This window comes from Actinokineospora fastidiosa, assembly GCF_014648415.1.
GTDB classification, from domain to species: domain Bacteria; phylum Actinomycetota; class Actinomycetes; order Mycobacteriales; family Pseudonocardiaceae; genus Actinokineospora; species Actinokineospora fastidiosa.
This window is the reverse complement of record NZ_BMRB01000011.1, coordinates 1-56,919: the sequence shown is the minus strand read 5'-3', so window position 1 is coordinate 56,919 and position 56,919 is coordinate 1. Positions and strand designations below refer to the sequence as shown.

The 56,919-nt window shown below is 71.7% G+C and carries 53 protein-coding genes, 1 tRNA gene, 1 rRNA gene and 1 pseudogene; 17 read left to right on the top strand and 39 right to left on the bottom strand.

All coding sequences use genetic code 11. The features are described 5' to 3' along the window. Nucleotides 1-19 precede the first annotated feature (19 nt). The 3 genes from IEY98_RS31080 to IEY98_RS31070 are packed head-to-tail and all read right to left on the bottom strand — an operon-like array spanning nt 20 to nt 2,632. Nucleotides 20-1,267: an MAB_1171c family putative transporter gene (locus IEY98_RS31080; protein WP_189214262.1), complete on the bottom strand. Its 1,248-nt coding sequence runs from the start codon at nt 1,265-1,267 to the stop codon at nt 20-22. Further along, on the bottom strand, nt 1,260-1,862 hold the full coding sequence (locus tag IEY98_RS31075) for a hypothetical protein (protein ID WP_189214261.1): 603 nt from the start codon (nt 1,860-1,862) through the stop codon (nt 1,260-1,262). Before IEY98_RS31075 ends, IEY98_RS31080 begins: the two co-directional genes overlap by 8 nt. Further along, nucleotides 1,862-2,632: a helix-turn-helix domain-containing protein gene (locus IEY98_RS31070; protein WP_189214260.1), complete on the bottom strand. Its 771-nt coding sequence runs from the start codon at nt 2,630-2,632 to the stop codon at nt 1,862-1,864. Before IEY98_RS31070 ends, IEY98_RS31075 begins: the two co-directional genes overlap by 1 nt. Before the next feature lie 200 nt (nt 2,633-2,832). Between IEY98_RS31070 and IEY98_RS31065 the strand changes: the two genes are divergently transcribed. Then, on the top strand, nt 2,833-3,969 hold the full coding sequence (locus tag IEY98_RS31065) for a diguanylate cyclase (RefSeq protein ID WP_189214259.1): 1,137 nt from the start codon (nt 2,833-2,835) through the stop codon (nt 3,967-3,969). Between the two features lie 57 nt (nt 3,970-4,026). Here the strand turns inward: IEY98_RS31065 and IEY98_RS31060 are convergent, their stop codons facing one another. The 3 genes from IEY98_RS31060 to IEY98_RS31050 form a co-directional block, all read right to left on the bottom strand. Further along, complete coding sequence (locus IEY98_RS31060; RefSeq protein ID WP_189214258.1) at nt 4,027-4,851, bottom strand: helix-turn-helix domain-containing protein; 825 nt, start codon at nt 4,849-4,851, stop codon at nt 4,027-4,029. 178 nt (nt 4,852-5,029) lie between these two features. After that, nucleotides 5,030-5,344, bottom strand: a complete 315-nt coding sequence (locus IEY98_RS31055) for a hypothetical protein (protein WP_189214257.1) — start codon at nt 5,342-5,344, stop codon at nt 5,030-5,032. 763 nt (nt 5,345-6,107) lie between these two features. Continuing rightward, nucleotides 6,108-6,950: an endonuclease/exonuclease/phosphatase family protein gene (locus IEY98_RS31050; RefSeq protein ID WP_189214256.1), complete on the bottom strand. Its 843-nt coding sequence runs from the start codon at nt 6,948-6,950 to the stop codon at nt 6,108-6,110. 708 nt (nt 6,951-7,658) lie between these two features. Here IEY98_RS31050 and IEY98_RS31045 point away from each other — a divergent pair. From IEY98_RS31045 to IEY98_RS31035, 3 genes are read left to right on the top strand one after another with little or no spacing between them, the layout of a single operon-like run. Then, nucleotides 7,659-8,207 carry a hypothetical protein gene (locus IEY98_RS31045; protein ID WP_189214255.1) on the top strand — a complete coding sequence of 183 codons (549 nt, stop codon included), beginning with the start codon at nt 7,659-7,661 and terminating at the stop codon, nt 8,205-8,207. Then, nucleotides 8,204-10,384 (top strand): ATP-binding protein, encoded by a 2,181-nt coding sequence (locus IEY98_RS31040; RefSeq protein WP_189214254.1) that lies wholly within the window; start codon nt 8,204-8,206, stop codon nt 10,382-10,384. Before IEY98_RS31045 ends, IEY98_RS31040 begins: the two co-directional genes overlap by 4 nt. 35 nt (nt 10,385-10,419) lie before the next feature. Further along, on the top strand, nt 10,420-12,540 hold the full coding sequence (locus tag IEY98_RS31035) for a hypothetical protein (RefSeq protein WP_189214253.1): 2,121 nt from the start codon (nt 10,420-10,422) through the stop codon (nt 12,538-12,540). Nucleotides 12,541-12,964: 424 nt separating this feature from the next. Here IEY98_RS31035 and IEY98_RS31030 read toward each other — a convergent pair whose 3' ends face one another. The 4 genes from IEY98_RS31030 to IEY98_RS31015 all read right to left on the bottom strand — a co-directional run bounded on the left by IEY98_RS31030 (nt 12,965) and on the right by IEY98_RS31015 (nt 17,618). After that, the gene (locus tag IEY98_RS31030) at nt 12,965-14,665 is read right to left on the bottom strand and encodes a P-loop NTPase fold protein (RefSeq protein WP_189214252.1); all 1,701 of its coding nucleotides are present in this window, start codon (nt 14,663-14,665) and stop codon (nt 12,965-12,967) included. A gap of 909 nt (nt 14,666-15,574) precedes the next feature. Further along, nucleotides 15,575-15,648: transfer RNA gene (locus tag IEY98_RS31025), tRNA-Pro, on the bottom strand. Nucleotides 15,649-15,795: 147 nt separating this feature from the next. Then, the gene (locus tag IEY98_RS31020; RefSeq protein WP_189214251.1) at nt 15,796-16,956 is read right to left on the bottom strand and encodes a sensor histidine kinase; all 1,161 of its coding nucleotides are present in this window, start codon (nt 16,954-16,956) and stop codon (nt 15,796-15,798) included. Then, a complete protein-coding gene (locus tag IEY98_RS31015) occupies nt 16,953-17,618 on the bottom strand; it encodes a response regulator (protein ID WP_189214250.1) in 666 nt (221 codons plus the stop codon). The genes IEY98_RS31020 and IEY98_RS31015 overlap by 4 nt, the downstream gene beginning before the upstream one ends. Nucleotides 17,619-17,685: 67 nt before the next feature. On the opposite strand from IEY98_RS31015, the gene IEY98_RS31010 reads away from it, so the two are divergent. Then, on the top strand, nt 17,686-18,474 hold the full coding sequence (locus IEY98_RS31010; RefSeq protein ID WP_189214249.1) for an alpha/beta fold hydrolase: 789 nt from the start codon (nt 17,686-17,688) through the stop codon (nt 18,472-18,474). On the opposite strand, the gene der is transcribed toward IEY98_RS31010, so the two are convergent. The 8 genes from der to IEY98_RS30970 all read right to left on the bottom strand — a co-directional run bounded on the left by der (nt 18,471) and on the right by IEY98_RS30970 (nt 25,008). Next, a complete protein-coding gene (der, locus tag IEY98_RS31005) occupies nt 18,471-19,880 on the bottom strand; it encodes a ribosome biogenesis GTPase Der (protein WP_189214248.1) in 1,410 nt (469 codons plus the stop codon). The genes IEY98_RS31010 and der overlap by 4 nt on opposite strands. Next, nucleotides 19,877-20,533: a lysophospholipid acyltransferase family protein gene (locus IEY98_RS31000; RefSeq protein WP_189214247.1), complete on the bottom strand. Its 657-nt coding sequence runs from the start codon at nt 20,531-20,533 to the stop codon at nt 19,877-19,879. Before IEY98_RS31000 ends, der begins: the two co-directional genes overlap by 4 nt. Further along, entirely contained in the window at nt 20,530-21,219 is a 690-nt protein-coding gene (gene cmk / locus IEY98_RS30995) for a (d)CMP kinase (RefSeq protein WP_229787809.1), read from the bottom strand. Before cmk ends, IEY98_RS31000 begins: the two co-directional genes overlap by 4 nt. 157 nt (nt 21,220-21,376) lie before the next feature. Next, nucleotides 21,377-21,721, bottom strand: coding sequence for an ArsR/SmtB family transcription factor (locus IEY98_RS30990; RefSeq protein ID WP_189214245.1), 345 nt, complete (start codon nt 21,719-21,721; stop codon nt 21,377-21,379). Continuing rightward, nucleotides 21,718-22,167 (bottom strand): SRPBCC family protein, encoded by a 450-nt coding sequence (locus tag IEY98_RS30985; protein WP_189214244.1) that lies wholly within the window; start codon nt 22,165-22,167, stop codon nt 21,718-21,720. The genes IEY98_RS30990 and IEY98_RS30985 overlap by 4 nt, the downstream gene beginning before the upstream one ends. 80 nt (nt 22,168-22,247) lie before the next feature. Then, nucleotides 22,248-23,402, bottom strand: a complete 1,155-nt coding sequence (locus IEY98_RS30980) for a kynureninase/PvdN C-terminal domain-containing protein (protein WP_189214243.1) — start codon at nt 23,400-23,402, stop codon at nt 22,248-22,250. Further along, nucleotides 23,399-24,220, bottom strand: a complete 822-nt coding sequence (locus IEY98_RS30975; RefSeq protein ID WP_189214242.1) for a tryptophan 2,3-dioxygenase — start codon at nt 24,218-24,220, stop codon at nt 23,399-23,401. The genes IEY98_RS30980 and IEY98_RS30975 overlap by 4 nt, the downstream gene beginning before the upstream one ends. After that, nucleotides 24,217-25,008: a PaaX family transcriptional regulator gene (locus IEY98_RS30970; RefSeq protein WP_189214241.1), complete on the bottom strand. Its 792-nt coding sequence runs from the start codon at nt 25,006-25,008 to the stop codon at nt 24,217-24,219. The genes IEY98_RS30975 and IEY98_RS30970 overlap by 4 nt, the downstream gene beginning before the upstream one ends. Nucleotides 25,009-25,096: 88 nt before the next feature. Between IEY98_RS30970 and IEY98_RS30965 the strand changes: the two genes are divergently transcribed. From IEY98_RS30965 to IEY98_RS30915, 11 genes are all read left to right on the top strand, one after another. Continuing rightward, on the top strand, nt 25,097-25,927 hold the full coding sequence (locus IEY98_RS30965) for an LLM class flavin-dependent oxidoreductase (RefSeq protein ID WP_189214240.1): 831 nt from the start codon (nt 25,097-25,099) through the stop codon (nt 25,925-25,927). Next, entirely contained in the window at nt 25,924-27,951 is a 2,028-nt protein-coding gene (locus tag IEY98_RS30960; protein WP_189214239.1) for an FAD-dependent monooxygenase, read from the top strand. The genes IEY98_RS30965 and IEY98_RS30960 overlap by 4 nt, the downstream gene beginning before the upstream one ends. Next, nucleotides 27,948-28,679 (top strand): creatininase family protein, encoded by a 732-nt coding sequence (locus tag IEY98_RS30955; RefSeq protein ID WP_189214238.1) that lies wholly within the window; start codon nt 27,948-27,950, stop codon nt 28,677-28,679. Before IEY98_RS30960 ends, IEY98_RS30955 begins: the two co-directional genes overlap by 4 nt. Then, nucleotides 28,679-30,178 (top strand): benzoate-CoA ligase family protein, encoded by a 1,500-nt coding sequence (locus IEY98_RS30950; RefSeq protein WP_189214237.1) that lies wholly within the window; start codon nt 28,679-28,681, stop codon nt 30,176-30,178. The genes IEY98_RS30955 and IEY98_RS30950 overlap by 1 nt, the downstream gene beginning before the upstream one ends. Further along, a complete protein-coding gene (locus tag IEY98_RS30945; protein WP_189214236.1) occupies nt 30,175-30,855 on the top strand; it encodes an SDR family NAD(P)-dependent oxidoreductase in 681 nt (226 codons plus the stop codon). Before IEY98_RS30950 ends, IEY98_RS30945 begins: the two co-directional genes overlap by 4 nt. Further along, nucleotides 30,852-31,673, top strand: coding sequence for an enoyl-CoA hydratase family protein (locus IEY98_RS30940; protein WP_189214235.1), 822 nt, complete (start codon nt 30,852-30,854; stop codon nt 31,671-31,673). The genes IEY98_RS30945 and IEY98_RS30940 overlap by 4 nt, the downstream gene beginning before the upstream one ends. Next, nucleotides 31,670-32,068: a RidA family protein gene (locus IEY98_RS30935; RefSeq protein WP_189214234.1), complete on the top strand. Its 399-nt coding sequence runs from the start codon at nt 31,670-31,672 to the stop codon at nt 32,066-32,068. Before IEY98_RS30940 ends, IEY98_RS30935 begins: the two co-directional genes overlap by 4 nt. After that, nucleotides 32,065-33,159 carry an acyl-CoA dehydrogenase family protein gene (locus IEY98_RS30930; protein ID WP_189214233.1) on the top strand — a complete coding sequence of 365 codons (1,095 nt, stop codon included), beginning with the start codon at nt 32,065-32,067 and terminating at the stop codon, nt 33,157-33,159. Before IEY98_RS30935 ends, IEY98_RS30930 begins: the two co-directional genes overlap by 4 nt. Before the next feature lie 121 nt (nt 33,160-33,280). Next, a complete protein-coding gene (locus IEY98_RS30925) occupies nt 33,281-33,811 on the top strand; it encodes a DUF4240 domain-containing protein (RefSeq protein ID WP_189214232.1) in 531 nt (176 codons plus the stop codon). Beyond that, nucleotides 33,808-34,290 (top strand): cation:proton antiporter regulatory subunit, encoded by a 483-nt coding sequence (locus IEY98_RS30920; protein WP_189214231.1) that lies wholly within the window; start codon nt 33,808-33,810, stop codon nt 34,288-34,290. The genes IEY98_RS30925 and IEY98_RS30920 overlap by 4 nt, the downstream gene beginning before the upstream one ends. A gap of 6 nt (nt 34,291-34,296) precedes the next feature. Continuing rightward, entirely contained in the window at nt 34,297-35,475 is a 1,179-nt protein-coding gene (locus tag IEY98_RS30915) for a cation:proton antiporter (RefSeq protein ID WP_189214230.1), read from the top strand. On the opposite strand, the gene IEY98_RS30910 is transcribed toward IEY98_RS30915, so the two are convergent. From IEY98_RS30910 to xerD, 9 genes and pseudogenes are all read right to left on the bottom strand, one after another. Then, on the bottom strand, nt 35,472-36,530 hold the full coding sequence (locus IEY98_RS30910) for a DUF1015 family protein (protein WP_229787785.1): 1,059 nt from the start codon (nt 36,528-36,530) through the stop codon (nt 35,472-35,474). The genes IEY98_RS30915 and IEY98_RS30910 overlap by 4 nt on opposite strands. Nucleotides 36,531-36,562: 32 nt before the next feature. Continuing rightward, on the bottom strand, nt 36,563-37,306 hold the full coding sequence (locus tag IEY98_RS30905; protein WP_229787784.1) for a pseudouridine synthase: 744 nt from the start codon (nt 37,304-37,306) through the stop codon (nt 36,563-36,565). Then, entirely contained in the window at nt 37,296-38,213 is a 918-nt protein-coding gene (gene scpB / locus IEY98_RS30900) for an SMC-Scp complex subunit ScpB (protein WP_373292505.1), read from the bottom strand. Before scpB ends, IEY98_RS30905 begins: the two co-directional genes overlap by 11 nt. Before the next feature lie 266 nt (nt 38,214-38,479). Continuing rightward, nucleotides 38,480-39,301, bottom strand: coding sequence for a segregation and condensation protein A (locus tag IEY98_RS30895; RefSeq protein ID WP_189214228.1), 822 nt, complete (start codon nt 39,299-39,301; stop codon nt 38,480-38,482). Continuing rightward, nucleotides 39,298-39,513, bottom strand: a pseudogene (locus IEY98_RS30890) (hypothetical protein); the annotation flags it as partial. The gene IEY98_RS30895 and the pseudogene IEY98_RS30890, both read right to left, overlap by 4 nt. A gap of 26 nt (nt 39,514-39,539) precedes the next feature. Beyond that, on the bottom strand, nt 39,540-40,481 hold the full coding sequence (locus IEY98_RS30885) for a ParA family protein (protein ID WP_189214226.1): 942 nt from the start codon (nt 40,479-40,481) through the stop codon (nt 39,540-39,542). Nucleotides 40,482-40,581: 100 nt separating this feature from the next. Continuing rightward, nucleotides 40,582-40,890, bottom strand: coding sequence for an ArsR/SmtB family transcription factor (locus IEY98_RS30880; RefSeq protein WP_189214225.1), 309 nt, complete (start codon nt 40,888-40,890; stop codon nt 40,582-40,584). A gap of 33 nt (nt 40,891-40,923) precedes the next feature. Next, nucleotides 40,924-41,898: a Gfo/Idh/MocA family protein gene (locus tag IEY98_RS30875; protein WP_189214224.1), complete on the bottom strand. Its 975-nt coding sequence runs from the start codon at nt 41,896-41,898 to the stop codon at nt 40,924-40,926. Between the two features lie 41 nt (nt 41,899-41,939). Further along, complete coding sequence (gene xerD / locus IEY98_RS30870) at nt 41,940-42,842, bottom strand: site-specific tyrosine recombinase XerD (RefSeq protein WP_189214304.1); 903 nt, start codon at nt 42,840-42,842, stop codon at nt 41,940-41,942. 82 nt (nt 42,843-42,924) lie between these two features. Here xerD and IEY98_RS30865 point away from each other — a divergent pair, with 82 nt between their 5' ends. Beyond that, the gene (locus tag IEY98_RS30865; protein WP_189214223.1) at nt 42,925-43,422 is read left to right on the top strand and encodes a DUF1707 domain-containing protein; all 498 of its coding nucleotides are present in this window, start codon (nt 42,925-42,927) and stop codon (nt 43,420-43,422) included. Here IEY98_RS30865 and IEY98_RS30860 read toward each other — a convergent pair. The 12 genes from IEY98_RS30860 to rrf form a co-directional block, all read right to left on the bottom strand. Next, nucleotides 43,419-44,048, bottom strand: coding sequence for an NUDIX domain-containing protein (locus IEY98_RS30860; protein WP_229787783.1), 630 nt, complete (start codon nt 44,046-44,048; stop codon nt 43,419-43,421). The two genes, IEY98_RS30865 and IEY98_RS30860, sit on opposite strands and share 4 nt — an antisense overlap. After that, nucleotides 44,045-45,748 (bottom strand): CTP synthase, encoded by a 1,704-nt coding sequence (gene pyrG / locus IEY98_RS30855; RefSeq protein WP_189214222.1) that lies wholly within the window; start codon nt 45,746-45,748, stop codon nt 44,045-44,047. The genes IEY98_RS30860 and pyrG overlap by 4 nt, the downstream gene beginning before the upstream one ends. A gap of 108 nt (nt 45,749-45,856) precedes the next feature. Next, nucleotides 45,857-46,498: a hypothetical protein gene (locus tag IEY98_RS30850; protein ID WP_189214221.1), complete on the bottom strand. Its 642-nt coding sequence runs from the start codon at nt 46,496-46,498 to the stop codon at nt 45,857-45,859. 122 nt (nt 46,499-46,620) lie between these two features. Then, entirely contained in the window at nt 46,621-47,562 is a 942-nt protein-coding gene (locus tag IEY98_RS30845) for a copper transporter (protein ID WP_189214220.1), read from the bottom strand. After that, nucleotides 47,559-48,743, bottom strand: a complete 1,185-nt coding sequence (gene steA, locus IEY98_RS30840; protein ID WP_189214219.1) for a putative cytokinetic ring protein SteA — start codon at nt 48,741-48,743, stop codon at nt 47,559-47,561. The genes IEY98_RS30845 and steA overlap by 4 nt, the downstream gene beginning before the upstream one ends. Before the next feature lie 81 nt (nt 48,744-48,824). Next, a complete protein-coding gene (recN, locus tag IEY98_RS30835) occupies nt 48,825-50,624 on the bottom strand; it encodes a DNA repair protein RecN (protein WP_229787781.1) in 1,800 nt (599 codons plus the stop codon). A 42-nt stretch (nt 50,625-50,666) separates the two neighbouring features. Further along, nucleotides 50,667-51,563 (bottom strand): NAD kinase, encoded by an 897-nt coding sequence (locus tag IEY98_RS30830; protein ID WP_189214218.1) that lies wholly within the window; start codon nt 51,561-51,563, stop codon nt 50,667-50,669. Continuing rightward, nucleotides 51,560-52,357, bottom strand: coding sequence for a TlyA family RNA methyltransferase (locus IEY98_RS30825; protein WP_189214217.1), 798 nt, complete (start codon nt 52,355-52,357; stop codon nt 51,560-51,562). Before IEY98_RS30825 ends, IEY98_RS30830 begins: the two co-directional genes overlap by 4 nt. A 2-nt stretch (nt 52,358-52,359) precedes the next feature. Continuing rightward, a complete protein-coding gene (locus IEY98_RS30820; protein WP_189214315.1) occupies nt 52,360-52,539 on the bottom strand; it encodes a hypothetical protein in 180 nt (59 codons plus the stop codon). Nucleotides 52,540-52,543: 4 nt separating this feature from the next. Next, nucleotides 52,544-53,533, bottom strand: coding sequence for an HAD-IIA family hydrolase (locus tag IEY98_RS30815; protein ID WP_189214216.1), 990 nt, complete (start codon nt 53,531-53,533; stop codon nt 52,544-52,546). Between the two features lie 4 nt (nt 53,534-53,537). Continuing rightward, complete coding sequence (locus tag IEY98_RS32970; protein WP_229787813.1) at nt 53,538-56,549, bottom strand: hypothetical protein; 3,012 nt, start codon at nt 56,547-56,549, stop codon at nt 53,538-53,540. A gap of 142 nt (nt 56,550-56,691) precedes the next feature. Next, nucleotides 56,692-56,808 (bottom strand): 5S ribosomal RNA (rrf, locus tag IEY98_RS30805). Nucleotides 56,809-56,919 lie beyond the last annotated feature (111 nt).

The window sequence follows — 56,919 nt, the reverse complement described above, 5'->3', positions numbered from 1 at the left end:
GAAGGGAGATGTGGAACGTTTAGTGGGGATGGGTCTGCGCAGACTGAGGAACACGGGAGGCTGCGTGAACCACTTCGTCAGTCAGGAGGCTGGTAAAGGTCTCGGCGATGAGCACAAGTCGTCGACGTTCGCCCGCGAAGGCGTGCCCCGCGTCGCGAGGATGGTCTAGGTTGACGGGGCCCGAAAGGCCGGTGCGGAGATCGGTCGCAGTGGTCAGTAGCGCGGCTTTGATGTTGGCGGCTTCGTCCAGCGCCGCGGTCTGCTGCTCGTCAAGACCGGCTTGACGTGCGTGGTGACGAGCGGTGGCGGAAACGGCGACGTCGCGGGCCGGGAGCTGGTGGAGCCAATCGTTGATCTCGATGATCCGCCAGAACAGTCGTGATCGGGGGCTGAGGCGGTTCGCCAGTGAGTGGTGGGTGTGGACCATCTCCGGCTCGATGGGGCGCAGCGCCTGCCACAGGGGTGTGAGAGCGCGGTAGTCATGCAGGTCGGAGCTGACGTGAACGACGCGTTCCCACAGCGACGACAGGCTTGGCCCCCACGCGGCGATGCTGTTGCCGACGATCACCAGCGGCACGCCGAGGATGGCGACCGTGGGCGCGATCAGGGTGCTCCAAAGGCCCAACTCGGCGCCGAACCAGCTGCCAACGACGGCGACGAGGGTGATGACGCCGTAAACGACAGGGAACAAGATCCCCACGGCGGTCAGGCGCAGCCCTCGTCGCAGCCAGGGGCGATCAGTGGTGTCCGGGTGGTGGGACCAACGCCAGCAAAGACGAACAACGTTGGCCAGGCCAAGGACATAGGCCAGGAAGTGCAGGACCAGTAATTCGGCGAGGTAGGGCGCGCGAGCGTAGGCTGCGGCGAAGTCGTGATGGTGTTCGGCTGGTCGTTCGCCGAGGAAGAACAGAATGTTGATCGCGGCCACGATGCCGGTGTAGGTCAGCACCAGCCATCGCGAGATCTGCCACGCCGCAGCGGCCGAGTGAAGCCAGTAGACGAGCATGATCTGGATCGAGCACACGAATCCCAGGGCGAAGCAGTAGCCCAGCAGCACCGACAGGCTGTGGATGCCGACGACTCGGTCGAGGGCCATGCCGATGGCGGGAGCGCCTAGCAGCACCGAGGGCGCGGCGAACAGGCAAGAGAAGCATACGGTGCGTATCGCCGGTCTGCGGTCGGCAGGCGCATGGCGCAGAGCCCAGAACTTGTACAGGCCCAGCATCGCGATACCCAGCGCCGCAGGAAGGAAAATCAGGTCAGCCATGGTGGCCTCGCGGGGTGTATCCGAGGGTGTACCAGGCCCTGGTCGCCAGGTCGTCGCGGCCGGGCTCGAAGGGGCGGACCTCCTGCCGCTGCGCCCAGTCGATCAATCCCTGGGTCAGCGCGCCTGCGACCTGGTCGGCCTCGCGCTCCTCGTCCCGCGAGAGCGTGGTACGTCCGGCCAGCACTCGCAACATGTCCGGGGACAGGTCGGGATAGAAGAGGGCATTGGCCTCGCCGGTGCTCAGTTGCATCGGTTGATGACCGCAGAGCATGTGTGCGATCTCGTGCAGCAGGATCAGCAGACGGTGAACCCAGCTGCGGGCGGTGGTCACGATGACGACGTGGACATCGTCGTCCGTGACCGCCCAGAGGCCGCTGAGCCCGGCGCCCAGATCGTCGAACCGTAGTCGAATCTCCCGTTGTTGCCGTTGGGCAACGACCTCGCATAGCCGCAGACAGACGGTCTCGGTCGTCGCCGAGGAGTCCAGGTTCAGCTCGCGGATCAGGTCGTCGCGCAGAGCCCGCAGGTGCCGGGGTTTCATGGTGTCACCACCCTTCGAGCCCTGGTTGCCTCGCCACATCGAGATCGCGGGCATCAGTCGGTCGTTTCATCGCGAGGCACCTTGACCTGTGGCCCAGCGGGACCGTCGGATGGGTCGGAAGCGGACCGGTCCAGCAGCTGCCGCAGTGCTTCGTGCTCCACCTCGGGGCGCAACGCCCGCACCAGCGCAAGTACCGCTTTGTTGCGCACCTCTGCCGACGGGGAAGCGGCCGTGGCGCGTAGGATCACTTCGTTGACTCCCAGGCGCTCCAACGTCTGATGAGTCTCCAACTGCTCCTCCACGCGGGCGGCCAACTCCTCGTCGAAGAAGTACGCAGGCTCGGCGCCGAAGGCCACCGCGAGTGCGATCACGTGCTTGAGCTTGGGATTCGGATTCTTACCGCTGCGCAGATCACGGACCGTGTTCGGTGCGATCGTCCATCCGTTGTCGCCCAGCTCCTCGGCTTTGCGGCGCACGGCTGACGCCACGGCCTCCGACGTCATCTCACCCTGGCCGGGCGGATGCACCAGGGAGAACAGGCGATTGAGCTTGACGGCGAACGGGCGACCGGGCAGGTCCGGCGTTCGGCTGCGACGGCCTCCCACGAAGACGGCGGGGTGCACGTTCAATGCCTCGGCTAAGGCCAGGACGGTCGCCAGGGTCGGCTCGCGCTGCCCCTTACGCAGTTGGGCGACGTAGCTGTGCGTAACCCCGATGGCCTGTCCCAGCTCAACGTTGGAGTACGGGCGCGCCTTCCCGGGCTGGCTGGTCGAGCACAGCAGGTTCAGAACGGCCGCGAACGACGGCCACCTGCTGTCGTTCATCAGCCCACCTCCGCCCTCATGGCCTTGTACTGTTTTGAGGAAGCTAACCCAATCGGGCTCATTGCGGTTGAAGAGTTGCTACCTACAGCCTAAAGTCCATAACACGTCACTTCAACCGCCCTGAAGAGTGACACGGGAACATCAGGCTTCCAGTACAAGGGCTAGCAGGCGTCCGGTGGCAGAGGTTCGGGGGGATCGCGATGACTACAGCACCGACAGCGCAGACCTCGGGTCGGCCACGCGAGGCATTGCCCCGGCAGTGCTCCTCGTGCGGCCAACCTCGGGGAAGCTGGGGCAGGGACAGGCTGACCGGTCTGCTCGACCGGTGGGGCTGGGACATTCACGTCCCGCGTGCGCTCGAGGACGCCCGGCGTCGGCAGCGTCCAGTCAGCCTGCTCGTCCTGGATCTTGACCGCTTCAAGCGCGTCAACGACGAGTACGGCCATCCGGCCGGCGACGCCGTCCTATGGGCGACCGCGCACGTGTTGCGGACCGCCGTGCGCGGCTCCGACCTGGTCGGTCGCCTCGGCGGCGACGAGTTCGTTGTCCTGGTTCCTGGTGCAGACACCGAGCAGGCCCTCGGGGTTGCCCGGCGCATCAGCGCGGGCATCGCCGCGATCGTCGTTGACGCCCCTGTCGCCTCCGGCGGCACCACTGCCATCCGCAGTTTTACCGTGTCCATCGGCGTCGCCGTGCACGCGGCCACCGACCCCACCAGCATCGAGACGCTGCTACTGGAGGCCGACACGGCCCTGCGCCATGCCAAGCACGCGGGGCGCAACACCACGTGCATCGGCGCGGAAGTACTCGAGCCCGCCGACGAACGATCCGGTGAGCGCGACCACCAACCCGCGCCGGTCCGCCGCGACGGCAACCCTGCCCTCGAGACGTCGTCAACGACGACCGACAGGACCGCCCTTGTGCAGGAGCCTGCCTACTGGCACGGCTTGTACGAGGTGCTTCAACTGCTCAAAGGCGAGTGGGTGCCAGCAATCCTCGCCACGCTGATCAACGGCCCCCGACACTTCACCGAGATCCTGTCCACTATCCACGACACGACCATCGGTCAACCTGATTCCGGCCGGTGGCTGCACGACAGCATTCTGGGTCGCACACTGCGGCGCATGGAGGACAAGGACCTGGTCACTCGACACGAGGAACCCAACCGGTTCCCCAAATCGACCGTGTACGAACTGACTCCTCTGGCCTCAGTACTACTGACCACTCTCGCTCCCGCGGTGCGCTGTGTCAGCACCCGAAACCGTCAGGAGGGCGAACTGTCGGACAGGGCGACGACCTGCTGTGGTGACAGTCTGCCACTGCGCGCAGCCGTCTGAAGTCGGCAGAGGGGGTCCCTGTGATCCGACAGCGGGCGACGGTGGTGAAGTAGTGCGTCACCTGAATTCTCCCGCCCTCTGCTGTCCGCGTTCGGAGAGGGTTTCGGCGATCTGTCGCAGCCGCTCGCGCGTCGCGGCAGCCGAGCAGGCAGCCCGCTCCACCTCCTTCAACATCGCGCGGTAGCTGGAGGTTTCCGGGTGATGCAGGACGATGCTGCTGCGAAGGAGTTCCGAGTGAACGACGGGCGGGTCTCGCCTGAACTGGATCAGCGTCCACGCCGAGCCGAGCGCACCGACCGGCACACCCGCACGCACCATCCTGATCCCGAGTCCGCGCTCCGGCGCGGCGATGAGGTGTGCGAGTTGGTCACGCAGGGCAGCGACGCCGCCGAACGGCGTTCGAAGTGCGAGTTCGTGGATGTAGGCGGTGTATTCCACCTGACTCAGGCCGCGTTGCTTCTCCTGGCAGGCATTCCATCGGCGTTCGATCTCGTCGTCCGTCGCCCCGCTTGCGCGCCACCAGCCGCGGGCGTATCGGTAGGTCAGCAACAGTTCGGGAACGACCGCTATCGACCAGTCCGTCACCACTCGGGCGTCTGTGCCGTAACCCGCGACCAGCAGGGAGTCCGGTAGCACTTCAGGTAGCGTCCGTTGCCACCAGCATGCCCTGTTGTCTGTGTGCGCGTCCTCGTACAACTCGCGACGCTGCCGCAGGGGTACTTTGTAGACGGTCAACAGCGTCGCCATGTCCTCCCGACTGATGTGCCGGCGACCGTTCTCGATTCTGCTCAGGGTAGACAAGGACATCTGAGTTTGCTCCGCGACCTGCTCGAGCGTAAGCGTCGTCTGCGACAACCGGATCGCTCGCAGGACCGCTCCCACCGCCCGATTGCGGGCGTGCGGCGGCTTATGCTGTCCCGACATCGCGACCGTCTGCCCTCTCGGCCCTGCTTGTTCGGGAATAGGGGTGACGAGGTGTCACGCGCGAATGCTGCATGTCTGCGTCGGTCCTCTCCGATCGCCGTCCTGCGCCGATCGCCCGATCGGTGGGACGCAGGCTTTACATCTGGTCGATGTTCGGGTTGGCGTCGAGCGGAGTGACCGGTGCGTCTGGATGGCCTGGGGCGGGAACGGCGAGCAGAGCGGAGACGACCGCCGCGAGAGTCGCATCGCAACGCCAGACAGGGGCACCCTCGCCGTTGACGCGCTCGCCGTGTGCATTGTTTCGACTGTGGACGAGCAGGGTGTCGACGGAGTCCTCAGGCCAGAGCCGATAGAGGATGAGGACTGGTCCAGGAAGGCGGTGCCAGCCCGTCATATCGAGGTTGGCGAGTTCAGGTAGTTCGTCAAGGTCGACTGCGGCTGCCATGGTCATAAGATGGTCTTTCTGAACCGGGTGAGAGTGGAACCGTCTGCCCGGGAAGGGGGACCGGCAGGTTCCCGGGCAGACGGGGCTTGGTGGGCCGCCGAGTGGCGGTTAGGGGATCGCGGCCCCAAAGAGGGGCTAGAGGTGCGCGAGCAGGTCGGACAATCCACACGCCCGAACCGTCAGCTGGCGTAGATCACGCAGGCGGGGCGTTGGGCCTGGTTGGCCGGCGTCCCCGCTCGCGACTCGGCGTCCTTCTTGTTGTCTTCACCACCATGATCCCTCCTCCCGTGCACTGCGCGCTGGCCCGGCTGGGCCGAGGCTCGGCACCACCCCTCACGGGGGTGCCCGAATTAGACCGGCGCTCGGCGACCACGGCCAGAGCGGGCATGGGGCGCTCATACGGCGTCAACGCGGCGGCATCCCAGTTGACCAGGCATCGAAGGCAGTTTCGATCACACGTCCGGGCGGTGCCGGCCCGCAGGTCTTGACATGGATCAAAGCCAGTCGCGTCACATCATCGACGGGCCGGAACCAGTACAGTGCGTCCGCCAGAAGGCGTGCAGCTATTCCCAGGACACGTTGTGCAGTTCCAGCGAGGTCGCCCGCTGTTCCACAAGATGTTTTGAAGGGTCACCTACGTCCACCGAGTGGTCGAGTACAGCTGCCTCTACAGCATTCGCCTGCACATCCCCAGCGAGTGCGCGCTGTGGGAAGGCGTCGTCGGCGGCTGACCCGGGTACAGCGGCCGACGCGCGAAGTGGCCTGTGGGTCAGAACAGGGTGGGTTCGGGTTCGTCGTGCGTGGTGGCCGCTGTGGTGGGGTCCGACGTCACCAGCGGCGCGGTGGGGGTCAGGTGGAGGTGGACGGCGAGTCCGGAGTGGTCGGTGAGCCGGTCACCCTCCGGGGTGTTCTCCCTGGTGGTGTGGAGGTAGTGGCAGCCGGTGAGGTGTGCGGTCAGGGCCGGTGAGCCGTGGGCGTGGTCATACCGATAGCCGAGGTCGGGACGGCGGGCCCAGCTGTGCTCGACGCGGTCGGGGTGCAGGTGGCGGAACAGGTCGACCAGGCCGTGTCGGCGGGTGAGGTCGGTGTAGAAGGCGTACTCGAAGGACGCGAACTGGCCGCGGTGGGCGGGCCGGTGGTCGGGTTCGAGGACGTTGAGGTCACCGAGCAACAGCACCGGGGTGTCGTCGCCGGTGGCGTCCAGGGCGGTGTGGAAGCCCTCGATCCAGGTCTTCTTGCGTTCGGTCTTGACCAGCGAGGCGTCGCGGGAGGGCACGTAGGCGCCGATGACCCGCACAGGGCCCTCGAGGGTGTCGACGACGATCCCGGCGGCGCGGGCGGGCAGGTAGTCCAGGGCCGTGCCGATCGGGTCGAGGCGGGCGCGGAGCCTGGAGACGATCATGACGCCGAGTTCGCCGGGGGCGTGGTCGGGAAAGGTCACCGAGTACCCGGCCGCGGTGAACGAGGCCGCCAGCAGCCGGCTGCCCGCGGTGGCCTTGGTCTCGGTGAGCACAAGGACCTCCTCGCCGCGTTCGGCGAGCCAGCGCAGTTGCCGGCGGGCGCGGTCGAGGGAAGGGGCGCCGACGTTGACGGTGATCAGGCTCAGCGGCATACCGGGGTCTCCTCCAGGACGCGGTGGATCCGGGTGACGATCGTGGCAGCGATGGTCTCAGCCGGCTCGGTGGTACGGAGGCACGGCGTCCAGCATCGGAGACGACCGCGGCGACGCCGCCGAACTGCTCACCGCCCTGCTGGCCTGCCCACCCTAACTCCTCGACCTGAGCCTGAATCAGTTGCACATCCTCGCCGTCGTCCGCACCACCGGCACCGCCCAACGCGCCGCCCGCGTGCTTGGCCGCAAACAGTCCGGCGCGAGGATCGGCGTCGGGTGCAGCTGCATCCCACCAACTCCGGTCTCACGACGCACGACTGCGCAGACCGCAGCTGCGTTCCGGCTGCTATCCAACATCCGTTACATACCATATCGGCTACAAGCGTCTCCGAGTGTAACGGCTGGTCGTGCTGGCCCGACGTGGTTGGCGACGTGATTACGGTCCGCAACCTTGCCGCCTGTGATCACCTGGCGGCCGTTCTGGTGAAGGTCGTCCGGTCGAGTAGCGGTGCTTCTGGGAGGAATGCCAGGTTGGACGAGATGGCTACCGGTGCGGAGTCCGCAGGTGCAGAGGGTCGCCCTGCTGCGACGCGAACTCAGCACGCCATTCGGTTGTTAGTTCTGCTCGATGGATGCGGTACGCCGACCGTGGATGGAGATCCGCCCGGAACGGTCAAGTCGGTCCGAAGCGAGTTGCGGCTCCAGGCGATGGACTTCTGGCTGCGAAACCCGGACTACCTCGCCGACGAGCTGGTGTCGATGGTGGAAGCTGGCACGGCCGACGCTGGTCACCTGAACACAGCGCGGTCGCTCTTGGACGATCCAGAGCCTGACCTGCGTTGGTACCCGATGCCGCGCTGGTTCTTCGGCGCCTACGAGCAGCTCGATGACGCGTTCTCCATCCTCGAAACGTACGGCCTCGCCACGTTGCGCCGTACTGGGCAGCCAGGCAAGAAGAGCAAGCGCAACCAGTTCTTCCTGACGCAGGCCGGGGCCGCCGCGGTCGCTGAGCTCGCGAAGGATTCGACTCTGGGCTGGTACGCCAAGCAGGTGAAGCTGGTCGCGTTGGTTGCGGGGGACGGCGGTGGGCAGGCTCTAAAGGACCGGCAATACCGGCAGGCCACCTACGCGGGGACCGAGCTGGGCGTGGCCATCGCGCCGATCGCGCCGCGGGTGCGCGAACGGCTGGACGCGTTGAGCGCCGGCGCATCGGTATCGGCTGCTGGAGAAGCCGGTCAGGAAGGGAACCAGACGTGAGTGCTCTCGGCAAGGAGGTTGTTGAGGTCCTGGCCAGGCGGCGGGCAGGCGGTCCGCTCAGCCTCACTGTCGACGAGGTCGACAAGATCCTCAGCGGGCTCGGTGTCCCGCTCGGCGGCACCAAGGCGGTTCCAGTGCCGCTGCGTGCGACCCGGATGTACTTCGGTGGAACGAAGTGGCTCAAACCGGATCACCCCGATGCCCATGGACACGCGTTGGTCGATGTAGCAGACCTCCCTGAGTGGATCCGACCGGTCGTTGACAAGCGCTCGCCCGCAGCGGTCACGGTGGGAGAGGGTGAGGCACCGGAGCTCGATGAGCAGGCAGGACCAAGGGCGCGGGTCCCATTTCACTTCGAATGGTCGCCCCAGCCCGGTGTCAACGGGATTGGCTCGGGCCGGAACCTACGCGGCAAGTCAACCCTCTTGAACGTTCTCATGTGGTCGCTGACCGGCCGGTGTCCGCAGTTCCAGAACGATGTCCGCAGCTGGATCGAGCACGTCGAAGTCGATTGGAAGGTGGGCGCCGAGCGGCTGCGGGTCGCGTTCGATGCGGTGGACGGGGTGGCCACCGGACAGGTGATCAGGATCATGGAGGTGGACTCGGACGCCAGATTTACGGTCCTCGGGCAGTTCGACGGCGCGGACTTCGAGGGCGTCATGGGCTCGCTGATGATGACTCGGTTGAGGTTGGAGAACATCCCGGTCTGGACGGATACGGCGGCTCGGGTGCACGCGTGGCCCGCGTACTCCAGTTCGTTCGTGGTCCGCGCAAACCAGCTCGATCCGATCGTCGGCAACGAGCAGACCATCGGCCTCCGGATGATGCAGATGTTCATCGGTACGGACTGGGCACCGGTGCAGGCTGCCGCGATGACGGCGCGGCGCGGCATGGATACGGCACGAGACGCCGCGAAAGACAAGGCACAGGCGGCTGGCGAGGCGGTGGAGGCAAGCCGACGCGCGGCGGAGAAGCAGGTCCAGGACCTCCGGACGAAGATCGGGAAGCTGCCCGCCGAGACGCCGGACATGCAGCTCGTGCTCGACGCCGCGACCCGCGCATCTGACCTCGCGCGAGCGGCTCACAAGCTTGAGGCGAAGCTGATCGCGCAGACCTCGCTCGCTGGAACAGCACGCCAACAGCTCAAGGCAGTGAAGGCCCGCCTGCATACCAGCTACGAGGACGCGCTCGCGGCCAGATTCTTCCATCACATGCGTCCGTCGGTGTGCCCACGCTGTGCTGCGCAGGTCACTCCGGAGCGGCAGGCTGCGGAACCGGACAAACACGAGTGTTCGGTGTGCACCAGTGAACTGAATCTAAAGGCCCTTCAGTCCGATGTCATCGTGGCCGCGTCCGTACCGGACGAGTTCGTGGCTGGCCTGGTCGCAAGGACGTCCGTAAGGGACGGCGAGGACCCGGATGCTGAAGAAGGGCCCCTGGACGAAGTTGAAGCGGCGCAGGCCGCCGTGGCCACGGCCGAAGCCGCAGTTGCGGAGCTGACTGCCGAGATCGCGGCGCTGACCACGGAACGGGACGAGGCGGCGGCGCGAGTAGAGGTGGGGAGCGAACGTCTTTCGGCCGCGAGTGAGCATCGTGCGCTCGAACTGGACTTGGCCCGCGCCGAAGGTGCACTGGCGGCGCTGACCCGGTCAAGCGACCCGGCGACGGTTGACCCGGTCGATCCGGTGCACCTCGCCGTTGTGGAAGCAGCCGAGCAGGTGCTGAAGAAGTGGGTGAAGAACGAGCAGGATCCGATGCTGGTCCAGATCTCCGCTGACATCGAACGCCTGACGCAGAGCTTCGGCGCCGACAATCTCAGCGGCTTCTCCCTCAGCGGCGCAGCGAACATGACGCTCCGAGAGAACGGCGTCAAGCAGACCTACTCCGGGCTTACAGCCGGCGAGAAGCTGCGGGTCAAGATCGCGACCGCCATCGCGCTCATTCAGCACGGTTACGTCGAGGGGATCGGTCGCCACCCCGGTTTCCTCGTCCTGGACTCGCCCTCCGCCGAGGAAATGCCGGAGGAGGACCTCGCCACCATGGTCAGGGCGTTGCGGGACGTAGCTGGCGAGGCCGAGATGCAGATCTTCGTCGCCACCCGCAACGCCGCCCCGCTCGTTGATCTACTTCCGCAAGCCAATCGGGTTGTCGCGGAGGGGAACGCCTACGTTTGGTGAGAAGCTGCACGGTAATTGCTGACGAGAGGAACGCCATGAGCGGCAGTGCGGCCGTCGAGCTGGAGGGGGATCTCACCGCGCTCCTTTCGGCAAGCGCGGGTGGCCCGCCGGTCGAGGGCGCTTTCGCGACGCTTGGTGGCTGGGAGCGATTGGCTCGGGAAGCCGCTGACCTCGCCGACAGCCCGGTGCTTCCGCCGCTCGTCCATCTGGTCGCGCACGAGGCAGCCAACTCCGGCGGCCGGACCGACAGCTATCCGGCAGCCATGCGCCGCGTATCAGTTGCGGTCACATCCTCCACGAGTCCGGCCATCCTCACCGACAGCCTGGAGGCTCTGCTCACCAGTGGACCTGCGCTGAACGAGGTCGGCGGGGTTTTGGCGAAGGCCCTGGAGGATGCTGTCCAGGAATTCCTTGACTTACCGGACCCGGACAGCCGCGCCGCCCTGAGAACAGCAAGCGCACTGGAGGCCCGCACCCGACTTGCCCTGTGCGGAATCGGAGCACCATTCGCGTTGCTAGCTCTTCTGGAACGCTTCGATGCACCGATGCCCAAGCCGCTCGGCACCGCGGTTGTCCGCGCCGTCGGTGTCGCCGTCGACCACTGGCCCCACGCCGCAAGCCTCGCCGGTGTTGTCCGTGTCATCGCTGGGATCGACCCCCCAGCCGGCCAGTTGCGTCCCGATGCCGACCCCGAGGACGTCGCCTCCGACGCCGCGTGGGTGCTGGCGGGTATCGAACTGGTCAGCGCACTCCGCGCCGCGGACCTGCCGCTCATGCTGAGCAAACTCGAAGCCTCCGCACAGTACTTGCAGGTCGCCTGGGACACCTACGAGCGTGAGGACGCCAGCGTCCTTCTGACCGTGGTGGAAGTGCTGTGCGCGCTCCTCGACGAGTCCTCAGCGGGGCCGCAGGTGGCAGCCCTGCAGACACCTCGGCTCGAACCACACGCACTGGCCGACCTGGCTGAGCGGGTACGCCGGATCAACGTGACGTCCATGGGTCTGAATCATTGGTATGGGGATCCGAAGCGAGCAGCGCTGCTGGCGTGGTCACAACTGGCCGACGACCTGAGCAGGCTCCGGGAAGAATTTGAGCGGGATAGCTTCTACAAAGCCGAGGTCGTTGTCGACGACCTACTCCAGATCTACCTGGGCTCGCGCTCCGCAGCTGTCGTCTCGCACGAGGAGGACATTGACGGCCTGCTCAGGCTCGTTCAGCCGGTCATCGAGTCGGGGTTCGCCAGAACGGCGGGCATGCTGTGCAACCTCGAAGACCACACCCACGCCCTGGAACAGGAAGCCGCGACCGCGGCGGGCGACCGTGGACGCGAGCTCACCGAGAAGCTCGCCGCCGCGCAAACGGTCCTTATAGCGGCGAAGGCGCAAGCATTGGCCGGTGCAGGGCCGGGAAAAGGCGGTAGCGGCACGGCAACAGCGTCGCTGCCGCAACCCCTTAACCAACTTGTCCTGCCAGGATCCGCGGCAGCGATCGAACTTGCCGAAAAAGTGTCGCCCGAGACCCTCGCTGAACTCGCCAAAGCGGTCAGCGACAAAACCATCGGCAGACACAGCCTCAACCTGATCGAGGCAGAGGTGTACTCCGCGATCCGATCGTGTCTGGAGACGAGCCCCGACTACGTCAGGGAGCCGAAGGAAGCAGTGGACGACGTTCTTCGGCTGATCATCCAGTTCGTCAGCTCACGGACCAATGCCCAATCGGACCTGTACCCCTACCTGTTCGACCCGAAGTCCGTCGAAGACGACATCCACAAGGACCTCCTCGGCTACCTCAAGTCCGGCAGCCATGGCGCGATCACCGAGTACGAGGTTCAGCACGTCGGCGGTGGCCGGATCGACCTGCGACTCAAGTTCAGCGGGTTCAGCATCTGCATCGAGATGAAGGTCGACTCGACGAAGAAGCCCTTGAGCGACAAGCAGGCGTACCTCAAGCAGGCAGTCACATACCAGACGACGGATATCCGAATCGGATTTCTGATCGCGCTGCGCCACAAGGCGTTCGATCCAACCGGGGCCTCGCCACACCTGAGCGCGCTCATTGGGCACACGGTGTTCGATGTGCCAGGCGACGAAGTGCCGAGGCACATCGTCACCGTAAGCGTTCCTGGCAGCCGGACCAAACCGTCGGACATGAAGTAGGGCAGGAGTCATGTTTCCGCAGGTCACAGGTTAGAATGATCTAGTTTGACACGGTAAGGGTCACTGGTTCAACCCAGTATCGCCCACAACGCGTAAGAGTTGGTCAGACAGCCCTCTGGTGATTATCACCGGAGGGCTGTTCTGGGTCTGTAGCACCACTCGCCATCGTGACCGTCCGATCGGTCATGCCCCGAGTGGGTTGGCCGACCTGCGGGCCGCCGTTCACACGGTGGCCAAGTGCCCCAGCGCTCCTACGACACTTCACCCAATCGCCATCGCGCCAGCCCTCCTCCAGCGCCTGTGCCGCTGCGTTCGACCGCACGGTAAACGGCATGCGCGCGCACGGGATGCGCGGATCGCGGCAAGAGCGGATGTTCGTCGTATCACGGACGATAGCGGACTTCACTGGCATAGATGGCTCGTGTTAGCTCCGTTGTCTGCGCAGTGACGAGACGAGACGAGAGACAATTTCGTTTGTGACTCCGGTTTGCAGGTCGAGCCATTGTCGGTCACGGAGTGAGGTCGGCACGTCGGTGGTGGAGTCAGCGCCGGGCAGGATGACTGGGATAATGGGAATACCGGTGTGATTGACTACATTCAGTAGTTCTTGTTGTTGCCCTGTGGACGTGTTGGTGGAGCGGCCGATGCAGAAGATCAGAGTTCTGGCGGCGTTGAGGCTCTCACTGAGGACGTGGGCCCACTTTGCTCCTGGCGGGATGTGGCCGTCGAAGAAGACACTGATTCCGGCTTTGGTGAGTGCGTCAACTAGTTCGAGGACGACGGGGCGGTCTTCGTTGGGAAAGGAGACGAAGGCGTCGTAGCGGGCTCGCACTTCGGCGGTGTCGAGGTGGGAGAAGCGTTGTTGGTCAACAAGGAAGCCGACGCTGGCATGCCGGAGGGGGCCGTTAACCAGCCAGTCTCGGCCCTGTTCGCCGGTGAGGAGTCGTTGTAGGGCGCGGTCGGAGAGCATTCGGGTGGCTACCAGCGCCTCATCGCCGGTGCTGCGCGCTTTGGCCGTGTAGTCGGCTGGTGCCCATTCGGCGACGTCCTCCGCCAGTCTGTCTGAAATGGTGAGTGCGTCGAAGACCTCGGGCCAGCGGTGTTCCAGGCACCGTGATATGGCGAAGAAGCGGATGGGAATGGTCGGGCTTTCGCCAGGGGAGCTGGTGCTGATGGCGAAGTCGACCAGAATGTTGTTAAGAAACCTGATGACCGCGCGGGGGTTGCCGCCGAGTGCTTCGGCGGCGGTGGGCAGGACCGGCTCCAGTTCAGTGACGAGTTCGGGCGGTTGGTCGGCGAGGAGGGTTCTGCAGAAGTCGTTCATGCGGGCGGTCGACCGTGGGATGTGGAAGGGCAGCTGGACGATTTTGTCGAGGTAGAGCTCGCCCTTGAAGTCTTTGATCCCGTAGTCGGTGGAGTACCGGTGCTGAAGGTAGCCCTCCACCACCTTGCGTGCGACGCCCAGTACGAAGATGAAGCCGGGTTGTGCTAGGACCAGCTTGATGCTCTCCAGCAGGCGTATGGCTTGGTCGGGGAAGCAGCGGTCGAGGTCGTCGATCAGAATGACGATCTTGACGTCCTTGCGGAGTTTCAGCTCGTCGAGGCTGTTGAAGGCGCCGTAGTAGAGGCTGCGGTCGAGCAAGGGGTCCGGCGTGAGCTTGGCCTTCCGGTCGATCATGTCCTTGGCCACGAGGGATGCCTCGAACTCGGCGAATCCCGGGACCGACACCTTGGACTTGGCCGAGAAGCCGTACGCGATGGCGCGCAGCGAGCGGATGAGCGCCTGCCTCGACTCGTTGATTTTTCTGCCCAGCGTCTGGTGTTGTTCGAGCGCTTGGACGATGGTCCCCACGAGCGGGACGATCGGGTGTTCCTCCTGCTCGTACCGCCACGCGTTGAACCACACAGTCACGACTTCGTCGTTGTCGGACAGCCTGCGTTCGATCAGGCGCATAAGGCTGGTTTTGCCAGTGCCCCACTCCCCGAACACGCCGATCGTGAACGGTCCGCGGGTGTCTGTCGCGGCGTCGGCCAGCACCTGGGCGTACGTCTCGAACCCGAGGCCATCCGCAGTGCGCTGGTCGGCTTCACCGACAGCCTGGTCGGCGATAAGACTGATCCGCATCCATCCCCCTGAGTCTCACCACGAGGATCGCCGGCGACCTCCGCACTGCTACACGATGCACGGGATGAACTGCTCCCGAACCGTCCGGAACTCGGCACGTACGGATGTTCGCGGAATGATGAACCAGTCCTCCGGCAACGACTGGTCCCGGTCGGGCAGCCCGAGAACCTAGTCACGCCGCCCCACGACACGCCCGTCCGCGATGTCACAGCGCGAATCGCGCCTCCACTACTAAGCTTCCGGTGCAGATTCCCTGGTCAGCCCTGTTCCCATCCTTTGGTACTCCTCCCCAGGGCTCGAACCTGCGCACGTGACAATGAGCCCATGTCCGGTTCACACTGGGGTGGGTGGAGCAAATCTGGAGCACGCGCGCTTGCTGAACCGGGTTCAACTGCGGTGAACCGCAGCCGACGGTCTCGTTCGACGTCCTGCGACGTGCGTGTTCTCCGTTTTGCCTGGTCAGGACGCTAGGGGGCCCCAACTGGCAGTGTGAGGTCAAAGACGAATGGTCCGCTGCCGATGGCCACGGCACCGGGGCTGGTATCGACGACGCGAACCAACCCGAAACCGGGGGAAGCGCAGGGCACCCGGCAGCAACCATCGCCGCCCGCGACGAACCATCCTCACCGCGCATCAACCGACCCAAATCAGATTCACTATGGGTCTGACCAGGGCAGATGCGGCCCTTTGAAAGCAGTTGGCGAAGTTCACCCGATCGGGAAGATCAACGACGACCCCATAACGAGATCAACAGGAGTTTTGGAGCGTACTTCTCCTGTTTCGCTCCTTACCCGCCGGTACAATGATCTTTCCGTCCACAAACGACGATCAACTAAAGATCATTTCCGAAAGATCAAAACGCCCGCCGACCTGGTGTTTCCACCGGATCAGCGGGCGTTCTTCAGACCGTCGGGCTGACAGGATTTGAACCTGCGACCCCTTGACCCCCAGTCAAGTGCGCTACCAAGCTGCGCCACAGCCCGGTCTGTCTTGCGGAGCGAAGACTAGCGCATGGGGGTTGTGGGGGGTCGCACCGGGGTGGGGTGAGGGGCCTGTCCCCCGGCGACAGGTCCCTCACCACCCCCGATGTGCTCCGGTGGTCCCCGACTTGCCCACGGGAGCATGTCGGACTATTGCCGAGTGGGGAGGGGGTGGCTACCGCCGGAAGTCGGGGGTGTTGGGGCTACTTTCGACGGATCGTGGGCGGGGAGGGCGGCTCGGAGGGAGAAGCCGCCGTCGGGGAGGTTTGTGGTGGTCAGGGTGCCGCCTGCGGTGCGGACGCGTTCGGTCAGGCCCTCCAGGCCGGTGCCGCCGGGAGTCAGGTCGGCCGGGGGTCGGGTGGGGGCTCCGTTGACCACGGTGGCGACGATGTGGGCGGCGTCCCGGGTCAGGGTGACCGTGATGGGGGCGCCGGGGGCGTGTTTGACCGCGTTGGTGAGGGCCTCCTGGACGACCCGGTACAGGGCTCGGCTGATCAGTGGGCTGGGGGTGGCGGCGACGGGGGTGAACTCGACGTCCACGCCCGCGGCTTGGGCTTGGGCGATCAGGGCTGGGAGCTCGGGCAGGCCCTGGGGGGTGTCCGTGCCGGTCAGGCCCAGGGCGGCGCGCATTTCCGCCAGGGACTGCTTGGCGAGCCTGCGGAGGTGGTCGGCGGTCTCCCGGGCCGTGGGGTCGGTGGTGGTGGCCGAGAGGGCTGCCGCCTGGACGGCGATCAGGGTGGTGTTGTGGCCGACGGCGTCGTGGATCTCGCGGGTTATGCGGGCGCGTTCGTCGGCCCTGGCGCTGTCCAGGCGGGCATGCAGCTCCGCGCGGCGGGCCTGGTCGCGTTCGGCGAGGGTGGCGCTGAGTTCGGCGCGCAGGCGGACCAGGACGCCGAGGGCGGCCGGGCCTGCGGGGACGACCACGGAGAACAGCGCGCTCATGATCTGGTTGGCCAGCACCTCGTCCATGCCGAACTGGTTCGCCACCTGCACCGTCAGGAAGACGGCAGCCACGGCGGCGACCACCAGCCGGACCGTGGGCGCGCACATGCCGACGCGGAACAGCGCCACCAGTGCGGGCGGCCAGCCGAGACCGCCGTAGAGGGCGGGCAGGCACAGCGCGAACGCCAGCCACGGCCACCTCAGGCGCAGCGGCAGCGCCAGGCAGGCGGCGATCGCCACCGGCAGCGCCCACGGGCTCGGCGGGTACGACATCAGCACGGCCAGCAGCGGGAGTCCCACCGCGAGGACCTCGAGGCCGACGCGCCTCCCGACCGGTCCCGGCCTGCACAGCCGCGCCCACCGGGTCATAACCGGTCCTCGGCCAGCACGTCCACGCCGTGCAGCAGGAGCGCGGCCTGGACGCGATTGTGGACGCCCAGTTTGGTCAGCACCTGCGACACGTAGCTCTTCACCGTCGCCTCCGTCAGCCCCAGCGTCTCGGCGATGGCCGCGTTCGCCCGGCCGTCGGCCAACTGCTCCAGCACCTGCCGCTCGCGCGCGCTCAGCGCGTCGATCGCCTGGGCGCGGCGCAGGGACAGCCCGGCGCCGCGGAGTCGGGGCAGCAGGCGCGCGGTGATCCTGGGGTCGAGCACCGCGCCGCCCGCGGCGAGGTCGACGACGGCGCGGACGAGCACGTCGGGCTCGGCATCCTTGAGCAGGAAGCCCGCCGCGCCCAGGTCCAGCGCGCGGGCCACGTAGTCGTCGAGGTCGAAAGTGGTCAGGATGGCGGTGGCGACGGGCACGTCGGCGAGTTCGCGCAGCGCGGTCAGGCCGTCCATCCTGGGCATCTGCACGTCCAGCAGCAGCACGTCCGGCCGGTGCAGCCGGACGGCGGCGATCGCCTCGGCTCCGTCGCCCGCCTCGGCGACAACCTCGACCCGTCCGCCCGCGGTCAGCAGCACGCGCAGGCCGTGCCGCAGCAGCGGCTCGTCGTCGGCGAGGACGACGCGGATAGGTGTGTCAGCGGCCACGTCTGTCCTCCCCCGTCCGGGGTTCTGAGCCTAACCTTGACCCCGTCCGACGACAGGAGAAACCGCCGTGCCCATCGCCGATCTGGGTGACCGCTCACTGCATTACGTGCGCCGCGGCGAGGGTCTGCCGCTCCTGCTCATCCAGGGCATGGCGGGCCACCACCTGATGTGGGGCGAGGCGTTGCTGTCCGATCTGGAGCGCGACTTCGACGTCGTCGCGTTCAACCACCGCGGCATCGGCGACAGCAGCCGGGCGGAGCCGCCGTACGAGATCACCGACCTCGCCGACGACGCCGCCGCGCTGATGACCGCGCTCGGCTGGGCCGACGCCAACGTGTTCGGCGTCAGCCTCGGCGGGATGGTCGCCCAGCAGGTGGCCATCCGGCACCCGGAGAGGGTGCGCACGCTGACGCTCGGGTGCACGTACGCGGGCAAGGGCGGCACCCTGGGCAGCCCGGGGCTGAGCCGCATCGCCAGGGCCCGTGCCACCGGCGACGTCCGGGAGACGATGCGCGCGAGCTACGAGGTCAACCTCTCCCCCGCGCTGCGCGTGGACGAGTCCTGGTTCGCCCGGTTCGCCGACGCCGCGCTGGCCGAGCGGGTGCCGGGGCAGGTGATCATGATGCAGCAGCAGGCCGCGCTCCGGCACGACGCCGTGGCCGACCTCGCCGGGATCGACGTCCCGACGCTGGTCGTGCACGGCACCGCCGACGAGGTCGTCACCTTCGCCAACGCCGCCCACGTCGCGGGCGCGATCCCCGGCGCGCGCCTGGAGGTCATGCCGGACGTGGGCCACCTGTTCTGGTGGGAGCGCCCGGAGCTGACCGCCAAGCTGCTGCGCGAGCACGCCCGCTAGCGGCGCTGCTTCTTCTCCCGCACCCGCACCGAGATCCGGATGGGGCTGCCCGCGAAGCCGAACTCCTCGCGCAGCCTGCGCTCCACGAAGCGGCGGTAGCCCGCCTCCAGGAACCCGGTCGTGAACAGCACGAACGTCGGCGGGCGGGTGCTGGCCTGGGTGGCGAAGAGGATCTTGGGCTGCTTGCCGCCGCGCACCGGCGGCGGGGTGGCGGCCACCAGGTCGTTGAGCCAGCCGTTGAGCCGCCCGGTCGGGATGCGCTGGTCCCAGGAGTCCAGCGCGGTGCGCAGGGCGGGGGCGAGCTTGCGCACGGCGCGGCCGGTCAGCGCGGACACGTTGACCCGCTCGGCCCAGGTGACCCGCACCAGGCCGCGCTCCAGCTCCCGCTCCAGCTCGTTGCGCCGGTCCTCGTCGACGAGGTCCCACTTGTTGAGCGCGAGCACGCACGCGCGTCCCGCCTCGACGACCATCGTCAGCACCCGCAGGTCCTGCTCGGAGATGGGCTCGCTGGCGTCCAGCAGCACGATCGCCACCTCGGCGGACTCGATCGCGCCCTTGGTGCGCAGCGAGGCGTAGTACTCCGCGCCGCTGGCGAAGTTGACGCGCTTGCGCAGGCCCGCGGTGTCGACGAACCGCCACACCTGGTCGTCGAGCTCCACCAGGGAGTCCACCGGGTCGACGGTGGTGCCCGCGACGGCGTCGACGACGGCGCGGTCCTCGCCGGTCAGCCGGTTGAGCAGGCTCGACTTGCCCACGTTGGGCCTGCCGACCAGCGCGACCCGGCGCGGGCCGCCCACGGTGGCGCTGTAGGTCTCGCGCGGGGTCTCCGGCAGCACGGCCAGGATCGCGTCGAGCAGGTCGCCGGAGTTGCGGCCGTGCAGCGCGCTCACCGGGTACGGCTCGCCCAGGCCCAGCGACCACAGCGACGCGGTGTCGGCGAGCAGGCGCTCGTCGTCGACCTTGTTCGCCACGAGCAGCACGGGCCGCTTGGAGCGGCGCAGCACGCGGGCGACGGCCTCGTCGGTCGCCGTGGCGCCCACGGTCGCGTCGACCACGACCAGCACGGCGTCGGCGTGCCGCATCGCGTACTCGGCCTGCGCGGCGACCGCGGCGGCCATGCCCTCGGCCTTGGGCTCCCAGCCGCCGGTGTCGAGCACGGTGAACCTGCGCCCGCTCCACTGCGCGTCGTAGGCCACCCGGTCCCTGGTCACCCCGGGGACGTCCTGCACGACCGCCTCCCGGCGGCCCAGGATCCGGTTGACCAGCGTGGACTTGCCCACGTTGGGCCGCCCGACGATGGCCAGCACCGGCTGCGGCGGCTCGGCGTCCCCGCCATCGGCGTCATCGATATCCGCGACCGCGGTCCATTCGGACTCGTCGGACCACGTGCCATCCAGTTCGGTCATGCCCGTCGCTTCTCGTCTAGTTCGTGCACCAGGCCCGCCAAGCGGACCCGGATCTGTTCGGTGGCCTCTTCCAGGCCCGTGCGGCCGCGCCCGACCTCCAGCGCGAACGGTTCGCCGACCAGCATGTCGACAACCGGCCGGAACCGCCTGCGCGACCCCTCGGGCCTGCGCGTTCCCCGGGTGGCGACCGGCAGCACGACGGCGCCGGACGTGCGCACCAGCCATGCCGCGCCCTGCTCGGCCGCGGCGACGTCGCCCGTGCCCCGGGTGCCCTCGGGGAACACCCCGACCAGCCCGCCGCCGCGCAGCACCCGCACCGCCGCCATCAGCGGCGCCCGGTCGGCCTCGCCCCGGCGGATCGGCAGCTGGCCGATCCCGCGCAGCAGCCGCCCCGCGACGCCGCGGAACAACTCCTCCTTGACCAGGAACACCGAGCGGCGCGGCAGCATTCCGTAGATGAGCTGCGGCTCCAGCAGCGAGCTGTGGTTGGCCACGAGCACGACCGGGCCCGTGCGCGGCACGCGCTCCCGGCCGCTGACCCGCACGCGGAAGGCAGGCCGGTGCAGCCAGGTGCCGATCCAGCGGGCCGTGTCGGCCAGCCGGGGCACCGCGCCCTCGGGCAGGTCGGGCGCCCGGGACCCCAGTCCGGTCATCGGCCGTTGGCCTCCGCGGTGGCCCGCAGCCCACGCTCCTCCACCAGCTCGATCAGCCGGGCCAGCACGCCGTCGATGTCCAGGTCGGTGGTGTCGACCTCGACGGCGTCGGCGGCCGGGCGCAGGGGCGAGACGGCGCGGCTGGAGTCCAGCCGGTCGCGGCGCTCGACGTCGGCGAGCGTGGCGTCGACGCTCACCTCGCGGCCCGCGGCGCTGTCCTGCCTGGCCCGGCGCGCGGCGCGGGCGTCGGCGCTGGCGGTGAGGAACACCTTGAGCGCGGCGTCGGGGGACACGACGGTGCCGATGTCGCGCCCCTCGACGACGATGCCGCCGCGCACGGCCTTGGCCTCGCTGATCATCCGCCGCTGCATCGCCACGAGCCGCTCGCGCACCTTGGGCACGGCGGAGACCGCGGACACCGCGAGGGTCACCTCGGGCCCGCGGATCTCGGCGGAGACGTCCTCGCCGGACAGCCGCACCCCGGCGCCCACCTCGGCCCCGATGACCAGCTCGGTGTTCTCGGCGACGCGCAGGACGGCGGCGCCGTCGGCCGGGTCGACGCCCGCGCGCAGCACGGCGAGCGTGACGGCCCGGTACATGGCCCCGGTGTCGAGGTAGGCGGCGCCGAGCCTGTCGGCCAGCCGCTTCGCCACGGTGGACTTCCCGGTGCCGGAGGGGCCGTCCATCGCGACGACTCCGCGCAGCTCACCCTGACCCACCGCTGTTGCCTCCCCGAACCGTGCGCACGTGACGCCACATTCTGCCTGGTCGCCCCGGGCGGTCCCCGGTTGGGCCATGACCGGGGACCGCACGCTCGGGTAGGGGGGCGGCGCGCCGGTCGCGTCAGGCCTGGTCGGCCCGCTCGCGCTGGACGGCCTCGGCGATCAGCTTGATGCGGCGGAGGCGGGCGTCCCACGCCGCGCCGACCGAGGACAGCTGCGCGACCGCGCGCGCGAGCTGCTCCTCGTCGACCCGGTAGCGCCGCTCCCGACCGGCGGGCGCGGCGTGCACCAGGCCCACCCGGTCGAGCACGCCCAGGTGCTTCGCGACGGCCTGCCGGGTCACGGGCAGGCGCTCGCTGAGGCTGGTGGCCGTGCCGCCGCCGTCGGCGAGGAGCAGGTCGAGCATCCGCCGACGGGTCGGGTCCCCCACCGCCGACCACAGGTCGTCGTCGACGGCGGCGGTCACCGGGCCGACACCAGCCCCCCGATGTAGTCGGCGAGCCGGGGGATGAAGGTGTCCCAGCCCGAGCAGTGGTCGTTGTAGGTCTCCAGCAGCTTGGCCTCCGTCCAGCCCATCTCGCGGAACCCCGTCTCGGTCATCCGGACCGTGGTGCCCTCGTCGGACGGGGTCAGCTCGAAGGTGATCAGCAGCGCGGTGTCGGCCTTGACGTCGTCGCCGGGGTAGCACCAGCGGAACGAGAACAGCCGGGGCGGCTGGGCGTCGACCACGGTGATCGGGGCGACCTGCGCCCGCTCGCCCCAGACGAGCTCGCCGACCGCGCCCGGGGTCGGGTCGAAGTCCGCGGCGTCGGACCACCACTGCGCGATGTGCTCGGGGCGGCTGACGACCTCGAAGACCACCTCCGGCGAGGCGTCGACGTGGATCTCCCGCTCGATCGTGCCGTATTCCATGGGAACCTCCATTTGCAACCTTTGGTTGCGAACGACGGTACTCGACCGGCGCTGGCATGCGCAACCGTTGGTTGCGAGTTCTAGCAGACCTCCTTCAGCACCGCCATCGCCGAGCGGAGCTGGTCGTCGGTCAGGTACGGCGCGGGGCCGAAGCGCAGGTGCTCGCCGCGGTTGTCGGTGAGGACGCCGCGCTCGCGCAGAGCGCTCTGCAACTCGGCGGCCCTGGGTGAGCGCAGGGCGAGGAAGCCGCCGTAGGACGTGCGGGGCAGGTCACGGTCGCGGGTGATCACCTCCGGCGGCAGGTCGAGCGCGTCGAACTCGGTCGCGAGCAGGGTGGTCTGGCGCAGGGAGATCTCGCGGAGCACGGCGTCGGTGAGGCCCTGCTCGGCGAAGAAGTCCGCGACCCTGGCGGCGCGGTAGTGGCTGGTGGGGTCGTAGGTCGAGCCCGCGAAGCGGTGGGCGCCGGGGGCGTAGTCGACGTGGGACGGGTCGCGCTCGGCGGCGAGGGTGTCGAACTCGGCGAACCAGCCGGTCAGGACGGGACGGAGGGACTGGGCGTGGGCGGGCAGGCGCAGGAAGCAGTTGCCCTCCCCCAGCTGCAGGTACTTGTAGCCGCCGCCGACGATCCAGGCGTCGGCCAGGCCCTGCCTGTCCAGCGGGAACGGCACCACGCCGAGCGCGTGATAGGCGTCGACCAGCAGCTCCGCGCCGACCTTGGCCGAGACTGCCATCAGCTCGCCGAGGTCGGGGACGATCCGCGCGGTCTCGAACAGCACCGAGGAGACCATGACCGCGGCGGTCCGGTCGTCCACTTCGGACGCCAGCCGGGCGGCGAGCGTGTCGGCGGGCGCGGCGGGCACGCGCACGACCTCCAGCCCGGCCTCGGCGAGCCGGGACAGCTGCCTGCGCAGCGTGTGGAACTCGCCGTCGGTGGTGACCAGGCGCGGACGCGCGCGCAGATCCAGCGCGGACAGGAAGCGGATCACCAGCTCGTGGGTGTTCTGCCCCAGGGCGATGTCGCCGCCGGGGTCGGACAGCAGCGTGCGGAAGTGCTCGCGCACGCGGTCGGCCTTGGCGAACGCCTCGCCCCACTTGCCGTCCACAAGGGACGCCGCGGCGTCGAACGCGGCGAGCTGGGCGTCCCTGGCCACGTCGGGCCACGCCTGGTGGGAGTGGCCGGTCAGCAGCAGCCGGGAGGAGACCTGGAAGCGGGTGTAGTGCTCGGCGAGGCTCACAGCACGCTCCGGACGGCCCACAGGTCCGGGAACACCGGCTGGAACAGGGTGCCGCGCAGGTACTTCGCGCCCGCCGAGCCGCCCGAGCCCATCTTGTCGCCGATGGTCCGCTCGACCATCTTGACGTGCCGGTAGCGCCACTCCTGCATGCCCTCGTCGAGGTCGACGAGATGTTCGGCCACAGTGGAGGGACCGGCGTCGTCGGTGTAGACCTGCAGCAGGACCTGCTGGAACTCGGGGCACTCCGCCCACGGCTCGCGCACGTCGCGCGAGACGACGGCGTCGGGGACGGTGTAGCCGTGCTTGACCAGGTAGGCGACGAAGGAGTCCATCAGCGACGGCCTGCTCATCGCGGCCTCGATCGACGCGCGCTGGGCGCCGCCGTCGGGGTAGTGGGCGAACGCGCGGCGGTCGCGGCGGCCGAGCACGGCCTCCAGCTCGCGGAACTGCGCCGACTGGAAGCCGCTCGATGAGTCCAGCCGGGCACGGAAGCTGGTGAACTGGCGCGGGGTCATCGTCTCCAGCACGTCGATCTGGGCGACGACGACCTTGAGGATCGTCAGGACGCGGCGCAGCGTGCGCACGGCGTGCGCGGTGTCGCCCGCCGCCAGGCGCTCCTGCAGGTGGGCCAGCTCGTGCAGGATCTGCTTGAACCACAGCTCGTAGACCTGGTGCACGACGATGAACAGCGGCTCGTCGTGCTCGTCGGAGCGGGGGCGCTGGGCGCCGAGGACCTCGTCGAGCGCCAGGTAGGAGGTGTAGGTGAGAGCGGCCGAACGGTCGGTCGCTGCTTGGTCGGTCGCTGGTTGATCCGTCACGGCGTCATCACTCCGTCGAAGTGCCGCCGCGCCGGGGCCTCCAGCGCGGGATACCGGTCATGGAAGAGCCGCACGGCCGCGGCCCGGTCGGGGGGTGGCGCGACGATGTCGGCGGGCAGTTCCGGGTCCAGCAGCGCGAACTGCCGGAACGCGTGCACCAGCCGGACCCGCAGGTGGAACGCCGCGGCGTCGGAGTCGGCGCGGATGTCGGCGAAGTCGGTGACGAACGCGCGGTAGCGGGCGGCCAGGGCGTCGAGGTCCCACACCCGGCGGGCGAAGTCGGCGAAGCCGGGGACCGGCGCGCCGACCAGCACGCCCGCGTGGCGCTCCACCCCGAGGTCGGCGCACAGCCGGGTGACCTGCGCGGCGCGGTCGTGCGCGGCGAGCCAGGCCCCGTCCTGGACCTGGCCGAAGCCGAGGAAGCGCAGCCTGCGCACCAGCCGCGACCGCGCGTCGCGGCGCTCCTCGGGGATGCTGTGCCACAGCACGGTCCAGGCCACCGGGCCGGGGCGCTCCGCGCCGAGGCCGAAGATGCGCTCGTCGCCCTCGGCGAGGACGTCGACCGCGCGCTGGGTGAGCGTGTAGTGCACGAGCCTGCCCTCCCTGGCCCGCGCGAGCAGTCCGCCGCCGACCAGCCGGTTGAGGGCGACGCGGCTGGCCCCTGCCGTGTAGCCGAAGCCGCCGAGCAGGGTCACCAGCCCGCCGGACCACACCGCGGCCGACTCGCGTGGCCGCAGGTGCGCCCCGAGGATGGTCAGGACGAGGTCCTGGGGAGCGCTGTCGGACACGGGTCGCAGTTTAGTTGACACCCCACCCGAGTCAACCGTAACGTTTTGATCGTCCGCAGGACCGTCGGCGCACAGGGTGGTGTGGCTGGTGCAGGTCGGAATCGGATTGCCCACGACCGTCCCCGGGGTGACCGGGACCGGCCTGCTGGACTGGGCGCGAGCGGCCGACGCGGGCCCGTTCAGCACCCTGGGCGTCCTCGACCGGCTCCGCTACGACAGCGTCGAGCCCTTCGCCGCGCTGTCGGCCGCCGCCGCGGTGACCACCCGGATCGGGCTGGCCACGATGATCGCCATCGGCCCGCTGCGCTCCCCCGCGCTGCTGGCCAAGCAGGCCGCCGCGATCGACGCGCTCGCCCCCGGCAGGCTCACCCTCGGCCTGGCCGTCGGCGCCCGCCGCGACGACTACGCGGCCGCGGGCGCCGACCACCGGACCAGGGGCCGGGCGCTGTCCACCCAGCTGGCCTACCTGCGCGGCGAGATCGCCGAGTTCCCCGTGCCGCGCTTCGGCGGACCCGGCGTCGGCCTGCTCGTCGGCGGGTCGAGCGGGGCCGCGCTGGCCAGGATGGCCCGCTACGGCGACGGCTACGCCCACGGCGGCGGCCCGCCCCGGGCGTTCGCCTCCGCCGCGGCGAAGGCGCGCGCAGCCTGGCAGGACCTGGGCCGCCCGGGCAGCCCGTGGCTCTGGGGCCAGGGCTACATCGCGCTCACCGACGCCGACCGAGGCCGGGACTACCTGCGCGACTACTACGCCTTCACCGGCCCGTTCGCCGAGCGCATCGCGGCCGGGGCGCTGACCACCGCGCGCGAGGTGCGCGACTTCATCCGCGGCTACGCCGACGCGGGCTGCGACGAGCTGATCCTGTTCCCGTCCACCGCCGACCCCGCGGAGGCGGAGCGGCTGGCCGAGGTGGTCGCGTGAGGACGGTCGTCATCGGCGGCGGGCCCGCCGGGCTCTACCTGGCGATCCTGCTGCGCAAGGCCGGGCACGCGGTCACGGTGCTGGAGCGCAACGCCCCCGACGCCACGTTCGGCTGGGGCGTGGTGTTCTCCGCGGGCACGCTCGGCGCGCTGCGCGACGCGGACGTGCCCACGCACCAGGCGATCACCGACTCCTTCGCCCGCTGGTCCGCTGTGGACATCCGGTTCGGCGGCAGGCTCGTGCGCGCGGGCGGCAACGACTTCACCGCGATCGCCCGCACCCGGCTGCTGGCGATCCTGCAGGAGCGCGCCCGCGACCTGGGCGCGGACCTGCGCTTCGGCGTGGAGGTCGACACGCTGCCGGACGCCGACCTCGTGGTGGCCGCGGACGGGGCCAACAGCCGCTTCCGCGACGCCCGGCGGTTCGGCGCGGCCGTGCGGCCGGAGGGCGGCAAGTACGTCTGGTTCGGCACCGACCTGCCGCTGGATGCGTTCACCTTCAGTTTCCGCGAGACCGAGCACGGCCTGTTCCAGGCGCACGCCTACCCGTTCGACGAGCACCGGGGCACGTGGATCGTCGAGTGCGCCGAGCCGGTGTGGCGGCGTGCCGGGCTGGACGGCGTCACCGAGGCGGAGAGCATCGCCTTCTGCGAGCGGGTCTTCGCCGAGGACCTGGCCGGGCACGCGCTGCTGTCCAACCGCTCGCGCTGGCTCGACTTCCCCCGGGTGAGCTGCAAGCGCTGGTACGACGGCAACCTGGTGCTCATCGGCGACGCCGCGCACACCGCGCACTTCTCCATCGGCTCGGGCACGAAGCTGGCGATGGAGGACGCGGTCGCCCTCGCCGCGGCGCTGGAGCGCAACGGCGACCTGACCGCCGCGCTGGCCGAGTACGAGGGCGAGCGCCAGCCCGTCGTCGAGCGGTTCCAGAAGGCCGCGGGCGACAGCGCGGCGTACTTCCTGCGCACCGCCCGCTACACCGGCTACCGGCCGATCCAGTTCGCGGTCAACCTGCTCACCCGCAGCGGCCGGGTCTCGCACGCCAACCTCGCCGCCCGCGATCCGGACCTGGTGCGGGTGGCCGACGCCGCGTTCGCGGGCGCGGCGCCGGGCGCCGTGGTGCCGCCGCCGGTGTTCACCCCGCTCGACCTCGGCGCCGTGCGGCTGCCGAACCGGATTGTCGCCGACGCATCGCCGGGATCGGCGGTCGACGCGGTCCGCGCGGGCGCGGGCCTGGTCGCTGTCGCGGCGGCGGTGTCGCCGGAGGGGCGCGTCTGCCCGGAGACGCCGGTGCTGGACTCGCCGGAGCCGTGGACCAAGCTGGCCGACGCCGTCCACGCCGCGGGCGGCCTGCTCGCCGTCCGGCTGACCCACGCCGGGGCGCGCGGGGCCACCCGGTCGCCGGAGTGGGGCGCGGACATCCCGCTGCCGCCGGACCAGGCGTGGCCGCTGGTGGCCGCGTCCGCGCTCCCGTACGGCCCGTTCAGCGCCGTCCCGACCGAGCTGACGGACCTCGACGGCCTCACCGCGCGGTTCGTCGCCGCCGCGGGGCACGCGGGCGACGCCGACGTGCTGGAGCTGGACCTCGCGGACGGGCACCTGCTGGCCGGTTTCCTGTCGCCGCTCACCAACCGCCGTCCGGAGACCCGGGCGTTCCCGCTGGCCGTGCTCGACGCCGTGCGCGCGGCGTGGGCCGGGCCGCTGATCGTCCGGCTCTGCGTCGACGACCTCGCCCCCGGCGGCCTGACCGCCGACGACGGCGTGGCCGTCGCCCGCCAGGCGCGGGAGCGCGGCGCGGACGTGGTGCACGTGCGGGCCGGGCACACCGTCGCCGAGTCCCGGCCCGACTACGGGCCCGGCCACCTCACGGCGCTGTCGGACCGCGTGCGCGCGGAGGCCGGGGTCCGCACGCTGGTCGGCGGCTACCTCACCACCGCGGACGAGGCCAACACCGTCCTCGCCGCTGGCCGCGCCGACCTGTGCGCGCTGAGCCCTCGGCCGACACCGCTGGAGGAGCTGGGGTGAACTTCGCCGACCTGACCTCCCCCGCGGTGGGCGACCTCGCCGCCGACCCGCCGGTGCTGCTGCTGCCGCTCGGCGCGATCGAGCCGCACGGCCCGCACGCGCCGCTCAACACCGACCTGCTGATCTCGACCGGCGTGTGCGAGCGGGTCGCCGCCCGGGTCCCGGTGCGCGTGCTGCCGCCGATCCCCTACGGCGTGACGCGCATGAGCGCGGCGTTCCCGGGCGCGGTCGGCGTCGAGGAGGACGTGCTGCACGACCTGATCGTCCAGGTCTGCGCTTCCCTTGCCGCACAGGGATTTCCGCACGTGGTGATCGTCAACAACCACTTCGAGCCCGGCCAGGTCGCCGCGGTCCGCAGGGCCGTGCGGACGCTGGCCGAGCGCGGCGTGCGGACCGGCAATCTGGACCTGACCCGGCGGGCCGTCGCGCAGCGGCTGACCGAGGAGTTCCGCACCGGCTCCTGCCACGCGGGCCGCTACGAGACCTCGCTGGTCCTGGCCGACCGTCCCGACCTCGTCGACACCGAGGCCATGGCGAGCCTGCCGGAGAACCACGTCGACATGCCCGCGCGGATGCGGGCGGGCGCCGAGGACTTCCCGGCGATGGGCATGGACCGCGCCTACTGCGGCGCGCCCGCCGAGGCCAGCGCCGCCGAGGGCGAGTCCACTTTCGACACCCTGGCCGAACTGCTGCTGGAGACGATCGCCGAGCTGGTCACGGAGGAGTGATGGACGCCAACATCGCCGCCCGCTTCCTCGACGCCGCCCTCGATCGCGGCGACGGCCCCCGCACCGCGCTGCTGACCACCGACGGCCCGATCACCTATGCCGAGCTCACCGAGCGGGCCAACCGTCTGGCCGGGGTGCTGCGCGCGTTGGGCGTGCGGCAGGGCGACAGGGTGCTGCTCGCCCTCTCCGACGGCCTGGACTTCGTCGCCGCCTGGTTCGGCGCGCAGCGCGCGGGCGCGGTCACCGCCGAGGTCTACACCTTCCTGCCCGCCAAGGACCTCGCCTACTTCATCGGCTACACCGACGCCACCGTGGTGATCGTCGACCCGCTGACGATCGACCGCGTCCGCGAGGCCGGGACCGGGGGCCGCCGCGTGCTCGTCGCGGACGCGGGCGGCCGGGACCTGCGTGACAACGAGTTCGACCTCGACGTGCTGGCCGAGGCCGCCACCCCGGAGGCCGAGACGGCGCCGGTCGGGCTGGACGACGAGGTGCTCTGGAAGTTCACCACGGGCAGCACGGGCAGGCCCAAGGCGTGCGTGCACACCGCCCGCAGCCCGCTGTTCAGCAACCTCGCCTACGCCCAGGGCGTGCTGGCGCTCGACCGCGACGACGTCGTCCTCCCGGTGCCCAAGCTGTTCTTCGGCTACGCCCGCGACCTCGCCGCCCTGTTCCCGTTCGGCGCGGGCGGCGCGGGCGTCGTGTTCCCCGAGCGGACCACGCCCGAGCGCGTGTTCGACCTCATCGCGGAGCACCGGCCGACGATCCTGGTCAACGTGCCGACGATGATGAGCGCGATGGTGGCCCATCCGTCCGATCAGGACCTGAGCTGCCTGCGGCTGTGCACGTCGGCTGGCGAGGCGCTGCCGAGGGAGCTGCACCGCAAGTGGATGGACCGCTTCGGCGTCGAGGTGGTCGACGGGATGGGCTCGTCGGAGGCGTACCACATCTTCCTGTCCAACCGGCCCGGCACGCCGCGGCCGGGCACCATCGGCGTGCCCGTCCCGGGCTACACCGCGCGGGTGGTCGACCCCGACGGCGCCGAGGTGCCCGACGGCACGGTGGGCGCGCTGGAGGTCACCGGCGACAGCGTCGCCCTGCGCTACGAGGGCGACCCCGACAAGACCGCGCTGACGTTCCCCGCGCCGGGGACCGTGCGCACGGCCGACCTGGTCACGCGGGGGCCGGACGGCGCGTTCACCTACCGGGGCCGGGCGGACGACCTGCTCAAGGTCAGCGGCGTCTGGGTCGCGCCTGCCGAGATCGAGCACTGCCTGATCGGCCACCCGGCCGTCGTCGAGTGCGCGGTCGCGGGCCACGACACCGACGGCCTCACGCGGCTGTGGGCCTACGTGGTCGGCGACGGGGTGGAGGGCGAGGAGCTGCGCGAGTACGTCCGCGCGCGGCTGTCCCCGCACAAGACCCCGGAGAAGGTCGTGTTCCTCGCCGAACTCCCCCGCACCGCCAACGGCAAGCTCGACCGGAGGGCGCTGCCATGAGGCGGGTGCTGGTCACCGGCGGCACGCGGGGCATCGGCGCGGCCGTCGCCGCCCGCTTCGGCGCGCTGGGCGACGCGGTGGTGGCGGTCGGGCGCGCCGAGTGCGACGTGACGGACGAGTCGGCGGTGGCGGCGCTGTTCGAGCGCGTCGGGCCGGTCGACGTGCTCGTCAACAACGCCGGGATCGCCACGAGCGCCCCGCTGGCCCGCACGACCGTCGAGCAGTGGCACTCCACTATGGACGTCAACGCGCTGGGCGCGTTCCTCTGCACCAGGGCCGCGCTGCCGGGCATGGTCGAGCGCGACCACGGCCGGATCATCACCGTGGCGTCGACGGCCGGTCTGGCGGGCGCGCGCTACACCTCGGCGTACAGCGCGGCCAAGCACGCCGCGGTCGGCCTGATGCGGGCGGTCGCGGCCGAGGTCGCGGGCACCGGGGTCACCTGCAACGCCGTCTGCCCGACGTTCGTGCGCACCGACATGACCACCGAGTCGGTGCGCAGGGTCGCGCACCTGACCGGCCGGTCCGAGGCCGACGCCGAGCGGTCCATCGCCGGGATGTCGCCGCTGGGCAGGCTGCTGGAGCCCGACGAGGTCGCCGACGCCGTGCTGTTCCTGGCCGACGCGGCCGCGGTGAACGGCCAGGCGCTGGTCCTGGATGGAGGAGGAGTCACATGAGCCCGTACCGGGCCTCGCCCGGGTTCACCCGGGAATGGGCGCACTTCGGCTTCACCGTCGACGACGGCGTCGCCACGGTCACCCTCAACCGGCCGGAGAAGCTGAACGCCCTGACCTTCGACGCCTACGCCGACCTGCGCGACCTGCTGGCCGAACTGCCGCACCGCGGCGACGCGCGGGTGCTGGTGCTGCGCGGCGAGGGTCGGGGCTTCTGCTCCGGCGGCGACGTCGAGGAGATCATCGGCGAGCTGCGGAAGCTGGACGTCGTCGGCCTGCTGGAGTTCACCAGGATGACCGGCGCGGTGGTGCGCGCGCTGCGGGAGTGCCCGCTGCCGGTGATCGCCGCCGTCAACGGGGTGGCTGCGGGCGCCGGGTCGGTGCTGGCGCTGGCCGCGGACTTCCGGCTGCTGGCCCGCGAGGCGAAGTTCGCGTTCCTGTTCACCCGTGTCGGGCTGGCGGGCGCGGACATGGGCTCGGCGTACCTGCTGCCGCGCATCGTCGGGCTCGGCCGGGCCACCGAGCTGCTGATGCTCGGCGACAGCGTGGACGCCGAGCGCGCCGAGCGGATCGGGCTGGCCACCCGGGTGGTCGACGACCTGCCCGCCGAGACCCAGGCGCTGGCCCGGCGGCTGGCCGACGGCCCCGCGCAGGCGTACTCGGCGACGAAGGTGCTGCTGACCCGCGAACAGGACATGGACCTGGCCAGCGCGATCGAGCTGGAGGGCGTGGCCCAGGCGCTGATGATGCGCACGGAGGACCACGCGGAGTTCTACGCGGCCTGGTCCGGCGGCCGCCGTCCGGTCTGGAGTGGACGATGAGCAGGCACCGGGTGGTCACCGCGCCCGAGCTGGCCCCGCCGGTCGGGTTCGCGCACGCCGTCGTCGCCGTGCCCGGGTCGGCGGTGTACCTGGGCGGGCAGACCGCGCAGGACGCGTCGGGCGCGATCGTGGGCACGACGATGGCCGAGCAGTTCGACGTCGCCGCGGGCAACGTGGTCGCCGCGCTGGCGGCGGCGGGCGGCGAGCCGGGCGACCTGGTGTCGGTGCAGATCTTCGTGACGGACGTGGCGGCGTACAAGGCGGCGCTGGACGAGCTGGGGCCGTTGTGGCGCAAGCACTTCGGGCGGCACTACCCGGCGGTGGCGCTGTTCGGGGTGGTCGAGCTGTTCGACCGGGAGGCGATGATCGAGCTGGTCGGGGTGGCGGTCGTATGAGCCTGCGCGAACGCGCCGAGGAGCTGGCGGCCGGGCCGCTGTCCGAGGCGGCCCGGCAGGGCGTGCCGGGGCGGATCAACCGGGCGCTGCTGGCGGCGCTGGCCGAGCACGGCCTGCTGGCGCACATCTTCCGGCAGTCGGAGGGGTCGTACCTGCCGACGTCGGCGGTGGAGCTCTGCGAGATCCGGGAGGGCCTGGCGCGGCACTGCACCGAGGCGGAGACGGCCTTCGCGCTGCAGGGCCTCGGCGCGTACCCGATGCTGCTGGCGGGCGGTCCCGCCGCCGACCGCTGGCTGCCGGAGATCGCGGCCGGACGCGCGGCGGTCGGCTTCGCGCTCACCGAGCCCGACGCGGGCTCCGACGCCGCCGCCCTCGCCCTGACCGCCACCCCGGCGGGCGACGGGTGGCGGCTGACCGGCACGAAGACCTACATCTCGCACGCGCCCGAGGCCGAGGTGTACTCGGTGTTCGCCAGGACCGGCGACGGCAGGCGCGGCATCACCGCCTTCGCCGTGCCCCGCGACAGCCCCGGCCTGCGCGGCGACCACCTCGACCTGATGGCCCCCCACGCCATCGGCACCCTCCGCTTCGACGGCGTCCCGGTGTGGCGCGACCAGCTGATCGGCGACGTCGGCGGCGGCTGGGCGGCGGCGATGCGCACCCTGGACCTGTTCCGCCCGAGCGTCGGCGCGTTCGCCGTGGGCATGGCCCAGGCCGCCCTGGACGCCGCCGTCGCCCACGCGGCCCAGCGGCACGCGTTCGGCAAGGCCCTCTCGGCCTTCCAGGGCGTCTCCCACCAACTGGCCGACGTCGCCACCCGCCTCCGCGCGGCCCGCCTCCTGGTCTACGACGCCGCCTCGGCCTACGACGCCGCCCCCGGCACGTCGGGCCACCTCTCGGCGATGGCGAAGCTGTTCGCCACGGAGACCGCGCAGGTCGCCGTCGACCTGGCGGTCCAGGTCCACGGGGCGCGGGCGCTGGAGCGGGGTCACCTGCTGGAGCACCTGTACCGGGAGGTCCGGGCGCCGCGCATCTACGAGGGCACGTCGGAGATCCAACGCGAGATCATCGCCCGAAGCCTCTTCGCCTGACCGACTGTCAGTCCCTCCTGCGAACATGATCGGTATCCCGGGGCCGAGGGAGGCCGGACGGCGTGGGCTGCCGTCCGGGCGCCGCGGGTGACCGACTGTCGAGACTCGGGGAGGCTGGCCGATGACCATGACGGCGGCGGCGTTCTGGGAGTTGCTGGGGCGGGCGGCCGAGCGGCCCACCGAGCGGGAGCGGACCGAGTTCGTGGTGACCGAGTTGGGGCGGTTGCCGAGGGCCAGCGCGGTCGACTTCCACCGGCACCTCGTCGCCGCTCGGGTGGACACGCCCGGGCTGCGGGCGGCGGCTCGGGTCGTGCTCGGGCGGCGGCTCGGGGATGACGCCTACTGGGACTTCCAGCCGTGGTTGCTGTCGCTCGGGCGGACCGCGGTCGAGCGGGCGCTCGCCGACCCCGACAGCCTCGCCGACGTGCCGAGGGTGCAGGCGTTGGCGGGCGGGTGGGCGGTCGCCGACCAGCCAGCATGGCCGTCGCTGGCGCGGGCGGTGCTGGAGGTCTGCGGGCTCGACTGCGAGTGCTTCCCCGCCCCCGACGACGGGCCCGAGCCGCCGCTGCCCCGGCTCGCCGCGCTCTTCGACACCCCGATCCGCCCGGTGCGGAAGGAAACGGACGCGGAGGTTGTTACGGTGGTGTGGTGAACGTCGAGGTGACCCCGCTACCCGGGATAGGCACGCGCCAGGACTTCGTGTCCAAATCCGGCAGGCGGATCGGGGTGATCACGTACCGGGACGGCCACTTCGACCTGATCGTGGCCAAGCGCGAGGACCCGGACTCGTGCATCGCGTCGATCCCGCTGTCCGTCGAGGAGTCCGCCACGCTGGCGAACCTGCTCGGCGCGCCGAGCCTGGTCGCGCAGCTGGAGGAGCAGAACCGGGACGTGGCGGGCGTCACGACCCGGCAGCTCCCGCTGGCCCCGAACTCCCCCTACGACGGGCGCACGCTGGGTGACACCGCCCTGCGCACCCGCACCGCCGTGTCGGTGGTGGCGGTCGTGCGCGGCGGCACCGTGCACCCGTCGCCCCGGCCGGACTTCCGGCTGGCGGGCAGCGACATGCTGGTGACGGTCGGGACGGCGGAGGGCCTGTCCAAGGCCGTCGAAGTCCTCGAAACCGGCTGACCGCGCGTGCACCACACAGCGATCTCGCTGATAGAACTCGGTGCGGTCTTCTTCGGTCTCGGCGTGCTCGGCAGGCTCGCCTGGAAGATCGGCATCTCCCCCATCCCGCTGTACCTCGTCGGCGGCCTGGCCTTCGGCGCTGGCGGGCTGATCCCGCTGGAGGGCATCGAGCCGTTCACCGAGATCGCGGGCGAGATCGGCGTCGTGCTGCTCCTGCTGCTGCTCGGACTGGAGTACTCGGCGGCCGAACTGGTGACCGGCCTGCGCCGCTCGTGGCTGGCGGGCATCCTCGACATCGTCCTCAACACGCTGCCCGGCGTCGCGGTCGCGCTGATGCTGGGCTGGGGGCCGGTCGGGGCGCTGGCGATGGCGGGCGTCACCTACATCTCCTCGTCCGGCATCATCGCCAAGGTCCTCGGCGACCTGGGCAGGCTGGGCAACCGGGAGACGCCGGTGGTGCTGTCGATCCTGGTCTTCGAGGACCTGGCGATGGCCATCTACCTGCCGATCCTGACCGCGCTGCTCGCGGGCGCGACACTGCTCGGCGGCCTGACGGCGGTGGGCGTCGCGCTCATCGCGATCACCGTGGTCCTGGTGATCGCGCTGCGGTTCGGGCGGTTCGTGTCGATGGTCGTCGACAGCCCCGAGCCGGAGGTGTTCCTGCTGCGCGTGCTGGGCGCCGCGCTGCTGGTCGCCGGGATCGCCTCGCAGCTGCAGGTGTCCGCGGCCGTGGGCGCGTTCCTGCTGGGGATCGCGATCTCGGGGTCCACGGCGGAGAACGCCACCAAGCTGCTGGAGCCGCTGCGCGACCTGTTCGCCGCCATGTTCTTCGTGGTGTTCGGCCTGAACACCGACCCGCGCGAGATCCCGCCGGTGCTGGGCTTCGCGGTGGCGCTGGCGGTGATCACGACGCTGACCAAGGTGGCCACCGGCTGGTTCGCCGCCCGCCACCAGGGCATCGGCCGCATGGGCCGGGCCAGGGCGGGCGCCGCGCTGGTCGCCCGCGGCGAGTTCTCCATCGTCATCGCCGGGTTGGCGGTCGGCACGGGGGCGGTCGATCCCCAGCTCGCCCCGCTGGCGACGGCGTACGTCCTGCTGATGGCGATCCTCGGACCCATCGCGGCGCGCGTGGTGGAGCCGGTGGCCATGGCGGTGCAGCGCCGGGTGCGCCCGGCGACGGCCTAGCCGCCCAGTTCGGCGATCAGCAGGCCGCTGCGCGGCTTCGGGGTGAAGTACGTGCTCTTGCGCGGCATCCGCCCGCCCGCGGCGTGGACGGCCAGGACGTCCGGCAGCGGGACCGGCGCCAGGTAGAGCAGGACGTCGGCGTCGGGCGGTTCACGGCCGTCGGGGAACGTGCGGACCTGCGGACCGGCCGGGTCGATGCCCGCGGCGGCCAGCAGGGACTCCAGGACTGCGTGATCGATGACGCCGTCCTCGCGCGGCAGCGTGATGACGTAGCGGTCGCCGCGCAGCTGGGCCACGAGGGTGCCCGGCTGCGTCGGCGGCATCGCGTCGGGCGCCCGCCGGATGTCCAGCCCGCGCCACGCGTCGAGCAGCGCGGCGGGGTCGACGCCGCGCAGGACGCGGTGGAACCCGCGGATGCGCAGGTCCGGGCCCGCGGTGACGAACGCGAGCAGGCCGCCCGCCTGGGCCGCGGCGGCGACGCGGTGGTTGCCGTCGGCCACCATCAGCGGCGCGGCCGACGCGACCGCCAGCAGCTCCGGCGAGTCGACCAGCCACAGCCGGTGCCTGCGCCCCGAGGTGTCCACAGTCGACACGGCGGGCGGGCCGGTCGTCGCCGAGGCGACGGCCGCGGTCAGCTCGGCACCGGAGTGCACGGGGACGAGGAGCGCGGCACTGGTCAGCGCGCCCAGGCCGGACAGCACGCGCGCCCGCTCGGCGACGACGTCGGGGAAGACGTCCTCGCTGTGGCGGACGAACTCCGGGTCCGGCTCGACCATGCAGAGCAGGCCGATCGCGGAGCCGTCCGGGCCGTCGACCTGGTACGGGGCGATCACGTCGGTCACCGGCCGGTAGGCCTGGCGGGTGAGCTCCCGCAGGGCCGCCCTGGCCGACGGCAGCGCGTCGTCCAGGGTCAGCCCGGCGGCGATGGCCGCAGGCGTGCGGTGCGGGTGCTGCACGGCGAGCAGCGACCCGGCGGACGCGCGGGCCAGCGCCGTGGTGACGCTCACCTCGTCGGCGAACTCGTCGACGTCCGGGCCGGGGACCTCGCCGCGCACGACCCATCCCCGGGTGATGGGGCGCAGCACCCTCAGAGCCCGACCGCGCCGTAGAGGGAGCCGACCTCGGCGCGGTTGAGCGCGCGGATCGATCCGGGCCGCTGGTTGCCGAGCGCGACGTCGGCGATGCGGGTGCGCACCAGGCTCTGCACCGGGTAGCCCACCTCGGCCAGCATCCTGCGGACGATGTGCTTGCGGCCCTCGTGGATGACGACCTCGACGAGCGCGCGGTGGCCGTAGTTGTCGACCAGCTTGAAGGAGTCGACCTTGACCGGGCCGTCCTCCAGCATGATCCCCTGGCGCAGGGTCCGCCCGACGTCGCGGCCGACCGGGGCGGGCACCTCGGCGAGGTAGGTCTTCCTCACCTCGTAGGAGGGGTGCATGAGGCGGTGGGCCAGCTCGCCGTCGTTGGTCAGCAGCAGCAGGCCCTCGGTGTCGGCGTCGAGGCGTCCGACGTGGAACAGCCGCTCGGTGCGCCCCCGGAGGTAGTCGCCGACGCAGGGCCTGCCCTGGTCGTCCTCCATGGTGGAGTGCACGCCGCGCGGCTTGTTCAGGGCGAGGTAGACGCGGTCGTCGCGCACGTTCACCCTGACCCCGTCGACGTGGATCACCGCCGTCAACGGGTCGACCCTGCGGCCCTGCTCGCGCACGACCTCGCCGTCGACGCTCACCCGCCCCTGATCGATCAGGTCCTCGGCGGCGCGGCGCGAGGCCACCCCTGCCTGGGACAGCACTTTCTGCAGCCGGATCCCCTCGGCTGACGGGTTAGACGACATCGTCGATCGCATCCACTTCTGGCAACAACGGGGCGATCGGGGGCAGGTCCGCAAGGGAGGACAGCCCCAACCGCTCCAGGAACAACTCGGTCGTGCGGTACAGGTGGCCGCCGGTCTCCGGGTCGGTGCCGGTCTCCTCGACCAGCCCGCGCACCACCAGCGTCCGCATCACGCCGTCGACGTTCACCCCGCGCACCGCGGCCACCCGCGAGCGCGTCACCGGCTGACGGTAGGCGATGACGGCCAACGTCTCCAAAGCGGCCCTGGTGAGCTTGGTCCGCTGGCCGTCGAGCAGCAGCTTCTCGACGTAGGGCGCGTAGACGTCGCGGGTGTAGAACCGCCACCCCTCCCCGGACCGCCGCAGGTCGATCCCAGCCCGCCGCGCGGTGTACCCGTCGGCGAGACGGCGCAGCCCTTCCCGCACCCGCTTGACGGGCTGGTCGAGCGCCCCGGCCAGGGCGCCATCGTCGATGGGCGCGTCGACGACCAGCAACACGGCCTCGAGCGCGGCGTCGAAGACGTCGTCGTCCGCCAGCGGGGGCTCGTCGCCGACCGGGACGAGGTCATCGGCGGGTGCTTCGGGAGGGAGGGCGCCGGTCTCGTCCGGACCGCCAGCGGACGCCTCCGTCCCGGCTGCCCCCTGCCCAGACCCCCATGACCCGGCCTCGGCTCCCGCCACCGCATCGCCCTCGGCGATCGCCGGTTCGTCCGCAGCCTGCTCGACGGCAACGTCCGGCCTTTCGGCCTCCGGCGCGGGCGCGGGCTCCAGCTCGGCCACCTGCTCGGGCTTCGGCTCAGCCTCGGCCGCCAGCTCGGGTTCTGCCGCTGGCTCGGACTCGGCCTCCGGCTCCGGCTCGGCCGCCGACTCGGGCTCCGGCTCGGGCGCCGGCTTCGGCTCGGGCGCCAGCTCAGACTCGGCCGCCAGCTCAGGCTCCGGCTCGGACGCTGGCTTCGGCTGGGACGCTGGCTCGGGCTCGGGCTCGGGCTCGGATGAGTCCGCATCGGGCGGCTCCGCCTCGGCGTGTCGCTCGGTGGTGTCCGCATTGTCAGCAGGGGGCTGTTCGCGGCCAGCCACCTCTCGGGCGGTTCGGCCGGTGGTCTGCGGTCCCGTCCCTTCCGTCCCGGGGGCGGGGTCGACCGGGGCGGTGTCCGTGGCGGGCACGTTGTCCTCGGTCACCCGTACTCCTCTTCCTCGTCCGTCACCATCGCCGCGGCCGCCTTGGCCTCCTCAAGCGACCCACCGGTCCACTCCACCCGCAGCTCGCCCAGCGGGTCCTCCTGGGTGAACAGGACCGTCGCCTCCCGGTACAGCTCCAGCAGCGCCAGGAACCGGGCCACCACCTCCATGGTGTGCTCGCAGTCCTCGGTCAGCTGGGCGAAGGTCAGCGTGCCGTGTTCGGCGAGGCGGACGCGCAGCAGGGCGGCGGTCTCCCTGACCGACACCTTCCCCATGTGCAGGTGGTCGATCGACACCGTCGGCGGCGGCTTCGGGCGGAACACGGCGGCGGCGATCTCGGCGAACCTGGCCGGGTCCACGCCCAGCATGACCTCGGGCAGCAGCTCCTGGAACCGGTCCTCCAGCGCCACCGACCGCGGGTAGCGCCGCAGGGCGCCCGCCTCCAGCTCGCCGAACAGGGCCGCCACCTGCTTGTATGCCCGGTACTGCAGCAGGCGGGCGAACAGCAGGTCCTTGGCCTCCAGCAGGGCCAGGTCCTCCTCGTCCTCCACGTCGCCCGCGGGCAGCAGGCGGGCGGCCTTGAGGTCGAGCAGGGTCGCGGCGATGACCAGGAACTCCGTGGTCTCGTCGAGGTCCCAGTCCGCGCCGAGCGCCCGGATGTGGGCGATGAAGTCGTCGGTCACCCGGTGCAGCGCCACCTCGGTGACGTCGAGCTGGTGCTGGGAGATCAACTGCAACAGCAGGTCGAACGGCCCCTCGAAGTTCGCCAGCCGGACGGTGAACCGGCCATCGGCGGGCGGGTCGGACACGGCGGTCACGGCCCGCTGTCCTGGCGCAGCCGCCGGACCAGCACCGAGTCCGCGCCGTTGTCGGCCAGGTCGGCCAGCACGACGGCCACCGCCTCGCGCACCACGCGGCCGCGGTCCACCGCGACGCCGTGGTGGGCGCGCAGGGCGAGGCGGGCGTGCTCCAGGGCCAATAACTCCTCGTCGGAGACGTACACGGTGATCTTGGCGTCGTGCTTCTGCCGGGGCGTTGCGCCGGGGCGGCGGTCGGTCACCGGGCTATCACCTCACGCGCCAGCTGGCGGTACGCGCGGGCGCCCGCGGAACGCGGGGCCCAGGTGGTGATCGGCTCGCCTGCCACGGTGGTCTCGGGGAACCGCACGGTGCGGTTGATGACGGTGTCGAACACGGTCTCGCCGAACGCCTCCACAACTCGCGCCATCACTTCGCGGGAGTGCAGCGTACGCGGGTCGAACATGGTGGCGAGAATCCCGGTGATGTCCAGCTTGGGGTTGAGCCGTTCGCGCACCTTGTCGATGGTGTCGATCAGCAGCGCGACCCCGCGCAGGCTGAAGAACTCGCACTCCAGCGGGATGAGCACGCCGTCGGCGGCGGCCAGCGCGTTCACCGTCAGCAGGCCGAGCGACGGCTGGCAGTCCACCAGCACGAAGTCGTAGTCGGCGACGATCGGCCGCAGCGTGCGCAGCAGCGCGTGCTCGCGCCCCACCTCCGACACCAGCTGCACCTCGGCCGCCGACAGGTCGATGTTGCTCGGCAGCAGGTCCATGTTCTCCACGCACGTGCCCACGACGACGTCGCGCAGTTCGACGCCCTGCCCCATGAGCGCGTTGTAGATGGTGCGGTCGAGCTGGTGGGCCGGGATGCCGAGACCGACCGACAGCGCTCCCTGCGGATCGAAGTCGACGAGCAGCACCCGCCTGCCGAACTCCGTCAGCGCCGCGCCGAGGTTGATCGTCGACGTCGTCTTGCCGACCCCGCCCTTCTGGTTGCACACGGCCAGGACCCGGGCTGGGCCGTGCCGGTCGAGCAGCGGCGGCTCGGGGATGTGCCGCCGCGGCCTGCCGGTGGGCCCGGTTCCGGTGGACGAGACGTCGTCGAGCAGGTCGTCGTCGGCGTCGGACGCGGCGCGGGGCGCGATGGACAGCTCCACCGTGCCGCCGTGCCGCACGCCCGGAGGCGGAAGTGTCGACATGGCGATCTAGCTCCTTGTCGCCTGCGATCGGTCTCCACCGCAGCGTAAGTGCGCGCGGTGGACCCACCAACGCGGCTCGCCGTGCGCAAACGATCGGCGGTTACCGATTCACCCCGGCCAGCGCGCCGACGACGGCGTCGAGGAGACCGGGAAACGCCCGGTCGAGGTCGTCCCTGCGCACCGACAGCATCCGCTGCGTGCCGTCCGGACGGGTGTGGGTGATCCCGGCCTCACGCAGCACCCGCAGGTGCTGCGAGAGGGTCGACTTGGCCACGGACACGGTCAGCGCCCCGCACGGCATCTCCCGCGCGGCCATCAGCTGGGCCACGACGGCCAGCCGGGTCGGGTCGCTGAGCGCGGCCAGCACGGCGGGCAGGCTCAGCTCGCGCGGCTCGTCGACTCCGCTCATGGCCGGACAGCGTAGACCGCGACCGGGGCCGTGTCAGCCATCAGCCGGGTAACGCACCCCCAGGTCAGCGCGGGCGCGGTCCATCAGGCCCATGATGGCCACGGTCTCGGACAGCGGGACGAGCGGGCTCTCGGCGAGACCGGCGCGCAGGCAGCGCTCCACCTCGGCCACCTGCGGGCCGTAGCCGTTGCCGGGCAGCGGCTCGGTGAGCACCTCGGTGCCGCCGCCCCGGGTGTGCACGGTCAGCTCGCACGGCCGGTAGAGCGGGGTCCCGACGCGCAGCCAGCCCTCGGTGCCGATCACGGTGGCCTGGCAGGGCGTCTGGGCCTCGGTGGTGCAGGCGACGTGCGCGTGGCGGTCGTCGTCGTAGGACCACTGCATGGCCAGCGTCGCGTCCGAGCCCGTCGGCGAGAGGTGACCGGTCGTGGCCACCCCGGTCGGCGCGCCCAGGAACATCCAGGCGAACGTCGCCGGGTAGACGCCGAGGTCGAGCAGGGCGCCGCCGCCCGCGTCGAGGTCGAACAGCCGGTGCTTGGGGTCGTAGGCGAACCGCTGGCCGTGGTCGGCCGTCACGCTGAGCACGCGGCCGATGGACCCGCCCCGCGCCATCTCCAGCGCGCGCCGCACCAGCGGGTTCATCCGCATCCACATGGCCTCCATGCAGAACACGTCCCGCGCGGCCGCCGCGGCGACGACCTCCTGCGCCTGCATGGCGGTGAGCGTGAACGCCTTCTCCACCAGCACGTTCTTCCCGGCCTCGATGGCCAGGAGCGCGTGCTCGTGGTGGTGGGCGTGGGTCGTGGCGACGTAGACGACGTCGAGGTCCGGGTCGGCGACGAGTTCGGCGTAGGAGCCGTAGGCCCGGGGCGCGCCCAGGCGGTCGGCGAGCTTGCGCGCGCGGTCGAGGTCGCGGGCCCCGACGGCGGCCACTTCGCTGGACGGCGACGCGGCGATGTCGGCGCCGACGGCACCGGCGATCAACCCGGCGCCGAGGATTCCCCATCGCACTGGACGGTCGGAAGGCACAGAGGTGGGCACGATTCAGAAGGCTACCCCAGCGCGCGCGGGTGAGCGCTGACATATACCTCCTGCAATGTCGTGACGGTCACCAGCGTGTAGATCTGCGTGGTCGTCACCGACGCGTGCCCGAGCAGTTCCTGGACGACCCGCACGTCCGCGCCGCCTTCCAGCAGGTGGGTGGCGAACGAGTGCCGCAGCGTGTGCGGGGAGACCGACGCGCTGATCCCCGCCGCGTCCGCCGCGGTCTTGAGCGCGGTCCACGCGCTCTGCCGGGACAGCCGTCCCCCGCGCACGTTCAGGAACACCGCGGGCGAGCCGCGCCCGCCCGAGGCCAGCGCGGGCCGGGCGCGCACCAGGTAGGCGTCGAGCGCGGCCAGTGCGGGGCGGCCGATCGGCACGATCCGCTGCTTGCCGCCCTTGCCGTCCAGCCGGACCGCGCGGTCGGTGGCGTCGATGTCGTCGAGGTCGAGCCCGACGGCCTCGGAGATCCGCGCGCCGGTGGAGTACAGCAGTTCCAGCAGCGCGCGGTCGCGCAGCCCGCCGGGCCCGTCGGGGGCGGGGGTGTCGAGCAGGCGCAGCACGTCGTCGACCGGCAGCGCCTTGGGCAGCCGCCGCGGCGGGGTCGGCGGCTTCACCTCGCGCGCCGGGTCGTGCGGCACCAGCCCGTCGAGCACCGCGAACCGGTGCAGGCCCCGGACGGCGACGAGCGCCCGCGCTGCCGAGGACGCGGCCAGCGGCGGATGCTCCTCGGTCCCCTCCCGCAGCGCGGCCAGGAACGCCGACACGTGCCGCTCGGTGACGTCGGCGAGATCGTCGACCCCGTGCCCGCTCAGGTGGTCGCGGTAGCGCCGCAGGTCGCGGGTGTATCCGTCGAGGGTGTTGGCCGCGGTTCCGCGCTCGACCGCCAAGTGGTCGAGGTAGCCGTGGATCACGTGCTCGACACGGGTGGACGCCACCCGGGCGAGGGTAACGGAACGTCAGCACCCCGCCGTTCGTCTAGTAGTCGTGGGGACGATGAACGAGCCAGGGGGAGACGCGCTGCGGATCGGCACCGCCGAGCGCGAGGACGCCATGCGCCTGCTCGGCGAGCACTTCGCCGCGGGCAGGCTGCAGATGGGCGAATACGAGCAGCGCCTCGACGCGGTCACCACCGCGGTGACGCGCGGCGACCTGCGCGGGCTCTTCGCCGACCTGCCGCCGCCCTACCCGGCGTTCATGGCCCCGCCGCTGTGGGCCGCTCCCCCGCCGCGGCCGATGCCCGCGTACCCGCCGCACACCTACCCCGCCCCCGCCGCGTACGACCCGAACCGCTCGCCGAAGTCCAAGCTGGTCGCGGGCCTGCTGCAGATCTGCCTGCCGTTCGGCGTCGGCCGGTTCTACACCGGCCACCACGGCATCGCCATCGCCCAGCTGCTGACCTGCGGCGGCCTCGGCATCTGGTCGATGATCGACGGCATCATCCTGCTCGTCACCGAGTCGACCGACGCCGAGGGCCGCAGGCTGCAGGACTAGTGCCGGTCGGTGAACGCCGTCGGCCGGTCGAGCCACGGCGCGTCGGCGGGCCTGGCCCGCACGGCCCCGGAGAGCGCGGCGTGCGCGGCGAGGATGCCGGAGACGGCCGCGGCGTTGACCACCTCGCCCGCCATCGTCATCCGCACGGCCTCGGCCAGCGGGACCCGGTGGACCTCCAGGTCCGCCTCCTCCTCGCCCATGTGCTGGCGGGCGGTGTCGCTGAGCCCGGTGGCCAGGTAGACGCGCAGCACCTCGTCGGTGAAACCGGGCGAGGGCGCGACGTCGACCAGGACCGACCAGTTCGCCGCGGTGACCCCGGCCTCCTCGACCAGCTCGCGCTTGGCCGTGGCCAGCGGGTCCTCGTCGGCCCGGTCGATCAGCCCGGCGGGCAGCTCCCACAGCCGCTTGCCCAGCGGGTGCCGGTACTGGTGGATCAGCACGACCTGGCCGTCGTCGTCCACCGCGGCGACCGCGACGGCGCCCAGGTGCTCGACGACCTCGCGGCTGTGCACGCTGCCGTCGGGCATGCGCACCTCGTCGACGCGCAGGGCGAGGATCCGCCCGACGTGCACGTCGCGAGTGGACACGACCTCGAACACGTGCCGCTCGTCCGACGCCGCGCTCACGCGTTCACCGTCTCCGCGACCGGCTCGTCCATCTCGACCGGCAGGCGCTGGGCGCGCAGGTGGTCGACGGCGGCCTTGATGAACCCGGCGAACAGCGGGTGCGGGCGGGTCGGGCGGCTCTTGAGCTCCGGGTGGGCCTGGGTGCCGACGAAGAACGGGTGCGTCTTGCGCGGCAGCTCGGCGAACTCGACCAGGCGGCCGTCCGGCGACGTGCCGGAGAACACCATGCCCGCCTTGGTGAGCCGGTCGCGGTAGGCGTTGTTGACCTCGTAGCGGTGCCGGTGCCGCTCGGTGACCTCGCGGGCGCCGTAGACCTCGGCGACGACGGAGCCGGGGGCGAGCACGGCCGGGTACGAGCCCAGGCGCATGGTGCCGCCCATGTCGCGCTCGCCCGCGACGACGTCCTCCTGGTCGGCCATCGTGGAGATGACCGGGTTCCCGGTGGTGTCGTCGAACTCGGTGGAGTCGGCGTCGGCGATGCCCGCCAGCGACCGCGCTGCCTCGATGACCATGCACTGCATGCCCAGGCACAGCCCGAGCAGCGGGATGCCGTTGGTCCGGGCGTAGGTGATCGCCCCGATCTTGCCCTCGATGCCGCGCACGCCGAACCCGCCCGGGATCAGCACGCCGTCCACACCGGACAGCGCGGCGGCCGCGCCAGCCGGGGTCTGGCAGTCGTCGGAGGGCACCCAGCTGATCTCGACCTTCGCGCGGTGGGCGAAGCCGCCCGCGCGCAGCGCCTCGGTCACCGACAGGTAGGCGTCCGGCAGGTCGACGTACTTGCCGACCAGCGCTACCCGCACGGTCTCCTTGGGCTTGTGGACGCGGTCGAGCAGGTCGCCCCACACCGCCCAGTCGACGTCGCGGAAGGGCAGGCCGAGCCTGCGCACCACGTAGGCGTCGAGGCCCTCGCGGTGCAGCACGCGGGGGATGTCGTAGATGGACGGCGCGTCGGGGGCGGCCACGACCGCGTCGGTGTCGACGTCGCACATGAGCGCGATCTTGCGCTTGAGCCCGTCCGGGATCTCCCGGTCGGCGCGGCAGACGATCGCGTCGGGCTGGATGCCGATGTTGCGCAGCGCGGCCACCGAGTGCTGGGTCGGCTTGGTCTTCAGCTCGCCGGAGGGCGCGAGGTAGGGCACGAGGGAGACGTGCAGGAAGAACACGTTGTCCCGGCCGACGTCGTGGCGGACCTGGCGGCAGGCCTCCAGGAACGGCAGCGACTCGATGTCGCCGACCGTGCCGCCGACCTCGGTGATGACCACGTCGGGCGTGCGGCCGGCGTCGTCGGGGTCGGCCATCGCCAGGATGCGCGACTTGATCTCGTCGGTGATGTGCGGGATGACCTGGACGGTGTCGCCCAGGTACTCGCCGCGGCGCTCCTTGGCGATCACCGCGGAGTAGACCTGCCCGGTGGTGACGTTGGCGTTGCCCGCCAGGCTGCGGTCGAGGAACCGCTCGTAGTGGCCGATGTCGAGGTCGGTCTCGGCCCCGTCGTCGGTCACGAAGACCTCACCGTGCTGGAACGGGTTCATCGTGCCGGGGTCGACGTTGAGGTAGGGGTCGAGCTTCTGCATCGTCACCCGCAGGCCGCGTGCGGTGAGCAGCTGGCCGAGGCTGGACGCGGTGAGCCCTTTGCCCAGAGAGGAGGCGACGCCTCCGGTGACGAAGACGTGCTTGGTCGTCCGAGCGTGCTGCAACGAGGCTCCCGTGGTGTCCGGCGTCCATCCGCGGCGGGTTTGCCAGCCGCAGTTCCACGGAAGTCCACCCTAACACCTGGTCGCCGCGTCGCAGCACGACCCGTTACGTCACGGCGTCGGCGAACACGCCGTGTTGCCGAGCAGGACCTCTCCGGTCATCCCGGAGCCGGGCTCGAACCGGATCCGCAGCATGGACATCGCGATGCTGCCGTCGTTGGGCGATGAGTAGGTCACGGCGTTGAACGTGGCCGTGGCCAGCAGCGTCTCGTCGACCTTGCGGATCTCGCGGACGTAGTTCTTCGGCACCGGGTCCGGCAGCGCGCTCAGCCCGGACATCCCCTCGTAGGACCAGGTGACGTTCGTGCCGACCTGCGTGCCGGTGCAGGCGACGCGCCACTTGTCGATGCGGATGCGCGGCCCGCCCGCCGGGACCAGCGCCGAGAGCTCGAAGCCGGTCCCCTCCGCGGTGGCGAGGGTCTCGGTGGTGCTGGTGTCGGCGTCGAGGACGGTCCTGGTGCACGAGGACGTGCCGCTGGTGAACTTCACCCCGTAGGCGGCCCGCATGCCTGCGTCGGCGGTCGTCTGGCCGTCCACCGAGCACGGCGCGATGGGCGCGATGGACACCTGGATGTCGTCGTTGCCGAAGGCGGCCGAACCCGTGTCGGCGACACCCGCCGGGTTGGCGGCGAGGGCGGGCGCCGCCGTCGCCGCGATGGCGATGACCGTGCAGGCGCCGATTCTCTTGAGCATGGCGAATCCCTTGGTCGGAGCGTGGACTGCTCGATGATTGACGCGCGGGCGGCGCTACCGACGGGTCCACACGCCCGGGCACACTTTCGAGGACCCGATTCAGCCATCCGTGTCGGCGGTCGTCACTCCTGCGGCGCGCCCGGCGCGACCCCCTGCGCGGTGCCCGCCGTGCCGTAGCGGCCGGACTGGCCGTCGAGCTGCTCGACCAGCGCCAGCACGGTGACGACCCGGCCTGCGGGCGTGTCGACGTTGTCCACCGTGGACAACACCGAGGTGGCCGCCGTGTCGACCCGGACGGCCCCGACGGCGCCCGTGCCGTCCGCGGAGCCCGTGGCGCCCGCGAGCACCGCGCCCGCGCCCGAGCGGTCCACCTGGGTCGCGAAGCGGGCGATGATCGCGGCCCGGTCGCCTGCTGCGTCGCCGGTGTTGGCCCCGCCGGTCAGGACCACGGCCAGCTGGGCGGGCTTGAGGTCCGGTGTGGTCTTGAGGAAGCCGCCGTCGGCCAGCCCGGCCAGCGCCGCCGCGCTCTCCTCCGGGGTCGCCTGCGGCTTGTTGTCCTCCTTGGAGATCAGCAGGACCGGGCCGAGCAGGCCGCCCGCCAGCGTGCCGGGGTCGGTGGCGGTGGGCAGCTGCATGCCCGCGGGCAGCAGCCGGGTGGCGATCTGCTTGAGCTCAGCGGAGCGGGAGTGATCGGCGAACGCGTCGCTCACCGTGACCTCGCCGGTGACGATGCCGCCCGCCGCCTTGACCAGCTCGGTGACGGCGTCGCGGTCCTCCGGGCGCGCGTCCGGGGTGCTGATGAGCACGACGGTCCGCTTGGCCAGCGCGCCGCGCACGGCCATCGGGCCGATCGTGGCGACGAAGGCGTCGGCGTCGGCGAGCCTGCCGTCCATGGCGACCCGATCGGCCTCCAGCCGGGCGACCTCGGTGCCGAGGTCGCTGTTCTCCTCGGACAGGCCGGACAGCAGCGTGCGGCTCAGCGTGGTGGAGCCCAGCACCACCCCGACGGCCAGCGCCAGGAACACCGCGGCGGTCGAGACGACGTGGTAGCGCAGCGAGATCACGAGAACAGCCCCTTGACCCAGTCGATGAGCGAATCGGCGGTCGCGGCCGCCCAGTCCAGGTGCGCGCCGCCGATGCCGGAGACCGCCAGCGCCGCGCCGAGCGCGACCATCGCGGCGATCACCAGCAGCAGGACCGCGCCCGCGGAGACCCGGTTGCGGTGCAGGGTGGCGACGGCCTTGCCGTCGACGAGCTTGGCGCCGAGCCGCAGCCGGGTGAGGAAGGTGGAGGGGTTGGACCCCGACCGGCCGCGGTCGAGGAACTCCCGCAGCGTCGCCTGGAACCCGACGGTGACGATCAGGCTCGCCTCGTGCGCGTCGGCCAGCAGCAGGGCCAGGTCCTCGGGGTTGCCCGACGACGGGAAGGTGACCGCGCCGACGCCGAGGTCCTGGATGCGGGTCAGCCCCGGGGCGTGCCCGTCGGCGTACGCCGGGACGACGACCTCGGCCCCGCAGCGCAGCGTGCTCGTGCTGATGCCGTCGGGGTCGCCGACGATGATGTCCGGCCGGTGCTTGAGCGCGCGCAGGGTGTCGGCGCCGGAGTCGACGCCGACCAGGACGGGCCGGTGCTCGGCGATGTAGCGCCTGAGCCGTTTGAGGTCGGCGGCGTGCTCATGGCCGGGGGCGACGACGAGCACCTGCCGCCCGCGCACCGGCGTCTCCAGCTCCGGCACCCCGACGCCGTCGAGGATGAGCGAGCGCTCCCGGCGCAGGAACTCGATGGTGTTGGCGGAGAACGCCTCCAGCTGGGCGGACATGCCCGCCTTCGCCTCGATCATCTGGTCGGCGACGGTGTTGGCGTTCTGCCTGGTGCCCTGGGCGACCTCGCGCTCGCCGAGGTAGACCGTGCCCTCGTGCAGCCGCAGCCTGCTGCCCTCGCGGATCGCCCGCACCGCCTCCGCGCCGACGTTGTCGATCAGCGGGATGCCCGCGGCGATCAGCACCTCGGGCCCGAGGTTCGGGAAGCGGCCGGAGATCGACGGCGCGGCGTTGACCACGCCGACCACCTCGGCGGCGACCAGGGCGTCGGCCGTCGGGCGGTCGATGTCGATGCGGTCGAGGACGGCGATGTCCCCCGGCGACAGGCGTTTCAGCAGGTCCCCGGTGCGCCGGTCCACCCGGGCGACACCGGTGACCCCGGGCAGCGTCTGGTGTGATCGGCTGAGCACTCCGGGCAGCTTCATGCGCCGATGGTGACAAAGACCCCGCCGTTCGTCGGTGTGCCACGCCGTGTCCGGACGAGTGGCACACCGCCGAACGGGTGATCAGCTCTTGGCGCGCCTGGTCTTCTGCGGGCGCGGCCTGCCGCTCAGCGCCAGGTCGTGCTTCTCGCCGTCGGCGAGGGCCAGCAGCTCCTCGGCGTGCGCGCGACCGGTCTCGGTGGACTCCATGCCCGCCAGCATGCGGGCGAGCTCGATCACCCGCTGGCTCTCGTCCAGCGTGCGCACATCGCTGCGGGTCACGCCGCCCGCCGCGCTCTTGTCGACGACGAGGTGCCGGTCGGCGAACGCGGCCACCTGCGCCAGGTGCGTCACCACGATGACCTGGTGGCTGCGGGCCAGCCGGGCCAGCCTGCGGCCGATCTCGACAGCGGCGCGGCCGCCGACGCCCGCGTCGACCTCGTCGAAGACCAGCGTCGGCACCGGGTCGGAGTGCGCGAGGACGACCTCGATCGCCAGCATCACCCGGGACAGCTCGCCGCCGGACGCGCCCTTGTGCACGGGCAGCGGCTGGGCGCCGTCGTGGGCGACGAGCAGCAGCTCGACCTCGTCGACGCCGTCCGGGCCCGCGTGCAGCCGCTGCCCGTCGACGTCCAGGCCGTGCGGGTCGCCCGCGTCGGCAGGGCGCGGGCGCACGGTGATCTGCAGGCTCGCCTGCCCCATGGCCAGGCCGCTCAGCTCGTCGGTGACGGCCTTGCCCAGCGCCTCGGCCGCGACCCGGCGCGCCGCGCTCAGCTCGGCGGCGATGCCCGCCAGGCGCGTGGCGAGCGCGTCGCGGCGGGCGGCGAGCTCGGCCAGCGCCTCCTCGGAGGTGTCCAGGCCCGCGAGCCGCTCGGCGGCCGTGGCGGCCCAGGCGAGCACGCCGTCGATGTCGGCGGCGTACTTGCGGGTCAGCGCCTTCAGCTCGGCCTGCCGGGCGAGCACCTGCTCCAGCGCGGCCGGGTCGGCGTCCAGGCTCTCCAGGTACGAGGTCAGCTCGGCGCCGATGTCGCCGATCAGCACGGCGGCCTCGGCCAGCCGCGGCTCCAGCTCGCGCAGCCGGGGGTCGTCGCTGCCCGCGAGCCTGCGCTGCGCCTCGCCCAGCAGGCCCAGCGCGCCGGGCGCGTCGGGGTCGCCGTCAGGCGAGCCTGACACCGCGTAGGCGGCGCCGGTGGCGGCCTCGCGCAGCTGCTCGGCGTCGGCGAGCCTGCGGGCGCGCACGACCAGCTCGTCGTCCTCGCCGGGCTGCGGGTCGACCGCGGTGATCTCCTGCACGCCCAGGCGCAGCAGGTCGGCCTCGCGGGCCAGCTCTCGGGCGCGGGCGGTGCGGTCGACCAGCTCTGCGGCGACGGCCACCCACTCCTCGCGGACCCTGCGGTACTCGTCGAGCACGTCGGCGATGTCCTCGCCCGCGTACCGGTCGAGCACGGCGCGCTGCTCGGCGGAGCGCAGCAGGCGCAGCTGGTCGTTCTGCCCGTGCACGGCGATCAGGTGCTCGGCGAGGTCGGAGAGCAGGCCGACCGGCGCGGAGCGCCCGCCGACGTGCGCGCGGGAGCGGCCGTCCGCGGCGACGCTGCGCATGGTGATCAGGGCGCCGTCCTCGTCGGGTTCGGCGCCCGCCTCGGTCGCCAGGGCGGCGGCCCGGCTCCCGGTCAGGTTCTCGAAGCGGCCCTCGACCACGGCCTTGGACTTGCCGCTGCGGACCCGCGACGCCTCGGCCCGGCCGCCGGAGAGCAGGTGGAGGCCGGTGACGACCATCGTCTTGCCCGCCCCGGTCTCACCGGTGACCACGGTGAACCCCGGGTGCAGGTCCAGCGTGGCCTCGTCGATGACGCCGAGGTCCTGGATGCGCATCTCGGCTAGCACACGGCGAACCCTAGCGGTTCCGACCGACGCGTGGGGATGGCGTCACCTCGCCCGCCAGCCCTGCACGGGCAGATCGAACTTGTCGACCAGACGGTCGGTGAACGGATCGTCGCGCAGACGGGCCAGCCGCAGCGGCAGCGCGCCGCCGACGACCTCGATGCGGGCGCCGGGCGGGATCTCGTAGGTGCGGCGGCCGTCACAGCAGAGCACGGCGGGGTGCCCGTCCGGGTCGACCTCCACGGCGACGACGGAGCGCTGGGAGACGACCATCGGCCGGGAGAACATGGCGTGGGCGTTGCTGGGCACGACCAGCATGGCGTTGACGTCGGGCCAGACGATCGGGCCGCCCGCGGAGTAGGCGTAGGCGGTGGAGCCGGTCGGTGTCGCGCACAGCACGCCGTCGCAGCCGAAGGAGGACACCGGCCTGCCGTCGACCTCGATGCGCACGTCCAGGATCCGCTCGCGGCTGGACTTCTCCAGGCTGGCCTCGTTGAGCGCCCACGTGCGGGCCAGCACCTCGTCGCCGAGGTAGGCGGTGACGTCGACGGTCATCCGGTCCTCGACCAGGTACGTCCCGTCGACCACGCGGGCCACGGCGTCGTCGAGGGCGGCGGACTCGGCCTCGGCGAGGAACCCGACCCGGCCGAGGTTGACGCCCAGCACCGGCACGCCAGCGGGCCGGGCGGCCTCCGCCGCGCGCAGCAGGGTGCCGTCGCCGCCGAGGACGAAGACGAGCTCGACGCCCTTGGCGGCGTCCTCGCCGAACGGGACGACGCTGCCGTAGCAGGAGTTGTCCAGGTCGGCGGCCTCGTCGTCGAGCGCGCGCAGCCGGACCCCCGCGCCCGCGAAGCGGGCGGCCACCTTCTCGGCGGTGCGCCGGTTCTCCTCGCGTCCGGTGTGGACGACCAGCAGGATCTCCCTGCCCTGCGCCTCGCTCATGCGGGTCCTTCCCGGACAGCGGTCGCGACCATCTCCTCGGCGTCGACCGGCTCGCCCCGGCGCAGCCAGACGAAGTACTCGACGTTGCCCGACGGGCCGGGCAGCGGGCTCGCGACGACGCCGTGGGCGCGGAGCCCGAGCCGGGCGGCCTGCTCCAGCACCCCCCGCACGGCGTCGGCGCGCAGTTCCGGGTCGCGCACGACGCCGCCGGAGCCGAGCCGTTCCTTGCCGACCTCGAACTGCGGCTTGACCATCGGGAGCAGGTCGGCGTCGGGCCCCGCGCAGGCCAGCAGCGCGGGCAGCACCAGGCCGAGGGAGATGAAGGACAGGTCGGCGACGACCAGGTCCACCGGCTCGCCCACCTGCGCTGGCTCCAGCGCGCGCACGTTGGTGCGGTCCAGCACGGTGACGCGGTCGTCGGTCTGCAGCCGCCAGACCAGCAGGCCGCGGCCGACGTCGGCGGCCACGACGTGCTTCGCGCCCCGGCGCAGCAGCACGTCGGTGAAGCCGCCGGTCGACGCCCCGGCGTCGAGGCAGCGCTTGCCGTCGACGGGGACGGCGAAGGCGTCGAGCGCGCCGATGAGCTTGTGCGCGCCGCGGGAGGCCCAGTTCTCGTCGGCGGTGTCCTCGCGCACGACGATGGGCGCGTCGGCCTCCACGGCGGTGGCGGCCTTGGCGGCGACGGTGCCGCGCACGGTGACCCGGCCCGCGGCGATCAGCGTGCCCGCGTGGTCGCGGGAGCGGGCCAGCCCCCTGCGGACGAGTTCGGCGTCGAGCCGCGCCCTCCTGGGCACGGTCAGACCTTGTCGATGCCGGCCAGCGCCGCCGTCAGCGCGACGTGCACGGCGTCGAACCGGTCCACGTGCTCGGCGACCGGGATCGCGTCGAGCCCGGTCAGTCCCGCGAGCGCGGCGTCGATCGCGTCGTCGTGCGTCGGCGGCGGCCCGGGTCGTGGGGTGTCTGGGTGCACGTCCACCAAACTATCCGATCTCGCGGCCGGTGATGCCCAACGCCGTCATGGCGCGGTCGGCGGCGTCGTCCGCCGCGGTGATGCGCGTGGCGCCGGACCAGACGGCGGCGCAGAGCGCGCGCAGCAGGTCCAGCGGGTCGCCGTCGCCGCTGACGCGGCCGTCGCGCACGGTCCAGGTGTCCTTAGGCCCGACGGCGAGCTCGGCTGCGGGGCGGAACACGCCCGCGACGTCCCGCGCGATGTGCGTCGGCCTGCGGTGCGGCTCGGCGGCCAGCAGCGAGGCGGGCGTGTCGACACCGGTCATGACGAACAGCGCGGGCACGCCGACGGCGAGAGCCCCCTCGATGTCGGTGTCCAGCCGGTCGCCGACGACGAGCGGGGACTGCGCGCCCGCCGCCTTGACGGCGGCCTCCATCAGGGGCGCTGCGGGCTTGCCCGCGACGACGGGTTCGAGGTCGGTGGCCGCGCGCAGCGCCGCGACCAGCGCGCCGTTCCCGGGGAGCAGGCCCCGCTCGGTGGGGATGGTCTTGTCGACGTTGCACGCGACCCAGAGCGCCCCGGCCCGCAGCGCGACGGCCGCCTCGGCGAGGAGCGGGTAGGCGATGTCCTGGGCGAGCCCCTGGACGACGGCCGCCGTGTCCGGCCCGGCGTGATCGGTCGGGGTGAGCCCGACGGCGCGCACCTCGTCCGCGAGCGCCGGGGAGCCGACGATCAGCACCTCCCGACCGGGGTCGAGCCGCTCGGCCAGGACGAGCGCACCGGCCTGCGCGCTGGTGCTGATCTCGTCCGGCTCGGCGTCGATCCCCATGGCGGTGAGGTGCTCGGCGACCACCCGGGGCGCCCGGGAGGCGTTGTTGGTGACGAACCGGACAGCCACCCCCTCGGCCCTGACCGCGTCGATCGAGGCGGGGACCCCCGGGATGGCCTGGCCACCCCGGTAGACCGTGCCGTCGAGGTCGAGCAGCAGGGCGTCGCAGGTGTCGAGCAGCCGTCCGGTCATCGCCTTACTCGGCCTTGCCCGGCGCGCCGCCCGTCTGGTCGGCGGGGTCGGCGGACTGGCCGGCGCCGTCCGCTTGGTCGGCGGGGTCGGCGGTCCGCTCGGCGGTGCTGTCCGCCTTGTCAGCGGGGGCGGTTGCCGGGTCGGTGGTGCCGTCCGCTTGGTCGGCGGGGTCGGCTGCCTGGTCGGTGGTGCCGTCCGCCTCGTCGGCGGGCCGGTCGACCGGGTCGGCGGTGGAGATGCGGGCGGCGTCGTCGGCGGGGTCGGACTCGTCGGCGGCGGTGCCGTCCTCTTCGGACTCGTCGGCGCTGTCCTCGGAGTCGCCGGAGTCCGCGCTGTCGGCACTGTCCACGGAGTCCGCGCTGTCCGCCGAGCCCGAGGAGCCCGGGCTGTAGGCCGAGTCCACATCGTCGGCGCTGTCAGCCGAGTCGTCATCGTCCGGGGAACCGGCGCTGTCGGCCGAGTCTGCGGCGGCGGGGCTGTCGGCGCCGTCCTCGTCGGCGTCCTCCGCCTTGTCCTCAGCCTCGGGCGCTGTGGCGTCGGGCTGGGGAGCGGCGGCTCGGGCCTCGGCGGCGGCGCGCTCGCGCTTGGCGCGGGTCTGGGGGTCCTCCATGAGCTCGACGATCGTCTCGGAGCGGACGGCGGCGACGTCGGACTCGTCGGCGCCGAGTTCGAAGGCACGCTCGGCGGCGTCGGTCTCGCCGTCGTCGTCGGCCTGGGCGGCGGCGAGGAACCAGCGGATGGCCTCGTCGGCGCGGTCGGCCGCGGCGAGGTTGTCCGCGTAGGCGTAGAACAGGCGGGCGCTCCACGGGTCGCGGCGCTTGGGGTCGAGGTCAGGGCCCTGCAGGCCGACGACGGCCGCCTCCAGCTGCCCCATGTCCCGACGCGCGCCCGCCACGACGATGCGCAGCTCGACGGCGACGTCCGGGGGCAGGTCCGGACCGGCCTCGCGGGCCAGTTCCAGCGCCCGCTCCGGGCGGCCCAGGGCGCGCTCGCAGTCGGCCATCACGGCGATGTGCTCGTCGCCGCCGCTCATCCGCCGCGCCGCGCGCAGCTCGGCGAGAGCTTCGGCCCACTCGCCCGCGTGGTACGCCGTCAGCCCGGTGGCCTCTCGCACCACGGCGACGCGCGATGCCCTGGCCCGGGCGTAGCGGGCGTGCTCGAGGGCCCGCTCGGGCTCCTCGTCGATCAGCAGCCCGGCGGCCGCCAGGTGCTTGCCGACCCGCTCGGCGAGCGTCTTGGGCAGGCTCCGCAGCCCGGCCCGCACCTCGACGTCGAGCGCGGTGTAGTCGGCGCCCTCCGGCACGACGGGCTCCCGCTCACGCCGCTGGTCGTCGACCTGCTCGTCGCGCGGACCATCGGCCTGCTCGACCTGGTCGCCCACCGGGCCGACGGCGACGTCCCGCTCCTCGCGGTCCACCTCCGGCGCGCCCGACTCCCCACGCGGCCCGCGGTCGTCCCGCTTGCCGTAGGAACGGTCACTCCGCTGCCCCCGGTCCTCACGACCCCGGTCCCCGAACTTCCGGTCCGCACGCGGCCCGCGATCGTCCCGGTCACCACGAGGGCCACGGTCGGAGCGGTCCCCGTAGGACCCGCGAGGCCCCCGGTCGTCCCGATCACCGAACTTGCGGTCGCCACCGGAACCGCGGTCGTCCCGGTTCCCGAACTTCCGGTCGCCACCAGGACCGCGCTCGTCCCGGTTCCCGAACTTGCGGTCCCCGCCCGGTCCTCGGTCGTTCCGGTCACCGAACTTGCGGTCACCGCCCGGTCCCCGGTTGTCCCGGTCTCCGAACTTGCGGTCGCCGCGGGGGCCGCGGTCGTCGCGGTCGCCATAGGGGCGGTCGGCACGCGGTCCCCGGTTGTCCCGGTCGCCGTAGGGGCGGTCGCCACGGGGTGCGCGGTCGGTGCGGTCGCCGTAGGAGCGGGGGGCGCGGTCGCCGTAAGAACGGTCGCCACGGTCGTCCCGCTTGCCGTAGGGACGGTCGCCGCGCTGGCCGCGGTCGTCGCGGAAGCCGCCCGGGCGGTCGCCCTGGGGCTTGCCGCCGTAGGAACGCTCGCCGCGGTTGTCGTAGCCGCGTCCACGGTCGCCGTAGGAACGGTCGCCCGACGGGCGGCCGCCCCGGTCATCGCGGAACGAACGGTCGCCAGCGCGCCCCTCGCGCGATCCGCCGTAGGAACCGCGGTCGCCACCGAAGCGGTCGTCGCGCTTGCCGCCATACGAGCGGTCGTCACGCGAACCACCGAAGGAACGCTCACCACGCCCGAAGGACCGGTCGCCACCCGACGAGCGGTCGTCGCGCTTGCCACCGTACGAACGGTCGTCACGCGAACCACCGAAGGAGCCGCGCTGCCCGGACCGGTCATCGCGGGAGCCGTAAGGCCGGTCTCCACGCTGCCCGCCGGAACGGTCGTCACGAGAGCCGCCGTACGAGCGCTCGCCGCGCGGGCCACCGAAGGAACGGTCCCCGCGCGGGCCGCCGAAGGACCGGTCGTCGCGCTTGCCCCCGAACGAGCGGTCATCGCGCCTACCGCCGAAGGAACGGTCGTCGCGGGACCCGCCGTAGGAGCGCTCGCCACGCTGGCCACCGAACGAGCGGTCGCCGCGCTGGCCGAAGGAGCGGTCGTCGCGGGACCCGCCGAAGGACCGGTCGCCGCCCCGGAAGCCGCCCTGGGGGCGGTCACCGCGGGGGGCGCCGTACGAGCGGTCGCCGCGGGAGTTGTTGAAGGAGCGGTCCGACGGGCGGTCGCCGCGGAAGTCGCGGTCACCACCTCGGGAGCCGCGGTCGCCGTCGCGGAAGTCGCGGCGGCCGTAGTCCCGGTCGCGGTTGCGGCCGCGGTCGGGGGTGTCGCCACGAGGGCGGATGTCACCGCCGCGGCGGTCGTCGTCGGAGCGGGGACGGCGGGGACCGTCACCCGCGTCACGGCGGGGTTTGCGGTCGCCGCGGTCGCCGCGGCCCTGGTCCGACCGGCGGTCGCCGCGGTCGCGGCCTCCGTCGTCGCGACGCCCGAACTCCGACACCGAATCCTCCTGCTAGCCCGGGCGGGGACAGCCCACCCCACCCGTCAAACGTTGACAGACAACCATGACAGACACAGAAAAGGGGCTTGTGGGCGGGGCGCAGTTGCTACTGCGTCCCCCCACAAACCCCTTCTCGAAAGAAGTCCGGCGGTGTCCTACTCTCCCACACCCTCACGAGTGCAGTACCATCGGCGCTGATGGGCTTAGCTTCCGGGTTCGGAATGGGACCGGGCGTTTCCCCACCGCTAAAACCACCGAAACACTATGAAACAAACAACCCCCGTCGCTCCCGCACACCGAGTCTCCTTGGGTGCTGGGGGGTGGTTGGTGTCTCAGACACCACACAGTGGATGCGTAACATGTTCGTGGC

Bases quoted from the DNA above. Each gene is read 5' to 3' on its own strand.
- IEY98_RS31055 (WP_189214257.1), bottom strand. From the start codon at position 5,344: ATGACCATGGCAGCCGCAGTCGACCTTGACGAACTACCTGAACTCGCC.
- IEY98_RS30850 (WP_189214221.1), bottom strand. From the start codon at position 46,498: ATGCTCAAGAGAATCGGCGCCTGCACGGTCATCGCCATCGCGGCGACG.
- IEY98_RS30930 (WP_189214233.1), top strand. From the start codon at position 32,065: ATGAGCCTGCGCGAACGCGCCGAGGAGCTGGCGGCCGGGCCGCTGTCC.
- IEY98_RS30950 (WP_189214237.1), top strand. From the start codon at position 28,679: ATGGACGCCAACATCGCCGCCCGCTTCCTCGACGCCGCCCTCGATCGC.
- IEY98_RS31020 (WP_189214251.1), bottom strand. From the start codon at position 16,956: ATGACCCGGTGGGCGCGGCTGTGCAGGCCGGGACCGGTCGGGAGGCGC.
- IEY98_RS31050 (WP_189214256.1), bottom strand. From the start codon at position 6,950: ATGCCGCTGAGCCTGATCACCGTCAACGTCGGCGCCCCTTCCCTCGAC.
- der (WP_189214248.1), bottom strand. From the start codon at position 19,880: ATGACCGAACTGGATGGCACGTGGTCCGACGAGTCCGAATGGACCGCG.
- IEY98_RS31075 (WP_189214261.1), bottom strand. From the start codon at position 1,862: ATGCCCGCGATCTCGATGTGGCGAGGCAACCAGGGCTCGAAGGGTGGT.
- IEY98_RS31070 (WP_189214260.1), bottom strand. From the start codon at position 2,632: ATGAACGACAGCAGGTGGCCGTCGTTCGCGGCCGTTCTGAACCTGCTG.
- IEY98_RS30940 (WP_189214235.1), top strand. From the start codon at position 30,852: ATGAGCCCGTACCGGGCCTCGCCCGGGTTCACCCGGGAATGGGCGCAC.
- IEY98_RS31035 (WP_189214253.1), top strand. From the start codon at position 10,420: ATGAGCGGCAGTGCGGCCGTCGAGCTGGAGGGGGATCTCACCGCGCTC.
- IEY98_RS30935 (WP_189214234.1), top strand. From the start codon at position 31,670: ATGAGCAGGCACCGGGTGGTCACCGCGCCCGAGCTGGCCCCGCCGGTC.
- IEY98_RS30925 (WP_189214232.1), top strand. From the start codon at position 33,281: ATGACCATGACGGCGGCGGCGTTCTGGGAGTTGCTGGGGCGGGCGGCC.
- IEY98_RS30985 (WP_189214244.1), bottom strand. From the start codon at position 22,167: ATGGAATACGGCACGATCGAGCGGGAGATCCACGTCGACGCCTCGCCG.
- IEY98_RS31030 (WP_189214252.1), bottom strand. From the start codon at position 14,665: ATGCGGATCAGTCTTATCGCCGACCAGGCTGTCGGTGAAGCCGACCAG.
- IEY98_RS31000 (WP_189214247.1), bottom strand. From the start codon at position 20,533: ATGACCGGACTGGGGTCCCGGGCGCCCGACCTGCCCGAGGGCGCGGTG.
- IEY98_RS30905 (WP_229787784.1), bottom strand. From the start codon at position 37,306: ATGTCGTCTAACCCGTCAGCCGAGGGGATCCGGCTGCAGAAAGTGCTG.
- IEY98_RS30865 (WP_189214223.1), top strand. From the start codon at position 42,925: ATGAACGAGCCAGGGGGAGACGCGCTGCGGATCGGCACCGCCGAGCGC.
- IEY98_RS31065 (WP_189214259.1), top strand. From the start codon at position 2,833: ATGACTACAGCACCGACAGCGCAGACCTCGGGTCGGCCACGCGAGGCA.
- IEY98_RS30815 (WP_189214216.1), bottom strand. From the start codon at position 53,533: ATGACCGGACGGCTGCTCGACACCTGCGACGCCCTGCTGCTCGACCTC.
- IEY98_RS31080 (WP_189214262.1), bottom strand. From the start codon at position 1,267: ATGGCTGACCTGATTTTCCTTCCTGCGGCGCTGGGTATCGCGATGCTG.
- IEY98_RS31045 (WP_189214255.1), top strand. From the start codon at position 7,659: ATGGACTTCTGGCTGCGAAACCCGGACTACCTCGCCGACGAGCTGGTG.
- steA (WP_189214219.1), bottom strand. From the start codon at position 48,743: ATGAAGCTGCCCGGAGTGCTCAGCCGATCACACCAGACGCTGCCCGGG.
- cmk (WP_229787809.1), bottom strand. From the start codon at position 21,219: ATGGACGGCCCCTCCGGCACCGGGAAGTCCACCGTGGCGAAGCGGCTG.
- IEY98_RS30830 (WP_189214218.1), bottom strand. From the start codon at position 51,563: ATGAGCGAGGCGCAGGGCAGGGAGATCCTGCTGGTCGTCCACACCGGA.
- IEY98_RS30880 (WP_189214225.1), bottom strand. From the start codon at position 40,890: ATGAGCGGAGTCGACGAGCCGCGCGAGCTGAGCCTGCCCGCCGTGCTG.
- IEY98_RS30885 (WP_189214226.1), bottom strand. From the start codon at position 40,481: ATGTCGACACTTCCGCCTCCGGGCGTGCGGCACGGCGGCACGGTGGAG.
- IEY98_RS30945 (WP_189214236.1), top strand. From the start codon at position 30,175: ATGAGGCGGGTGCTGGTCACCGGCGGCACGCGGGGCATCGGCGCGGCC.